The sequence below is a fragment of the Actinoplanes sp. HUAS TT8 genome (assembly GCF_051380535.1).
Taxonomy (GTDB): Bacteria; Actinomycetota; Actinomycetes; order Mycobacteriales; family Micromonosporaceae; genus Actinoplanes.
The window spans coordinates 10,119,171-10,176,841 of the sequence record NZ_CP195646.1; the positions used below are offsets into that span (position 1 = coordinate 10,119,171).

A 57,671-nucleotide genomic window follows, 5' to 3' on the forward strand; every position below is an offset into this window, starting at 1 on the left:
GCAGGAAGCGATGCGCCCGCACGGTGAACTCACCGCGGGCCCGGATGACGGCCGTGAGGCGGGCCAGCTCCCGTTCGTACCGGTGCGGGGTGAAGTCCCGAACCTGCCACGGAACCGTCCGCAGGTGGTGCACGACGGCCCGGATGTCGCGGAAGGCGAGACCGGGATGTTCCTCGCGCACGTCGGTGACCCGCAGGCCGGCCGCGGTCAGGGCGGCCACCGCGACCTCGGCGTCCCACCGGCGCGGGGACGGGGGCGGTGCGCCCAGCGCGTCGTTCAGCTCGGCCAGGTCGTCGCTGCCGACCTGCTGGGTGAGCAGCACCCCGCCCGGTTTGAGGAGGCGGGCGACGTCGGCGGCCGGGAGGCGCCCGTGGCGGCTGAGCACGACGTCGAACTCGTTCTCCCCGGCCGGGAGTTCGGTGAGCACCTCGACGCCGAACGGGGCGAGCCGTTCCCGGGCGATCGGGGTGTTCCGCGACCAGCTCTCGACGGCCACCGTGTACGCCGGCAGGGGCGCCAGCTCGGCCAGCAGCTCGCCGCCGCCGGTGTCCAGGTCGAGCAGGCTGTGGGCCGGGCGCACCAGCGGCCGGGCGATCTCCGGGTACGACCAGGACGGCTCGGACGCGACGGCCAGTCCGTCCAGCCAGGCGAATTCCCACCCGGTCATGGACGCACCGGCCGCCGCGGTGTTGAGGTCGTCATCCGGCGGGCTGCTGCGCACACCGCCGACGGTAGCCAGAGTGGTTGCCCAAAGTCGCGGTGGTCTCAGTGTTCACGGAAGTCGTGGCTGAACCGTGTTCAATCCGCGACTCAACGCGCTGGGACAGTCAGGCCCGGACCGGCATGAGCAGGGAGAAACGGGATTCGTCGGCGGCCGCCCGGATGGTCAGCGGCTTGACCGGGCCGTCGAGTTCGAGCAGCAGCTGGCCGGGCCCGCCCGCGTCGACGGCTTCGAGCAGGAACTCACGATTCACCGCTACGTGGACGGCGGTGTCGGCCGACCACTCCGACTCCTCGGCGACGCGCAGGCCGCCGTCCGGGTTCAGGGCGAGGATCGCGACCGGGTACGCCGAGCCGTCGTGCTCGCGCCGGACCTCGGGTGCCGCCGACACCAGCTTCCGCAGCTCGTCACCGTCGACGGTGACGCGGCGGGCGTCCGGGCCGGCCGGGCCGACGAGCCGGCGGTAGTCCGGGAAGTCCACGTCGAGGGGTGCGGTCCGGAGCTCGGCGCCCGCGTTCTCCGTCCGTACAAAATCGGAATTGAGATCGAGGGAGACGGAGCCGGAAGCGAGCCGCAAAAGCTCGTCGGCGAAGGCCAGCGGCAGGTACTGCCGCGCCGCCGGCCCCTCGACGGTGGCCGGCGCAGCCGCCACCGCGAGCCGGTAGCGATCCGTCGCGACCAGGGTCAACGTGCCCTCGCCGGTCTCGAAGAGGACCCCGGCGGGGAACTGGCCGCCGGGCATCGGGTCGGTGACCGCGAAGCGGACCGCGGTGAGCGCGGCCTTGAGATCAGAAGCGGACAGGGTGATGCGGGTCATCAGGTTCTCCTCCAGATCGAGCAGGGTGTGCAGGCGGAGGAGCTCGCGGCGCGCATCGGCCAGCCCGGCTTCCAGCCGAGCAAGATGGGCATCAAGCCTTTCCCGTACGCGATGGGGGTGCTCGATGTCACGCACCGCCTCGGCGATCTCGGGAACCGGCATCCCGACCCGCCGCAGTCCCGCGATCAGCCGGGCCGCCCGGATCTGCTCGGCGGTGTAGCGGCGATAGCCGGTCGACGGGTCCACCGCGGCCGGGACCAGCACGCCGGCGCCGTCGTACCAGCGCAGCGCGCTGACCGTCAGACCGCTGGCCCGGGCCGCCTCGCCGATGCTCCGCATGTCGCTCCTCACAGCCGATGACCCTGGTGTCTCGACCAGGTCGAGGGTCAAGCCGGTGTCAGTTCCCCAGCAACAATGTCGCGGCGACCCCGGTCATGACCAGCGCGATCAGCCCGTCCAGGACCCGCCAGGCGCCCGGCCGGGCCAGCAGCGGGCCGAGTTTCTGGGCGCCCAGGCCGAGCAGGGCGAACCAGGTGAAGCTGGCCGCTGTGGTCCCGATGAGGAAGAACCAGTGGTACGCGTGCTGCTGCGCTATCGAGCCGAGCAGCAGCACGGTGTCCAGGTAGACGTGCGGGTTCAGGTAGGTCAGGGCGAGCGTGGTCAGCAGGGTCGCGCGCAGGCTGGCCGGGGCCTGGCCGGTCGGGTCGAGGCTGCCCTCGGGGCGCAGCGCGCGGCGGGCGGCGAGAACCGCGTACCCGATCAGGAACGCCGCCCCGATCCAGCGGATCGCGGTGACCAGGGCGGGCCGGTCGGCGACGACCGCGCCCAGTCCGGCGATGCCGGCCGAGGTCAGGGCCAGGTCGGAGAACGCGCAGACGAGGACGACGGGGAGGACGTGTTCGCGGCGCAGGCCCTGGCGCAGGACGAACGCGTTCTGGGCGCCGATGGCGATGATCAGGACGGCGGAGGCGAGGAAGCCGGCGACGACGGAGGTGAGCACGTGATCGACGCTAGGGTTCACCCGGACGTGAAATCCAGCTAAAGATTCTCAGGATGAATTAGCAATACTTAATGGCATGGACCAGGTGCAGCTGGAGACGTTCCAGGCGGTCGTCGAGCAGGGCAGTTTCGAGGCGGCGGCCCGGGCGCTGCACGTCACCCCGTCGGCGGTCAGCCAACGGATCAAGGCACTCGAACGGGCGGTCGGCCAGGTGCTGGTGCGCCGGGCCAAACCGTGCACGGCGACGGTGGCCGGGGAGGCGCTGATCCGGTTCGCCGGGCAGGTGGCGCTGCTGGAGAAGGAGGCGTTGGACCAGGCGCGCGGCGGCACCCGGGTGTCGATCGTGGTGAACGCGGACTCGCTGAACACGTGGTTCCTGCCGGTGCTGACCCAGGTGCCGGGCGCGACGTTCGAGATACACACCGACGATCAGGACTACACCGCCGACCTGCTGCGGTCGGGCACCGCGATGGCGGCCGTGACCGCGGAGAACGTGGCCGTCCAGGGCTGCCGGGTCGAGCGGCTGGGGGCGATGCGCTACCTGGCGATCGCCGCACCGGGCGTCGAGCTGGAGAACGCGCCGATGATCGTCTACAACCGCAAGGACCAGCTGCAACACCGATTCTTGGCGATGGTGGGCCGTCGTCCGCCGGAGCGGATCCACTACGTGCCGGCGGCGGCCGCCTTCAACGAGGCGATCCGGCTGGGGCTGGGCTGGGGGACGGTGCCGGAGCAGAACGCCGAGCCGCTGCTGTCCTCCGGCGAGTATGTCCAGATATTTCCGGACCGGTACCTGGACATCCCGCTCTACTGGCAGTACTGGCGGATCGAGTCCACCCTGCTGAACACGCTGACGGCCGCCGTTCGCACGGCGGCCGCCTCGACGTTGCGGTAGATCAGTCGTTCGCGTGCAGGGCGCTGTTCAGCTCGATGCCGGTGCCCTTGCGCGGCCGGGCCTCCAGCGCGCCGGAGACCGAGTTGCGCCAGAACAGGAGATTGTTCACACCGGACAGCTCGATGGCCTTCACCACACGCCCGTCGGGCAGCGCGACCTTCGACGACGCGGTGATGTAGGTGCCCGCCTCGACGACACAGTCGTCGCCCAGCGAGATGCCGACGCCCGCGTTCGCCCCGAGCAGGCTGCGCTCGCCGATCCGGACCTTCTCCTTGCCGCCGCCGGAGAGCGTGCCCATGATCGACGACCCGCCGCCGATGTCGGACCCGTCGCCGACCACCACGCCCTGCACGATGCGGCCCTCGACCATCGAGGTGCCCAGCGTGCCGGCGTTGAAGTTGACGAATCCCTCCTGCATGATCGTCGTCCCGACGGCCAGGTGGGCGCCGAGCCGGACCCGGTCCGCGTCGGCGATCCGGACGCCGGTGGGGGCGACGTAATCGGTCATCCGTGGGAACTTGTCGATGCCGAAGACGGACAGGTGGCGGCCGGCCGCGCGCTCCAGGAAGCGCAGCTCGTCGACCCGGTCCGGCGGGCAGGGGCCGGCCGAGGTCCAGGCGACGTTGGCCAGCAGGCCGAAGATGCCGTCCAGGTTCAACTCGTTCGGCCGGACCAGGCGGTGTGAGAGCAGGTGCAGCCGCAGGTACGCCTCGCTGGTGTCGGCGATCGGCTCGGCCAGCGACTTGATCGTGGCGCGGACCTCGACCGTCGAGAGTCCGGGCAGCAGCTTCGGGCCGGTCAGGCCGGCCGGCAGGGCCGGGAGGTCGGCCGGCTCCTCGCCCAGGCCCAGGAAGCCGGCCGGGAACCAGGTGTCCAGCACCTGCCCCTCGGCGGTCACGGTGGCCAAACCGATGCCCCAGGCGGGCGAAGTCGAGATCGCGGTATCCACGACATGAACCCTACTAGGCACGGGGGTCGCTGATCGGGTGCGTCCGTAGCGCGGGATGGCCTTGTATGGTGCGCACATGGCCAACCCGCTGACCCCGGACGTGCTTGTCGACCCGGTCGAGCTGACCCGCGCCCTGGTCGACATCGAATCCGTTTCCCGCGACGAGAAGGTGATCGCCGACTGCGTCGAGGACGTTCTCCGGCGTGCCGGGCACCTGACCGTCGAGCGGCTGGGCCACACGGTGATGGGCCGGACCGACCTGGGTCGCGCGCAGCGGGTGATCCTCGCCGGTCACCTGGACACGGTGCCGATCAACGACAACTGGCCGTCCACTGTCGTCGACGACCTGATCTACGGCTGTGGCACGTCCGACATGAAGTCCGGTGTCGCGATCGCTTTGCACCTGGCAACGACACTTCCCGATCCCGCGTACGACGTGACGTACCTGTTCTACGAGGCCGAGGAGATCGAGTCCGAGTTCAACGGGCTCAAGCTGGTCGCCGACAGCCGGCCGGAGTGGCTGCGGGCCGAGTTCGCGGTGCTGCTGGAACCGACGTACGGGGTGGTCGAGGCCGGCTGCCAGGGGACCGTGTCCGCGCTGGTCCGTACCCACGGGCGGCGGGCGCACACGGCGCGGGCGTGGCGCGGGGAGAACGCGATCCACGCCGCCGGGGAGGTGCTGCGCCGGCTGGAGGGATACCACCCACGGACCGTGACGATCGACGGCTGCACCTATCGGGAGGGGCTCAACGCCGTACGTATCAATGGGGGAATTGCCGGAAACGTCGTGCCGGATGAATGCTCGGTCGAGGTCAACCTGCGATTCGCCCCGGACCGGTCCGAGCAGCAGGCCCACGAGCATCTGCGCGAGGTCTTCCAGGGCTTCGACCTGGAGATCGTCGACTCGGCGCCGGGCGCGCTGCCCGGCCTGAACGCGACGGCGGCCCGCGAATTCCTGACCGCGGTCGGCGTCGAGCCCGCCGCGAAGCTGGGCTGGACGGACGTGGCCCGGTTCGCGGCGCTGGGAATCCCGGCGATGAATTACGGTCCCGGCGACCCGTCACTGGCCCACGCGCCGGACGAGCACGTGGAGATCGGCCAGATCCGGGACGGCGCGGCGACGCTGCACCGCTGGCTGGCCGGTTAGCCGGGCCCGCTCAGAGCTGGGGGATCGCGGCCCGGCCGATCGCCCGCTGCGGCACCGAGACCTCCATGGTGGTCTCCGGGTCGAAGGCCGGCTCGGGATGCCCGGCCGCGAAGGCGACCCGGCGTTCCTCCACGACCAACTGGATCCGCCGCTGCATGCGACGGTGCATCTTGAGGCGCTCGTATCGGTTGGTCACGGTGGCCGCCCTTTCACCGGGACACCCGGACTCCGGGCGCCGTGCCTGCCGTGTATACGCGGTTCGGTAACTGTATAGACGTGCCAGAGCTACCGTCCGTTGCTCCAATCTGGCAAAAAGGTCTCCCGGTCGCAATCCTCTTACCGAAACGCGGCCGGTTATTCACCATGTACCGGCCGTCCGCACTACCCCCTTCGGCGTCGGCGGGGGTGAGCCGGTGGAAACGTCGTACCGGCGTGCTCTCATAGATGCCGTGAGCACGCCGGCCCCCTCGACCCCCGTGCGCCGGCCGGCCTATCGCCTGGTCCGGCGCCCCCGCCCGGCCGCCCCCGAGCTGCGGGACGACCCGATCCAGGCCCGCGTGGCCGCGCACACCGCCGGTCCGCTGCTCGTCGTCGGCGGTCCCGGCACCGGCAAGACCACCGCGCTGGTCGAGGCCGTCGCCGCCCGGATCGGCGAGGGCGTCGACCCGGAACGCATCCTCGTCCTCACCTTCGGCCGCCGCGGCGCCGCCGCCCTGCGCGACCGGATCGAGGCGCGAGTCGCCGGCGACCCCGGGCGGATCGTGCACGAGCCCCTGGTCAGGACCTTCCATGCGTACGCGTTCGGCCTGCTCCGCCGAGCCGCGGCCGACCGCGGCGAGCCCGCCCCGCGGCTGCTCACCGGCCCGGAACAGGACCTGATCATCCGCGAGCTGCTGGCCGTCATCGAGGACCCGGAGTCGGCCGACACCATCGGCTGGCCCGACGACCTGCGACCGGCCCTGCCCACCCGGGCCTTCGCCCAGCAGCTGCGCGACCTGATGCAGCGTTCCGCCGAGCGCGGGATCGGGCCGTTCGAGCTGGCCGACTACGCCGCCCGGCTGGGCCGGTCCGACTGGGCGGCCGCCGCCCGCTTCCTCCGGGAGTATGTGGAGGTTCTGTCCCTGCGGGACGCGACCACCCGCGGCTCGGTCGCCTACGACCCGGCCGAGCTGGTCCGGGCCGCGTCCGGGCTGCTCGCCGACGAGCCCGAGCTGCTGGCGGCCGAGCGGCGCCGGCTGGAGTTCGTGTTCGTCGACGAGCTCGCCGAGACCGACCCGGCCCAGGTCGACCTGCTGGAGCAGGTCACCGGCGGCGGCAAACCGCTGGTGGCCTTCGCCGACCCGGACTCGTCGATCTTCGGCTTCCGCGGGGCCGATCCCGAGGTGGTGGCCGCGTTCCCGGAACGCTTCCGCGCCGCCTCCGGCGCCGAGGCCGAGGTGATCACCCTGCACACGAACTATCGGTCGGCGCCTTCGCTGCTGGCGGCGGCTTCGGGGGTGGCCCGGCGGATGCGCGGCCCGATCACCCACCGCCTGATGTTCCCCCCACCCCCTCTCACTCCCGCCGCGCCTGACCCCGCCGCGCCCGACCCCGCCACGATGCCGCCCGACGCCGCGGCGCCCGCCGATGGTCCTGGCCCCGCCACGTTCGACGAGGCCGCGCCCGATCCCGCCGGCAGCCCGGCGGCTTCGGGCGGGGATGTGGCCGACCATGTTGCCGCTGAGGGCGATGCGGCCCCGGAGGGTCCGGGGCCGAGCGGCGTCACCGGGGAGGAGATCTCCGCGTCCGGGCCGGTGGCCGAGGCGGTCGTGCGGACGTTCCGGTCGCCGGCGGCCGAGACCGCGTTCATCGCGCACGCGCTGCGGGAGGCGCATCTGCTCTACGGCGTGCCCTGGTCGCGGATGGCGGTGGTGATGCGGTCGGCCACGCTGCAGCAGCCGTCGGTGCAGCGGGCACTGGCCGCGTCCGGCGTGCCGACCGTGATCCACGCCGAGGACCTGCCGCTGCATCTGCAGCCGGCGGTCGCGCCGTTCCTGCTGTTGCTGCGCTGTGCGCTGACCCCGGAACTGCTCGACGAGGAGGCCGCGGTCGCGCTCCTGCACTCGCCGCTCGGCGGGGCCGATCCGCTGGCCGAGCGGCGGCTCCGGCAGGGCCTGCGCGCGCTCGCCGTGGCGGCCGGTGACCGGCGGCCCTCGGGCGAGTTGCTGGTCGACGCGGTCCGTGACCCGACCGGGCTGGACCTGGTGGAACGCCGCTGGGCCCGCCCCGCGCAGACCATCGCCCGCCTGCTGATCGTCGCCCGGGCGGCCGCCGGCGAGCCCGGCGCCTCGGCCGAGGACGTGCTCTGGACCGTGTGGCGGGCGAGCGGCCTGGCCGACCGGTGGTACGCGATGAGCACCGGCAACATCCGCGTCACCGACCCGGCCCAGGCCGGCCGGGCCCGGCAGTGGCGGGCCGAGGCGGCCGACCGGGACCTGGACGCGATGGTGGTCCTGTTCGACGCCGCCGCCCGGTTCGTCGACCGGCTGCCCGGCGCCGGTGTCGGCGTGTTCCTCGACCACGTGCTCGGCCAGGACCTCCCGGCCGACACGATCGCCCCCAGTGCCGACCGCGGCGACGCCGTCCGCCTGCTCACCGCCCACGCCGCGAAAGGCCTGGAGTGGGACGTCGTCGTGCTCGCCGGCGTCCAGGAGGGCATCTGGCCCGACCTGCGCCTGCGCGGCAGCCTGCTCGGTTCGGAACGCCTGGTCGACGCGGTCGCCGGCCGCCCCGCCTCGGGCTCCGAGGCGATCGTGGCCGAGACGTCCGCCCTGCTCGACGAGGAACGCCGCCTCTTCTACGTCGCCGCCACCCGCGCCCGTCGCCGCCTGGTCGCCACCGCGGTCGCGTCGGCCGGCACGGGCGGCGCGGCGATCGAGGAGCAGCCCAGCCGTTTCCTCACCGAGCTCACGACGCCGCGGCGCCGCCCGGGCAACGATCCGTTCGCGGGTCCGCCGCCCCCGGAGGACCCGCCGCCTCCGGACGAGCCACCGGACCCGGATCCGTGGGGCCCGGACGCGCCCGACGACAACCCGCCCCCGCCGGAGCCGGACGTCGCCACGCCCGGTCAAGAAGCCGCGCCCACCCACGAGGACGTGTCCACCCAGGAGGACGTGTCCACCCGGGACGTCCCGTTTGGCCAGGAGGCTCCGCGCACTCAAGTCTCCTCGTCCGGCATTTCGGAAATGTCCGATAGTGGTGAGCGGCTGGCTGCTGCGGCGGGCCCGCACGACGAGGAGCCACCGCAGCCGGACGACGATGCGCAAGCGGGTCCAGCCCCGGCTGACGAGGGCGGCGAGGACGAGCGGGAGGGCCCGCCCCCGGCCGACGCGGACGACGGCGACGACGTCGAGTTGCTGGTCGGCCGGGCTCCCCGGGCGTTGACGCTCGCCGCGCTGGTGGCAGAACTCCGTACCGTAGTCGTCTCTTCGCATGAAACGCCCAGCCGCCGCCGCGCCGCCGCCGCCGAACTCGCCCACCTCGCGTCGGCCGGTGTCCCCGGCGCGCATCCGGACGAGTGGTGGGGCCTGCGCGGGCTCTCCGACGAGCGACCGCTCATCGACGACGGCGAGTCGGTCAAGGTCACCCCGTCGGCGATGGAGAGCGCACTCCGCTGCAGCCTGCGCTGGCTGCTGGAACGGCACGGCGGCGCCGCTCCGGCGGGCGCCGCGCAGGGCATCGGGAACCTGGTGCACGCGGCCGCCATGCTGGCCGAGGACGCGCACGCCGACCGGGAGAAGCTGGTCGAGTACGTGAGTGCCCGCTTCGATTCGATCGAGCTGGCCGCCCGCTGGATGGCCGGCCCGGAGCAGGAGCGCGCCGAGGCCATGGTGGACAAGTTGTTGCGCTGGCTGGCCGTGAATCCGCGCCGGCTGCTGGCGATCGAGCACGAGTTCACGGTCCGGTTGGAGGACGAGCACCATCCGATCCAGTTGACCGGCCGGGTCGACCGCCTGGAGGTGGACGAGGCCGGTCGGCTCGTGGTGATCGATCTGAAGACCGGCAAGTCGACCGCTCTCTCTGCCGACGTGGCCGAGAATCCGCAGTTGGCGGGCTATCAGGCGGCGGTCGACGCGGGCGCGTTCGCCGATTTCGGCACCGATACCGGTGGTGCCGCGCTGGTGCAGCTGGGCCCGGGTAAGGATGCGCGCGAGCAGATGCAGGTCCCGATGACCGAGGCCACCGATCCGCAGTGGGCGTACGCGATGGTTCGCCGCACCGCCGAGACGATGGCCGCCTCGACGTTCTCCGCGGTGGCCAACAGCCGTTGCCGGGTCTGCCCGGTCCGCACCAGTTGCCCGATCTCGGGGAAGGGCCGGCAGGTTGTGGAGCCGCCGAAGTGAAGGCCGACGCGGGACCCCGTTACACCCCGGCCGAGCTGGCCAAACTGCTGCACCTGCCACCGCCCACGGACGAGCAGGCGGCGATCATCGCGCATCCGGTGAAGCCGCTGCTCGTGGTCGCCGGTGCCGGTTCGGGCAAGACCGAGACGATGGCGTCCCGCGTGGTCTGGCTGGTCGCGAACGGGTATGCGCATCCGGGCGAGATCCTCGGCCTCACGTTCACCCGCAAGGCGGCCGGCGAATTGTCCCACCGGGTCCGGACCCGGCTCGGTCAGTTGGCCCGGCGGCTCGGCGGGAGGGACGACGCGCTGGTCGGCGAGGCGACGATCTCCACCTACCACTCGTATGCGGCCCGGGTCGTCACCGAACACGGTCTGCGCGGCGGTTTCGAGCCGTCGGCCCGGCTGCTCACCGAGGCGGCCCGCTGGCAGATCGTCGATTCGCTGGTCCGCGCGTACACGGGTGAGATGACCGGTTTGAACCGCGCGCCCGGCACGGTCACCGACGACGTGCTGGCGCTCTCGGCCGAGCTCGCCGAGCACCTGAAGTCGCCGGACGACCTGGCCGCCTGGACCGGCCGGTTCTTCGCCGACCTGCAGTCGTTCCCGGGCCGGATGTACAAGGACGTGTCCGAGGCGTTGCGCCGCCAGCAGCACCGGCTCACCCTGCTGCCCCTGGTCCGCCTCTACGAGCAGCGCAAACTCGACCTGGAGGCGATGGACTTCGGCGATCAGATGGCCCGGGCGGCGCTTGTCGCGAGGGATCATCCGGCGGTCGGCGAGGTCGAGCGCGGGCGATACCGGGTCGTCCTGCTCGACGAGTATCAGGACACCAGCCACGCCCAGGTGACGATGCTGAACAATCTGTTCGGCGGCGGGCACCCGGTGACCGCGGTGGGTGACCCGTGCCAGTCGATCTACGGCTGGCGCGGCGCGTCGGCCGGCACCCTGGACCGTTTCCCGGCCGAGTTCCCGGATGCCGAGGGCCGTCCGGCCTGGGTGCACAGCCTGACTCGGAGCTGGCGCAACCGCCCCGAGATCCTGCAGGTGGCCAACGTGATCTCGGCCCCGCTGCGGGCCCAGGTGGGCGTGCTCCGGCCGGCTGACCGGGTGGCCGCCGACGTCGGCGGGCGGACGGTGACGTGTGCGCTGCTCAAGACGTACGCCGAAGAGGCTGAGTGGATCGCCGACTCGATGCTGACCGCGTGGCGGATCACCGCCGGGATGCCGCGGGCGCTGCCCGAGGAGATTCCGCTCGACCGCCGCCCGACCAGCGCGGTGCTGGTCCGGGTCCGCAGCCAGATCCCGGTGATCGAGGAGCAGTTGCGGGCTCGCGGCCTGCCGGTCGAGGTGGTCGGCCTGGGTGGTCTGCTCGACACGCCCGAGGTGCGGGACGTGGTGTGCACGCTGCGGGTGCTGGCCGACCCGACCGACGGCGCGTCGCTGTTGCGGCTGCTCACCGGCGCCCGCTGGCGGATCGGCCCGCGTGACCTGGTCGCCCTGCACCGGCGTTCGCGGGCGCTGGCCGCGGCGCGGGCCACGGAGAAGGACGAGGACGCGGACGCGGTCGCCGACCGGCTCGACGACGCGACGCTGATCGAGGCCATGGCCGATCTCGGTTCCCCGCATCAGTACTCGGTGGAGGGTTTCGCCCGGCTCGCGTCCTTCAGCCGGGAGCTCGCCGCCCTCCGGCAGCGCCTGGACCAGTCACTTCCCGACCTGCTGGCCGACATCGAGCGGACCGTCGGGCTGGACGTCGAGGTGGCGGTCCGCGGCTGGGCGGCCGGCGACGCCGGTCTGGCCCGCGCCCATCTGGACGCGCTCGGCGAGGCCGCCACCAGGTATGTCAGCGAGAACGAGACCGGAACGGCGGCCGGTTTCCTGGCCTTCCTGGCCGCCGCCGAGGAGGAGGAGCGCGGGCTCGAACCGGGTCAGGTCGACGTGGTCGAAGGCGCCGTGCAGATCTTGACCGCGCACGCCGCCAAGGGCCTGGAGTGGGATGTCGTCTCGGTCGCGGGCCTGTGCCGGGGCGTCTGGCCGGGCCTGGTCCGCGCGTCCGACCACTATCTCGGCGGCATCGGCGTGCTGCCGTTCCCGCTGCGCGGCGACGCGTCCGGCCTACCCGAACTGAACCTGGACGAGGCGGTCGAGCAGAAGGACGTCAACGGCGCCCTCGGCGAGTTCAGCCGGGCCTGGCGCGAGCACGACGTGCGGGAGGAGCGCCGCCTCGCCTACGTCGCCATGACCCGCCCGCGCCGGCTGCTGCTCTGCTCGGGCTACTGGTGGGGCGACGGCGTGAAACGTCCGCGCGGCCCGTCCGTCTTCCTCGACGAGGTCCGCGCGACCTGCGAGGAAGGCGCCGGCGTGGTGGCCGCCTGGACTCCCGAGCCGGCGCCGGGCGAGACCAATCCGAGCGACGAGGTGGTGTCGGTGGCCGAGTGGCCGGCCGATCCGCTGGGTCTGCGTCGTCCGGCCATGGCCGCCGCGGCCGACCTGATCCGCCGCATGATCGCCAACCCGGACGTCTCCGCGGCCGAGGCCTTCGCCGACCTGGCGGCGGCGCATCCCGAGGTCGCGGCCCGGGCCGGCCTCGCCGCCGACCTGGTCGGTCTCGCTTCCGCCGGCTCAATTCAAGATCAAGATTTGCGCGTACGGAGTGAGCAGACCGCCCCTGACCCCGCCGAATCCCAACCGCCCGGGTCGGGGGCGCTCTCCCTGGATCGGGCGTCGGTGCTGGCCGCGGCCTCGGCGGTGGACCGGGTGGCGCTCGACGCCGACCCCGACATCGCCCGCTGGCGCAAGGAGGCGAGACTCCTGCTGGCCGAGCGCGAGGAACGCACCCGCCGTGACGGCCCGATCGAGGTCGCGCTGCCCCCGCACCTCTCGGTCTCCCAGCTCGTCGTGCTGCGCCGCGACCCGCAGTCCCTGGCCCGCTCGCTGCGCCGCCCGCTCCCGCAACGCCCGGCCCCGCACGCCCGCCGCGGCACCGCGTTCCACGTCTGGCTGGAGCAGCGGTTCGGCGCGGCCCGGCTGATCGACATCGACGAGCTGCCCGGTGCCGCCGACGACAATGCGGCCGCCGACGAGGAGTTGGCCGAACTGCAGCAGGCGTTCCTGACCGGCGAGTGGGCCGACCGGACCCCGTTCGACGTCGAGGTCCCGTTCGCCACCACGGTCGGCGGTGTCGTCGTCCGGGGCCGGATGGACGCCGTCTTCGCCGAGCCCGACAACCGCTTCGACGTGATCGACTGGAAGACCGGCCGCCGCCCGACCGGCGCCGAGGCCGAGGCCGCCGCGGTTCAGCTCTCGGCGTACCGGATCGCCTGGGCCACCCTGGCCGGCGTCCCGGTCAGCCGGGTCCGCGCCGGATTCCACTATGTCCGCGAGCAGGTCACGGTCCGCCCGGCCGACCTGATGGACGTCGCCGCGCTGACCGCCCTGCTCACCGAGATCCCCGAGGAAGCTCTGTAGTCACCACCCACCACGCAGGCCGCGAGCTGCGAGCCGGTCAGGGTCAGTCGTCGTCCAGTGACTGGGCCACGCCCGCCGCACCGAGAAGATGCAACAGCGCCGCCGCGTACGCCTCCTCGGCGCTCGCCGCCGGGAACTCCACCACCGCGCCGAGCAGCTCGACCCGCACCCGGCAGCCCCCGGCGTCCCGTTCCAACGCCCGGAACGTCCCGCCCAGCAACTCCCGCAGCTGGTCCTCCCGAGGCAACCAGACGGTCTCGTCGATCTCCACATCGTCGAGCGCCCACTCGGTCGTGCCGTTGAAACCGATGATCCGCCCCTCCGGCCGGTCGTGCACCTGGATCGTCATGTTGCTGAGCACGAACATCTCCTCGTCGAGGTCCCGATCGGGGATCGCGAACCGGTCTCCGAGGCGGGGTTTCCAGGTGAGTCCGGACGCCTTGAGCTGCCGTGCCATGTGCATGCCGAGCACTTTTTGACCTCCAGGGCCGTGGTAAGCTACCGCCGTTGTCAGTTTGGTTCCCAAGTACTCAGGAGCGCCTGTGGGGAAGTCTGCCCCAGGCGCTCTTTGTCGTAACCCGGGTTTCTCCGGTACGGGCGATCAGTACGGCGACACGAGTCCCGCAGAATGCGGGTCTTATTACCTCGTTCCCGTCCATAATGGGCGAGAACGATCGACCGTCGAGGAGACGATCATGGTTACCGGCGTTGTGAAGTGGTTCAACGCGGACAAGGGCTTCGGGTTCATCACCCCGGACGACGGCGGCGCCGACGTCTTCGCCCACTTCTCCGCGATCCAGATGTCGGGCTACCGCAGCCTGGAGGAGAACCAGCGGGTTGAGTTCGAGGTCACGCAGGGCCAGAAGGGCCCGCAGGCCGCGAACATCCGTTCCGTCTGATTCGCGTTGATCATCGGCTGCCACCCGGTGGCCGCTGACAACGTGTGACTGTGATGCGGCGCCGTACCCACCCGGGTACGGCGCCGTTTCCGTCCCCACCCTCACCACCGCGCCCATCCGTCCTGAGACCTGTGTCCGCGCGATCGAGACAGCCCCGAGCACCAGCCGGCGCCGCGAACTCCCCCCGGGTCCAGCCACCGGCGCGGGCCGCAGCCTCAGCTGGTGCTGAGGGTTGTGTCGCGGGGGTCGAGACAGCCCTGAGCGCCAGCCGGCGTCGCGAGCTTTGCGCGGGTCCGGCCACCGGCGCGGGCCGCGGGCTCGGCTGGTGCTGAGGGTTGTGTCGCGGGGGTCGAGACAGCCCTGAGCGCCAGCCGGCGTCGCGAGCTTTGCGCGGGTCCGGCCACCGGCGCGGGCCGCGGGCTCGGCTGGTGCTGAGGGTTGTGTCGCGGGGGTCGAGACAGCCCTGAGCGCCAGCCGGCGCCGCGAGCTTTGCGCGGGTCCGGCCACCGGCGCGGGTTGCGGGCTCGGCTGGTGCTGAGGGTTGTGTTGCGGGGGTTGAGGCAGCCCTGAGCGCCAGCCGGCGTCGCGAGCTTTGCGCGGGTCCGGCTACCGGCGCGGGTTGCGGGCTCGGCTGGTGCTGAGGGTTGTGTCGCGGGGGTCGAGACAGCCCTGAGCGCCAGCCGAGGCCTGGCCGGTGAGGGCGTCCGGTGGTGAGCGCGGGATCCGGTCGGCGGCGCTTTCCGAGGGCGGTGTCGGACGTGCGGGGCGGGGCTGGGTCCGTACCGGGAAATGGGGAAGGTCTTGGGGAGCGGCCGGGAGCGGAAAGCGAACAAGGCCCCGGGACACGCCCGGGGCCTTGATGGTCGTTTTCGGTCAGCGGCGCCAGACCGCGGCGGCCGATCGGGGCAGCGTGCGGCGGAACGTCAGACCGCAGCGGCGGGCTAGAGGGCAGCGTGCGGCGGAACGTCAGACCGCGGCGGCCGATCGGGGCAGCGTGCGGCGGGGCGTCAGACTGCGGCGGCGGGCTGGGGCAGGGGGGCGGTGCCGCCGAGGTGGGCCGGGAGCCACCAGCGGTCGTCGTCGCCGGTCGGCTTCTCCGGGTAGGCCCGCTGGACGGCGTCGAGCAGTGCGGAGAGCCGCTGCTTCAGGGTCGCCGTGATCGCCTCGGCGGACGCGCCCTCGGGCAGATGGATCGCCTCGCCGATCTTGATCAGGACGGGCACGTGGCGCTTGGTGAGTTCCTTCTTCCGGCCCTTGGTCCACAGCCGGTGCGGGCCCCAGACCGCCATCGGGATCAGCGGCACGTTCGACTCCTGCGCGAGGCGCGCGGCGCCGGTCTTGAGCTCCTTGATGGTGAACGACTCGCTGATCGTCGCCTCGGGGAAGACGCCGACCACCTCGCCGCTCTTCAGCGAGGTGATGGCCTCGCGGAACGCCCCGGTGCCGGCCTTGCGGTCGACCGGGATGTGGCGCATGCCGCGCATCAGCGGACCGCTGATCTTGTGGTCGAAGACCTGCTTCTTGGCCATGAACCGGACCAGCCGCTTGGCCGGCTGCGCGCCCAGGCCGCAGAAGATGAAGTCGAGGTAGCTCGAGTGGTTACTGGCCAAGACCGCCCCGCCCGTGGTCGGGATGTGTTCGCCGCCCTCGATCTCAATCTTGAGGTCGAGCACGCGGAACATCGTCTTGGCGAAGGCGACGACCGGGGGATACACCAGTTCCATGGCAGCACGGTAGCGGACATTTCTGGGAAACGACTGGGCCGGGTACGTTTTCCACAGGTGCGTTTCGGCGGTTTACCGCCCTGTGGTGTTCACTTGTGGTCATGTCCGAGCCGCACCCGCAGGAGCCCTTCTGGTCCCGGCCGGGCGGGGCGTGGTCCTCGGGCACGGTGACCGGGATTCCCGCGCCGCCGGCCCCGGCGACGATCCCGCCGGAGCCGCCTCGCCGGAGCGCCGCCGAGGTGCGCCGCCGGCAGTTGCTGATCTTCGGCGGGGTGGCCGGCACGATCCTCGCCGGTGGCCTGATCGTGCTGCTCGTCCTGATCTTCGGGAGTGAGGACAACCCGTTCGGGGGCAAGGCGTCCGGCCCGTCCGATGTTCGCCCGCCGCTGGCCCAGGCCTGCCCGGCGCCGAGCGATTCGCCGAGCGCCGGGGTCACGAAGGCGCCGCCGTCGCCGCCGGCGGTCACCGGGGACCGGACGGTGGACGAGGAGTCCGGCATCTCCTACAAGCGGTTCGGGCCGCCCTGGCAGACGTGGACCGAGGTGTGGCGGGCGGGCACGCTGAAGGTGCCGTACAAGGTGGGTCAGCATTTCGTCACCGAGACCTACAGCGGCGGGGAGTATCACGCCTCGATCCTGTCGGCGGCGGTCCCGGCGGCCGACAACGACGCGGTCTCGCTCGACCTGGAGTGTGTGGGCCGGCAGATCACGGCCGACGTGCGGGCGAACTACTACCCCCAGCCGAACACTCTGGACCCGATCCGCGACGAGGTCACCACGCTGGGCGGGCGGCCGGCCTACGTGAGCGAGTTCCGGCTGCACTTCGCGGAGGCGGGGCTGAGGGCGAAGTCGGAGCTGTCGGCGGTGGCGGTGATCGACGTGGGCAAGCCGACGGCGGCGGTGCTCTACGTGTCCATCCCCGGCACGCATCCGCAGTTCGACCGGGTGATCGGCGAGGTCCTGGATTCCGTACGGATGCTGTGAAAACGGCGGAAGCCCGGGGGCACGCCCCGGGCTTCCGATGTGTGTGGCCGGTCAGCTGCCGGTCAGGCCCCAGCGCTTGCGCAGCGCGTTGTCGGCCACGTTGAACAGCTGGTCGATCAGGATGCCGATGATCAGGACGACCAGGATGTAGCTGATCACCAGCGGGGTGTCCGAGAGGTCGCGGGCGTTCTGCATCCGTACGCCGATGGAGATCGTCCCGGGCACGATGACCAGCAGCTCGCCGGCCATCAGGCTGCGCCAGGAGAACGCCCAGCCCTGCTTGAGCCCGGAGACGAAGGAGGGCAGCGACGCCGGCAGGATCAGGTGCCGGTAGCGGGCGAAGCCTTTCATGCCCATCACCTGGCCGACCCGCAGCCAGGTCCGGGGGACGTAGTCGATGCCGCTGATCAGGCCGTTGGCCACCGACGGGGCGGCGCCGATCACGACCACGAACATGATCGCCTGCTCGCCCAGCTGGAACAGCAGGATCGCCAGCGGGAACCACATGATCGACGGCATGGTCTGCAGACCGGTGATCAGTGAGCCGATGGCCGCCCGCAGCGGCGCGAAGCGGGAGACGGCCGCGCCGATGACCGTGCCGATGGCCACGGCCAGGGCGAAACCGGTGATCGCGCGGGTCATGGTCAGGCGCACGCCGTCCCAGAAGTCCGCGGTGGTGACGAGATCCCCGAGCGTCTTGAAGGTGTCCAGGGGCGAGGGGAAGACGTACGACGGCTTCCACCCGCTGACGTAGGCGAGCTCCCAGGCCAGCAGCACGATCAGGATGGCCAGCAGTTTCGGCCAGGCGCTGTTCCAGATCCGCAGCCCGAGCTTGCCCTTCTCCCGCTTCGGGGCGAGTTCCAACGCGTCCAGGCCGCTGACCTCCTCGGAGCTCAGCGTCTTGATCCTCTGCGGCTCGGGGCTCGGGACGGTCACGGCACCCAGGGCGCCTTCCAGTCCGGCGCGGGCGCCCGCGTACTTCATCGGTGCGGGGGGTTCAGTTGGCATGACGGGCGACCTCCGCGCGCAGCCGGTCGGTGATCTCGGCCGCCTGGCCGGAGACCTCGGGGGAGTCGATGCGCCGCGGGCGCGGGTGCTTGATGCCGAAGTCCTCGATGACCCGGCCGGGCCGGCTGCTCAGCAGGATGACCCGGTCGCCCAGGCGGACCGCCTCGCGCACGTTGTGGGTCACGAAGAGCACGGTCAGTTCCTGCTCGCGCCAGATCCGCTCCAGCTCGTCGTGCAGGATGTCCCGGGTCATCGCGTCCAGCGCGCCGAACGGCTCGTCCATCAGCAGCACGTCGGCGTTCTGGGCGAGCGCGCGGGCCAGCGCGACCCGCTGCCGCATGCCGCCGGAGAGCTCGTGCGGCCGCTTGTCGGCGAACCCGCTGAGCCGGACGACCTCCAGCAGTTCCCCGGCCCGCTTGCGCCGTTCGGCCTTGCCGAGGCCCTGCAGCCGCAGCGGCAGCTCGACGTTGCCCGAGACGGAGAGCCAGGGGAAGAGGGCGGCCTCCTGGAACATCAGCGCGACCTTGCGGCCGCCGGTGTCCAGGGTGCCGCTACTGATCTTGTCGAGGCCCGCGACGAGCGAGAGCAGGGTGCTCTTGCCGCAGCCGGACGCGCCCAGCAGGCAGACGAACTCCCCCTTACGGACGTCGAGGGAGACACGGTCGAGGGCGAGCAGGGCATTGCTCCCCGACCCGTACGTCTTGGAGACGTTCTCGATGCGTACGACCGAATCGGTCCGTACGCCGGTGGTTTCGAGGATGCTCATGCTCTACTCGCCCTCCCGTCAATCCGTCAGGATGCCGCGGCGTCGCTGACCGCGGGCTGTCCGTCGGCCTTGAGCAGCTCGTTCAGCGGCCCCAGGTCGTAGATGCCCTTGAGGTCGACCTTCTTGAGCAGGCCGACGTCCTCCGCGTGCTGCGCGCTGGTGTAGAGCGACGACGCGATCGGGTCGTTGGTGAACTTCAGGTTCTTGAACGCGGCGGCCAGGATGTCGTCCTTGAGCGCCTTGCCGGTCAGCGCCTCGATCTGAGCGTTGGCCGCCTTCTGCGCGTCGGCGTTGTTGTCGTTGATGTACTTGATCGCCGCGATGTGGCCCTTGAGCAGCTTGGTGACCGTTCCCGGGTATTCCTTCAGGAACTTCTGGCTGACGATCAGGTGCGTGGTCACGAACTGCTGGTTCGGCCAGAGGGTGGCCTCGTCGACGAGCAGCTTGCCCTTGGACTCCAGGATCAGCTTGCTCAGGTTGGGCTCGGGCACCCAGGCGCCGTCGATCGCGCCCTGGGCGAACGCCTGCACGGCGGTCGCGTTGTCCTGCGGCAGGATGGAGACGTCGCCGCCGCCGTTGGTGTCGGCGTTCAGCCCGTTCTGCTTGAGCCAGGCGCGCAGCGCGACGTCCTGGGTGTTGCCCAGCTGCGGGGTGGCGATCTTCTTGCCCTTGAGATCGGCCGCGCTGTTGATGGTGTCCTTGACGACCAGGCCGGCGCCGCCGGAGGTGCTACCGGCGATGATCTTCAGGGCCTCGCCGTTGGACTTGGCCCAGCCGTTGATCGCCGGGTTCGGGCCGATGTAGGTGGCGTCGATCGCGCCGGAGAGCAGCGCCTCCAGGGCGGCCGGGCCGGCGTTGAAGGTCTGGGTCTGCAGCTCAGTGGTGCCCAGGGCCTCCTTGAACAGGCCCTTGTTCACCCCCACCAGGGCCGGCGCGTGGGTGATGTTCGGGAAGTAACCGAGCTTGATGGTCTTCGCCTCGGCGGCGGCACCGGCGGCGGTGTCGGCCTTCTTGTTGCTGTCGTCGTCGGATCCGCAAGCGGCCAGAGCAGTCGTGGCCGCTACGGCGGCCGTGGCAAGGGCGAGCGCACGAAGGGTGCGGGAGCGCATGCTCAACAACTCCTAATTATTCTTTATTGAGTCGATGGAGAGTTCGGCCAGGGTCCGGTGGTCGACCACGCCCTCGATGGCCGCTTCGACGGCGATCCACACGTCGTGCAGCGCGGTCGCCGCCCCGTGATAGGTCGCGGTGGCGGTCGGAAGCCCGCGGACCGTGGTGAGTGCTCCGCCGACGGCGCGAACGACGTCGCCGACGGTGATCTCCTCGGCCGGACGGGCCAGGGCGTAACCCCCGTCCACACCGCGGTGGCTGTGCAGCAGCCCGGCGCGGCGCAGATCGAGCAGGATGCCCTGCAGAAAACTGAGCGGGATGTCCTGCGCGGCCGCCAGCCCGGCGGCCTTGACCAGACGCGGTTGCTCCGCGGTGACGGCGAGCATGGCGCGGACGGCGTAGTCCGTGCGTGCCGAGACGTACAAGGCGGGGCCCCCTCCCGATGGATCAATCTTCGCTTAATCTACCTGTTGGATGGGAATACTGGATCAGACGGGTTTAGTGCGTCAAGGCCCCGACCGCATGACGGGACGTCGATGAAGCCACCACAGGTAGTCCCACGGGTGGTCACGCAGCGCGCTAATGTCACCTTCGTGGCGTCCAGAATCCAGATCCCCGCGACGAAATACCCGGTTGAGAGGTTCACGCTCGCCAACGGCCTGCGCGTGGTCCTGTCTCCGGACCGCAGCGCTCCGGTCGTCGGCGTGGCCGTCGTCTACGACGTGGGCATCCGCAGCGAGCCCGAGGGGCGGACCGGCTTCGCCCACCTCTTCGAGCACCTGATGTTCCAGGGCTCGGAGAATCTTGAGAAGCTCGCCCACTTCCGGCACGTGCAGGGCGCCGGCGGCAGCTTCAACGGCTCCACCCACCTGGACTACACGGACTACTTCGAGGTGCTCCCGGCCGGTGCGCTGGAGCGGGCGCTCTTCCTCGAGGCCGACCGGATGCGTGGCCCCCGCCTGACCGAGGAGAACCTGCGCAATCAGGTCGACGTGGTCAAGGAGGAGATCCGGGTCAACGTGCTGAACCGGCCCTACGGTGGCTTTCCCTGGCTGAAGCTCCCACCGGTGATGTTCAAGACGTTCCCCAACGCCCACGACGGCTACGGCTCGTTCGAGGACCTGGAGAGCGCCACCGTCGCCGACGCGCAGGGCTTCTTCGACCGGTACTACGCCTGCGGCAACGCGGTGCTCTCGGTCGCCGGTGACTTCGACGTGGCCGAGGCCACCGTGATGATCGAGCGCCACTTCGGGGACGTGCCGGCCCGCCCGGCCCCGGTCCTGCCCGCCTTCGACGAGCCGGACCTGGACGGTGAGCGCCGCGAGTCGTACACCGATCGCATCGCCCCGCTCCCGGCGGTCGCCGCCGGTTACCGGGTGCCCGACCCGATCGGCGCCTTCGACGCGTACCTGCCGTTCTCGGTCCTGGCCGAGGTGCTCACCGACGGCGACGCGTCCCGCCTGGTCGAGCGCCTGGTCCAGCGCGACCGCTCGGTCACCAACGTCGGGGGCTACCTCGGCTTCATGGGTGACGAGTACCAGGTGCGCAACCCGACCGCCCTGCTCCTGCAGGCCCACATGCCGCCCGGCGGCGACGCCGGCAAGGTGCTGCGCACGGTCGACGAGGAGCTGGACCGCCTGGCCGCCGACGGCCTCAAGCCGGGCGAGCTGGAGCGCACCCAGGCCCGCATGGCGACCCGCCTGCTGCAGGGCACCGACGAGGTGCTCGGGCGGGCCCTGCCGATGGCCGTGCTGGAGCTGCAGCGCGGCCGCCCCGGGCTGCTCAACGAGCTGCCCAAGCTGGTCAACGAGGTCACCGCGGAGCAGGTCGTCGCCGCCGCGGCCACCCTGCGGCCCGAGCGCCGCGCCGTCGTCGAAGTTCTCCCGGGAGCCGGAGCATGACCAAGAACCTTCCGGATCTGATTCCGGACACCGAGCTGATCCTGCCCCCGCAGGCCGAGCGCACCCTGCCCAACGGCCTGACCGTGCTGGCCATCCGCCGTGCCGCGGTGCCGCTGGTCGAGGTGCGGCTGCGCATCCCGTTCGGCCGCGCCCCGCTGGGCCCGGCCACCCTGCTCTCCCAGGCGCTGTTCACCGGCACCGGCTCGATGACGATGCTCGACATCGCCGCCGAGCTGCAGGCGGTCGGCGGCAGCCTGGGCGCCGGCCTCGACCCGGACCGTCTCCAGATCGGCGGCAACGCCCTGGCCGGCGGTCTCGGCCGGATGCTGGAGATCCTGTCCGGGGTGCTGACCGACGCGACGTACCCGGGCGAGGAGGTCGTCACCGAGCGCGAGCGCCTGGTCGACAACATCCAGGTCGCCCTCAGCCAGCCCTCCCACCTGGCCCGGGTCGCGCTGCTGAAGCGGATGTTCGGCGAGCATCCGTACGGTGTGCAGACCCCCACCCCGGAGGAGGTCCGCGCGGTCGAGCCGGAGGCCCTGCGCGCGCTGCACGCCGACCGGGTCCGCCCGGCCGGCGCGATCCTGGTCCTGGTCGGCGACATCGACCCGGAGCAGTCCATCGACGTGGCCGAGAAGATGCTCGGCGGCTGGAGCGGCACGGCGCGGGACGGCGACATCCCGCCCACGCCGGCGCTCGTTCCCGGCCCGCTGCTGCTCGTCGACCGGCCCGGCTCGGTGCAGTCCTCGCTGCGGGTGGCGCTGCCCGCGCCGACCCGTACCGACCCCGACTACGCCGCGCTGACCCTGGCCAACCTGGTCTTCGGCGGCTATTTCTCGTCCCGCTGGGTGGAGAACATCCGCGAGGACAAGGGGTACACGTACGGGCCGCACGCCGTGATCGAGCACTTCGCGGCCGGGTCCTCCCTGCTCGCCGCGGCCGAGGTGGCGACCGAGGTGACCGGGCCGTCGCTGCTCGAGACGACGTACGAGCTGGGCCGCATCGCCAGCCTCCCGCCCGGCGAGGAGGAGCTGGAGCAGGCCCGGAGGTACGCGCTGGGCACCCTGCGGCTGGGCATGTCGACCCAGGGCGGGCTGGCCAGTCTGGCCACCGTCTACGCCGGTTTCGGCCTGCGCCTCGACCACCTGCGCGAGCATTCGGCCCGGCTCGCCGCGGCCACCCAGGAGGACGTCGCGGCGGCCGCGGCGAAGTATCTCGCGCCGTCCCGCGCGGTGACCGTGGTCCTCGGCGACGCCGACAAGATCGAGGCCCAGCTGTCCGCCCTGACGTCGGTGGAGCGCGGCGCGCAGTGAGCGGCACCGAGCAACCCGAGCAGCCTGATCTGGGCGAGCAGCCGGGCACGCCGCCGCTGGCGCGGACCACGCTGGACCGCGCCGCCCACCGGCGTAAGGACGAGGCCTGGCTGGCCGAGGCCTGGACCCGCGGGCAGGTCCTGGTGGTGGATCTGGCCGCGGGCGGCCGGGCCCTGGTCACCGAGCGGGCCGACGGCGCCGTCGAGCTGATCCTGGTGCCGGCCGCCGATGCGCCCGAGGCCGAGCACTGGTTCCTGGGTGTCGACGCCGACGGCACCCCGCTCTGGACCGTGGACGCCACGCCACCCCCGGTCGAGGGCGCCCGCGCGGCGACGTTGCGGGAGATCGGGCACCTGCTCGACGCCCGCGACGCCGGGATCTTCACGGCCGCCGCCGCGCTGGCCAACTGGCACGCCAGCCACCGGTTCTCGCCGCGTTCGGGCCAGCCGACGGTCGCGGTGGAGGCCGGCTGGGCCCGGGCCGATGCCGACGGCCGGCTGATGTGGCCGCGCACCGACCCGGCGATGATCGTCGTGGTGCACGACGGCGTGTCCGGCCCCACCGGCCGCTGCCTGCTCGGTCACAACGCGGGCTGGCCCCGCGGCCCGGAGGGGCTGACCCGCTTCTCCTGCCTGGCCGGTTATGTCGAGCCGGGCGAGTCGGCCGAGGCCGCCGTCATCCGCGAGGTGGCCGAGGAGGTCGGCATAAAAATCAACTCCTTGCGGTACGAGGGCAGTCAGTCCTGGCCCTATCCGGGCTCGCTGATGCTGGGGTTCCTGGCCACCGCCGACCCGGCGCAGCCGCTGCGCCTCGACCCGGAGGAGATCGACGAGGCGCACTGGTTCACCCGGGAGCAGATCGCCAAGATGATCGCCGGTGGTTTCGTGCACCCGGAACTCGGCATCCCGATGGGCGTCCCGATGCGGTCCTCGATCGCGTTTTATCTCATCGATAAATGGCTGAACGATCGTGCGCAAGATCACTTTTAAACGTCTGATCAGAGAATTTCTCGTTTAGGAGGCAACCTGGGTACCGTCCCGGTGCGTCAGACTTACAAAGACGAGAGGGGATCCGATGACCCAGGTGGAAGCGCCGGCGTGGACGCCGATGTCCGCGGAAGAGCGGGAGGCGTTCGACCGCGACGGTTACATCGTCGTGCCGTCGGTGCTCAGTGAGAGCGAGATCGAGGCCGGCCGGGCCGCGATCCTGGGGTATTACGAGAAGGCCAAGGCCGAGGGCAAGCTGAGCGCGACCGGTGCCCTGCACCAGCTGTCGCCGATCGCGTACGTGCCCGAGCTGGCGTTCCTGCTCGACCACCCCAAGGCTTTCAAGTACATCTGGTCGTTGCTCGGGTGGAACATCCACGTGTACCACTCGCACATCGACGTGCACCCCCAGCTGCACGAGCAGCAGAAGGAATGGTGGCACTGGCACCAGGACGGCGGCCGGCAGAACCGGGAGATCGAGACCGATCCCCGCCCGATGCTGTCCGTGAAGCTGGCCTACTGGTTCTCCGACGTCAGCGAGACCGGCCGGGGCAACTTCACCGTCCTGCCCGGCAGCCACAAGACCAACTGGCTGCCCGGCCCGCCGAGCCGTGGCGTCCCATGGCCGCAGCCCGAGGGTGCTGTCCAGATCACCGCGAACGCGGGCGACCTGGTCGTGTTCGACCGCCGCATCTGGCACGCCCGGTCGGACAACTACTCCGACATCACCCGTGTCGGCGCGTTCTTCGGCTACACCCCGCGCTGGATCGCCATCCGCGACGAGGTCGCCGACCTGCCGAACAAGCCGGAGTGGGACAGCAAGACCGAGGTGGAGAAGCAGCTGCTCGGCGGCTTCGGCAAGGGTGACGGTGACCACCAGTGGGGTCACTACCCGGAGAGCACGCCGCTTTACGGCGAGCTCAAGGAGCGGGGCCTGCTCGACAGCAGCATCCCGGCTCTGATCCCGTGAAGTTCTGAGCAACGGAAAAGGGGCCGCCCAGCTGGGCGGCCCCTTTTCGTCGGCTTGGCCGGTCAGGCGCCGATCGTCGCCAGGTGCTGCTTGACCTGCACGATCGACGGGTTGGTGAGCGCCGAACCGTCGTCGAACTTGAGCGTCGGCACGGTCTGGTTACCGCCGTTGACGCTGCGGACGAAGGCGGCCGACGCCTCGTCCTGCTCGATGTCGACGACGTCGTAGGCGATGCCCTCCCGGTCGAGCTGGCTCTTCAGCCGGTGGCAATACCCACACCAGGACGTCGAGTACATGGTCAGCATCGGTCAGGGCTCCTTCGAGACAGGTCACACGGCGGTGCGGCTGAAAAGCACAACACCCCGCAGGGGTGTCATGATTCCCTACCGTGCGGACTGAAGCGGTGCTGGCCGGGCTCGACCCGGACCAGCGGACGGCGGTGACGGCCCCGGCCGGGCCGGTCTGCATCCTGGCGGGTGCGGGGACCGGGAAGACCCGTGCGATCACTCACCGGATCGCACACCGGACGCTCTCCGGCGAGATCAACCCACGGCACGTGCTGGCGGTGACGTTCACCGCCCGGGCCGCGGCCGAGATGCGTGCGCGGCTCACCGCGCTCGGCGCCGGCGGGGTCCAGGCGCGCACGTTCCACGCGGCCGCGCTGCGCCAGGTGCGCTACTTCGCGTCCCGCCTGCTCGAGGGCCGCGGCATGCCCGAGCTGATGGAGAGCAAGATCCGGCTGGTCGGTCTGGCCGCCACCCGGGCCGGGGTGCGCGCCGACCGCGCGGTCGCCCGGGACCTGGCCGGCGAGATCGAGTGGGCCAAGTCGTCTCTCGTCGAGCCGTCGGAGTACATCGTCGCCGCCGCCAAGGCGCTGCGTGAGCCCCCGTTCGAGGCGGACCGGGTGGCCGAGGTGTTCGCCGCCTACGAGTCGCTCAAACGCCGTCAGGGCGTGATCGACTTCGAGGATCTGCTGCGCGCCGCGGTCTGGGGCATCGAGGACCACCCGGACGTCGGCGAGCAGATCCGCGCGCAGTACCGGCACTTCGTCGTCGACGAGTACCAGGACGTCAACCCGCTGCAGCAGCGGCTGCTGGAGGCCTGGCTGGGCGGGCGCGACGACCTCACCGTGGTCGGCGACGCCAGCCAGACGATCTACTCGTTCACCGGTGCCAGCTCGTCGCACCTGATCGACTTCCCGCGCAAGTGGCGCGGCGCCACGGTGGTGCGCCTGGTCCGCGACTACCGGTCCACCCCGCAGGTGGTCGGGCTGGCCAACGCGGTGATCCGGCAGGCCCGCGGCACCGAGGCGAAACTGCGCCTGGAACTGCAGGGCCAGCGCCCGTCCGGCCCGGAACCGGAGCTGAAGATCTTCCCGGACGAGCCGGGGGAGGCCAACGCGGTGGCCCGGCGCTGCCGGGAACTCATCGCGTCGGGCACGCCGGCCAGCGAGATCGCGGTGCTCTTCCGGACCAACGCGCAATCCGAGGCGTACGAGGAAGCCCTGGCCGAGGCCCAGGTTCCGTACGTGGTCCGGGGCGCCGAACGGTTCTTCGAGCGGCCCGAGGTGCGGCAGGCGATGGTCGCCCTGCGCGCCGCCGTGCGCTCCATCCCGGGCGAGACGCCGCTGGTCGACGCGGTCGTCGAGGGCCTGGCCCGGGCCGGCTGGAACCGGTCGCAGCCACCGACCGGCGGCGCCGCCCGCGAACAGTGGGAGGCCCTCGCGGCGCTGGTCACGCTGGCCGAGGAGTACGCCGCCGAGCCGGAGATCCTGCCGATCGGCGAGGCCGGCCGGGTCCAGCGGGAGATCACCCTGTCCGCGTTCAACGAGGAGCTGGCCCGTCGCGCCGAGCAGCAGCACGCGCCGACCGTGGCCGGGGTCACCCTGGCGTCCCTGCACTCGGCCAAGGGCCTGGAGTGGGACGCGGTGTTCCTGGTCGGGCTGGCCGACGGGACGCTGCCCACGACGTACGCGAAAAGCTCGGAGCAGTTGGAGGAGGAGCGAAGACTCCTCTACGTCGGGGTGACCCGGGCCCGGCAGCTGCTGTGGCTCTCGCTGGGCCAGTCGCGGGCGCCGGGTGGGCGGGCCCGTCGGCCGTGCCGCTTCCTGCCGCAGCTGGAGCGCTCCGGCGGCGGTGGATTCTCGAACGGCGGGTACTCGAACGGCGGGTTCTCGAAGACGGCGGGCGAGCCCAGTCGGAAACCCGACCGCCGTCCGCCCAAGGTGTCGTCCTGCCGGATCTGCGGGGCGACCCTGCTGGCCGGTGCCGACCGGAAACTGGGCCGCTGCCCGACCTGCCCGTCAGACATGGACGAAGATCTTTTCGAGCGACTGCAGGCCTGGCGGGCGAGCACCGCCGCGGAGCTGAAAGTTCCTGCGTACGTCGTGTTCACCGACGCCACTCTGGTGGCCGTCGCGGAACGCCGGCCGACCGATCCGGCTCAGCTGCTGGCGATCGCCGGAATCGGGCCGCGCAAGCTGGGCCAGTACGGCGATGCGGTCTTCGCTCTGGTGGGCGGCGCGAGCCCCGATGATCTTGGCCGAAAAAACTTTGAAAACTAGTCCGTTAATTCGTTTGCCCTCCCCTGTAGGGCAGGCATAGCCTCAGGACACACCTTGCCGGGGAGCCTTCCCGGGCGAGATCAAACTACGAGTGCAGGTAATTGGAGGAGGTGGCCAAGATGAGGATCAACACCATGCTGATGCGTACGTCTTTGCTGCCGTCTGCTGCCTGTGCTCCGTCCGCTCTGCTGCCCGTCGCCGCTCCGTCGGCGCTACTGGTTGCTGAGCGGGTCCTGGCTCCGCAGGCGCACCAGGTCGTCAGCCAGCCCCAGGCCGAGCTGGGCAAATGGGCTGTCGAGCGCGTGCTCGTCGGAATCAACGGCACCAATGGCACCACTGGGTTCAAGGGCGACGATTCCATCTCCGCGAAGCGTTACACGGACGGTGGCAGCGGCACCCCGCCTCGAGGAAGGCCGGTCTGACAGACCAGACCTCCGGCTCACCTCGAGGCCGCGGAACCCCTAACCGGGATCCGCGGCCTCAATTGTTTTTCCGGCTCACCCGCCGGTGCACAACCCCGGAAGACGATCCAGAAGATCGCGAGAAAGAGAGAGGTGACCGGGCTTTATGAGTCTGGCGCTGGCCCCGATCGACATCACCGTCGACATCGAGGCGAACCTGCCCTGTCGGAAGTTCGACCCGGACCTGTGGTTCTCCGACTCCCCGGCCCAGCTGGAGCTGGCCAAGTCGCTCTGCGGGGACTGCCCGCTGCGCGTCGAGTGCCTCGCCGGCGCGGTGGAGCGGAGCGAGCCCTGGGGTGTCTGGGGCGGAGAGATCTTCGAGCGTGGCGCGGTCGTTCCGCGCAAGCGGCCGCGGGGCCGTCCGCGTAAGGCGGACGTGGCTCGCGACGCCGAGCTGGCTGTCGAGGTCGAGGAGCGGCTCGCCGCGAACGGTCTCGACTCGCGCAACAGCGTGCGGCTGGCGGCCTGAGATGACCGTCCACACCCAGCACGAAACCGATAGCCGAATGACGAGCACCGAAAACGTATATCCGAATGGAGCCACCAAAGTGAGACTCATCCAAGAGGCGTTGTCCAGGGCTCGAATGCGTCAGCCTCAGAGTGACCGTGCACCTGAGGCTTACCGCTCCGCCCGCCGCATCGCGATGGAAAGCCGCAAGCAGGCTGCCCGCGAACTCGGCGTCGGCGGCTACTGATCCCGCATAGACCCGCTACCTGGGAATGACGAAAGGCCTGTCCGCATCGGACGGGCCTTTCGCCGTTCGTCCGGTCAGCCCGGAGGCACGGATGGAGTCCGACCTGGAGCTGGGAGCTCACGCGACCGGGGCGAACCCCGGCAACCATTCCTCGAGAATCTCCCGGTACGCCGCCTCGGCCTCCAACTGGCACAGAACGCCGATCGAGCCCAGCGTCACCCGATGAATCAACAGGTACGACGGAGGCAGGTTGAGCTTGCGGCCGAGCTGGTAGGCGGGCGACCGGGGATTCGCGATCCGGGTCGCCTCCCCACGCAGCCAGCTCCGGGTGAAGCGGAAACGCTCCACCGCCACCGGCTCGATCATCGGCCGGAGGAAGCCGAGCACCGCCTCCGCGTCGATCGACTCGTCACGCTTGATGAAACCCTCGTCGCGCAGCCCGTCGGCCACGCCCTGGGCGTCACCGGCCAGAGCCAGACGCACCAGCCGCCCGATCGGCTCGGGGTGACCCTCCGGAAGCCGGGCCACCGCGCCGAAGTCGATCACGCCGAGCCGCCCGTCCGGCAGGATCCGGAAGTTGCCCGGATGCGGGTCGGCGTGCAACAGCCCGGCCCGGCCCGGCGCCGAGAAGTGCAGAATCGCCATCATGCGGCCGGCCTCGTCGCGCTCCTCCGTGGTGCCGTCGGCGATCACACCGGCCAGCGGGGTGCCCTCGACCCACTCGGTGACCAGGACCCGCGGCGCGGAGGCGACCACCCGGGGCACGAAGATGTCCGGATCATCCTGGTACGCGGCGGCGAAGACGCGCTGCGTCTCGGCCTCCATCTCGTAGTCCAGCTCCTCGACGACCCGCTCGTGCAGCTCGGCCAGGAGCGGCTTGACGTCGATCCCAGGCTGGATGATCTTGAACATGCCGGCCAGCCGGGAAAGCTGCTTGAGGTCCGAGACCAGGGCCTCGCCGGCGCCCGGATACTGCACCTTGACGGCGACCGGGAGCAGTTTCGGCTTCCCGTTCCGCCGGGCCGGCGGCAGCTTCCAGACCGCGCGATGCACCTGGCCGATGCTGGCCGCGGCGGCCGGGCTGTCGTCGAACTCGGCGAAACCGTCCCGCCAATCCGGCCCGAGCTGCTCGGCCAGCGCCTTGTGCACGCTGGCCACCGGCATCGGTGGGGCGGCCTCCTGCAGCTTCGTCAGCGCCTGCCGATAGGGGCCGGCCATCTCTTCCGGCAGGGCGGCCTCGAACACCGAGAGCGCCTGGCCGAACTTCATCGCACCGCCCTTGAGCTGGCCCAGCACCATGAACAGCTGCTCGGCGGTGCGCTGCTGGATGTCCGCGGAGATGACGTCGGCGGCGATCCCGACGGCCCGCTTACCGAGACCCAGCGCGGTGCGTCCGGCGAAGCCGAGGGGCAGTGCGGCCAGCTTGGCTGTCCGAGAGGCCGCGCGGCGCGGTATGTCCGTCACCAGATCATTGTTACCGACGGGCGGGCGTTCCTCGGGCGGTCGCGCCCGGGTTTGCTGGGTTATGCGACAAAGGTTCGATCGAGGATCCACATTTCCTCCACAATTCAGCCTTTCGAACGCCGCCCTCAGCACGCTCCTGCTGCCGTCCCGAGCTCCATCGCCGGCCGGGCCCGCGCAGTTGGCGCCGAGGGCCGTGTCGGGCCGCCGGAGGCACCCCGCAGAGCCGGCTTGGGCCGCGCAGCTTGCGGCCAGGGGAGCCTCGATCGCGCGGAGACAACCATCACAGTCGGCGGCAGGCCTCGCCGGCAACTGCCTGGCGGGGGTCTCGGTGTTGTGGGCGGCGAATGGTGGTGCGGGGCGGGACGGCCCGGGCTCATGGGGCTGGTGGGCGCCGAGTGCGCCGACGGCAGGTGCAGCCGGGATGGGGCTGCCAGGTGCGCCGGCGGGAACGACCGGGCGCGCTGATCTCCACGGACGCCCCCAACGTCTCCGGCGTCCCGCCGTCCAGGAACTCCAGCACCTCGGCGGTCGCGAAGCCGGTCGCGGTCAGGACGGTCGCCACCGTGCACGGTTCCGCGGCGTCCGGCCCGGGTGGTGCGGGCGTGCCCGGCCAGTCCGGGTCGCGATCATGACGATGCAGGTCCAGACAGTTGAGACAGGGACCGCCGAACGCGGGCACGAACGGGCCGATGACGGCCGCACCGTCGCGGATCCGTACCGCGAGGTGGGGTTGGCGCCGACCGGCGTGTGCGGCGGCGATCAGGGCGGCCGGCTCGTCGTGGGCGAGCTGGACGACCAGGCTGGCCGGCCCTCGGCGGACCTCCCGGACGTCGGTCCCGGGCACAGCCTGGACGACCGTGGCGGCCACCGCCGTGCGCAGGGGGCTGCCCAGGTCAGCGACTCGTAGTGCGCTGCCGGGCAGATCGCCCGGCCCGACCATGCCGGAGAGGTCCGGATACACATGCCCGACCCCGGCCTCGGCCAGGGCGACCGCGACGGTCGAGCCGAGCCGCCCGCGTCCGGCCAGAACGACCCGGGCCGCGCGCCGGCGACGCAGGGCGCGAGCGGGTGACGAGAGGCGTGCGGGCGACGAGACGTCGGTGGGGGAGAGCGCGAGGGCGGCGGCCTCACCGGCCAGCCGGCGTCGCTCGGCACTGGGCAACCCGGCCGGCAGCAGCGCCGACGACGGCAGCACCAGACCGGCCCGATGCAGGAGGTCGAGCAGCTCCCGAGCCTCGTCGGGCGGGATGCCGAGCTCGGCCGCATGCAGGAGAACCTGCCGCTCCGGCCGGTTGCCGTCGAGCAGATCGAGGACCCGGGCCAGCCGCGGGTCGGGTAGTTCCAGGCGCACGGCCCGCGCCGGATCCATCCCCAGCTGCAGCTCGACGGGCCCACGCCAGACCCGGGCGAGCCCGGGGATCAGGGTTGGCCGAGGTAGAGGAGTGCGGGGCCGAGGAGTCATGAGTGACAGGTTGTCACTACGGGGCTGCGGAGCGGGTTCGTTATCCACAGCCCCGCGAGCCACTCGGCTGCTTTATCCACAGGCCCGAGCGAGTTATCCACAGGTGGGTACACCGGCTCCGGATAACTCAACGTGTCCGCACGGACACGGTTATGGCTTGCCGGGGAGATCGGCCGTGGTGGCCGGCCTCCCCGGAGTGCTCATCAGCTGGCCGGCTTGGCCTTACCCAGAATCCGGTTCATCGTCGTTCCGCACACCGGGCACTTGCCCTTGGCCATGTTCATGCCGGTCTTGGAGACCTCCACGTTGCCCTGGAAGTCACGCTTCTCCTTGCACTTGACGCAGTAGCCGTTGTATGTGGTGTCGGCCACGGTTCCTCCTCGTGTTCGTGTCGTCGGCCGCTGGGCCCCGTGCCTGTTCGCGGCGACGGGCGCGAACCTGTCTGCGGCGACGGGCCGCCATGTGGCGTGGCCCTCGTCCGGGGCGTGGACTTACCCAGGTCAGGCCGTTTCCATGTCAGCGCAGTGTCGGCGGTGTCACCGACGACGTGAGTGTGCCGGTCCGAAGTGCCCTTTTCGTACAGATTTGCCGGGACACGCCGACGATTGGCTTCATAACGGCACGAAAGGGATGTGAGCCCCGAGTAGTCCACTGAGTCGAAGATGGTCTAGGTTGACGGCTGTCTCAGATGTTGCGGCTGAGGAAATTTTTTTCGGGTATATGCGGACGAACCGGCCGTATTCCGTGACAGTCATTGGGCGTACTCTTGCGGTGACCAGGGTCTCCCGGTTTAGCGTCTCAACGTGAACCCGAATCTGGGCCTCGCGAGCCGGTAATGGCCCGCGTGCGCAAGCCTGTCGTGGAAGTGCGGCGCAGTCAGCGCCGGCGCAGGACGGTGTCCGCGTATCGCGACGGAGAGCGCGTGGTCGTGCTCATCCCGGACCGGTTCTCGCGCGCCGAGGAGACCGAGTGGGTCGAGCGCATGCTCGCCCGGCTGGCTGCCCGTGAGGAACGTCTCAGGTGCACCGACGCCGAGCTTCTCAACCGCGCCCGCCGGCTCACCGCGCGCTATCTCGCCGACTACGTGGACCTGGTGGCCCCGGCAAGTGTGCGCTGGGTGACGAACCAGAACGGCCGCTGGGGCTCCTGCACCCCGGACGACGCCACCATCCGGATCTCGCACCGGATCCAGGAGATGCCCGACTGGGTGATCGACTACGTGCTGCTGCACGAGCTCGCCCACCTGGTCGTGCCCAGCCACAACGCGCGATTCTGGGAGCTCGTCGACCGTTTCCCCAAGGCCGAGCGCGCCCGTGGCTATCTGGAGGGCGTCTCCGCCGCCGGCTCCCTGGTGATGGCCGAATAACCCGCACGCCTGCGGCGCCACGATTACGCTCGGTGCAAGATCCGCTGTTCGCCGCCGGCCATCCGGCGCCTCCGGCGGCTTTCGCCGTACGGCGTCAGCGTTGTCCACACCAGCGAGTTGTCCACAGGCCCGGAGCGCGCCGCCCCGCCCCCACGGCAGAATGCTCTGCGGGGGCTCCCCCAGGGTGGTGGGCCTGTATCCACAGCCGGCACCCAAGATCAATCGGCCCGGACAGCCGTGGTCCGGTCAGCCCCCACGCCCAGCCCGCGCGCAGTGGGCACTCAGCCGGCAGCCGGGCCGCGCTGGAACCCGGCCGGCAGCTGGGCTGCGCTGGAACCCGGCCGGCAGCTGGGCTGCGCTGGAACCCGGCCGGCAGCTGGGCTGCGCGTTGGAACCCGGCCGCGACGGGCCGTTAGGGTTCTCGCGTGACGCGGCGTGTAGTGGTGGCGATGCTGGTTCCGGTGCCGTGGAGCCCTCCGGGGGTGGACCTGGCCGACTGGCGGGCCGCGCTCGCCGAGGACGTCGTCGACCTGCTGGCCCGGCTGGCGCAGGCCGAGGCCGCGATCGCGGCTACGCCCGAGGATCGGGGGCTGGCCGAGGAGATCGCCTGGCCGGGCATGCGGATCTACGAGGTCGAGCGGGCGACCGTGCTGCCCGTGCTGGCGGCCGCGACGGCTGACGGCTTCGAGCAGGCGGCGGTGATCGCCGCGGACGCGCCGGACGTGCCGGGGATGATTCTCGGAAAGCTTCTCCGGCCGTTGGAGAGCAAGGCGGTCGCGGTCGCGCCGAGCGGGCCCGGGGGAGGGGTGCTGGGCGTCGCCACGAGCCTGCCCGCGCCGGAGTGGCTGGCCGACCACGATCTGGACTCCGCCACGGCTCAGCTGCTGCGCAGGACGGCTCCCGCGCCCGGGGACGTCACCTCGACCCCGCCGTGGCGTCGCCTGCGGGGGCCGGCCGACCTCGGGACGCTCGACGTCGCGCTCGAAGGCTGGGACAACACGCGAACCCTGCTCGGCGGCTGATCCGGGGGACACGGCGGCGCGCCGAGCCGTCGGGCGGCTGGTCCCCGCGGATTCGGCAGCGCGCGATCACCGCCGTACGGGAAAAGCGGCAAGCCGGACCGAAGCGGAGCCGGCGGCCGCGGGATGCGCCGGGTGGCGAAGCGGCCTTGGCGCCGCGCGCCCGGAAAGCGGCTGAGCCGGCGCGGTGAGGTCGGAGAGTGGCCAGGCTTGCGCCGCGCGCCCGGAATGCGGCTGAGCCGGCGCGGCGTGCTGGGGAAGCGGCCGGGGCGGTGCTCAGCACCGCCCCGGACCAGCGAAAAGAGGGTTACTTCTCCGGGGTTTCCGGGCCGGGCTCGGGGTTGCCCTCAAGCCCTTCCAGCTCGCTGATGTCCCAGTCGGACTGGCTGCTGGCGAAGACTTCCGGGTGGGCGAAGTCGTCGTCGGTGGGCAGCAGGTCCGGGTGGTCCCAGAGGGCGTCGCGGCCGGCCGTGCCGCGTTGCTCGGCGACGGCGGACCACAGGGCGCCGGCCTCGCGCAGGCGGCGGGGGCGCAGCTCCAGGCCGACCAGGGCGGCGAAGGTCTGCTCGGCCGGACCGCCGGCGGCCCGGCGGCGGCGGAACGCCTCGCCCAGCGCGGCGACCGAGGGCAGACGGTCTCCGGCGGCCTGGTCGACGACCTGGCCGACCCAGCCCTCGACCAGCGCCAGCGCCGTCTCCAGACGGGCCAGGCTGGCCTTCTGCTGCGGGGTGTCCTCCGGCGTGAAGATGCCCTCCAGCGCCATGGCCTGCATCGACTCCGGATCGGTGGGGTCGACGCGGCTCATCGCCTCCTCGATCGCCTCCCGGTTCACGGTGATGCCATTGGCGTACGTCTCGACGGCGTTCAGCACGTGGGCCCGCAGCCACGGGACGTGCCCGAAGAGCCGCTGATGGGCCGCCTCGCGCAACGCCACGTAGAGCCGGACCTGGTCCTCGGGGAGTTCCAGGCCCTCGCCGTACGCCTTGATGTTGGCCGGGATGAGGGCGGCGGTGCCGGCCGGGCCGAGCGGGAGGCCGATGTCGCCGGCCGAGAGCACCTCGGCCGCGAGCTGGCCGAACGCCTGGCCGAGCTGGCCGCCGAAGAGCGCGCCGCCGAGCGTGGCGACCATCGACTGCATGGGGCCGAGCTGGGCCCGGGCCTCCTCGGGAACCAGGTCGCCCATGGCGCCCACCATGCGGCCGGCGATCGGCTCGCAGAGCTTCTTCCAGACGTCGAGAGTGTTGTAGATCCACTCGTTGCGGTTCCAGGCGACCGCCTTGTGGATGCCACTGGGGAGCGAGCAGACCGGGTCGAGCCACAGGTCGGCGAGGCGGAGCGCCTCCTCGACCTGGTGGCGCTCGTGCATGTTCACCGCCGGGTCGCCACTGGCCGAGAGCTGGCTGGCGGCGACCTGCCGGGCCAGGTCCCAGTTGACCGGGCCACTGCCCGGGGCAGTGAACATCTGCTGCAGTTGCGCCATGAACTGCTGCATCTGCTGCGGGTCGGAGGGGTCGGGCGGCTGCGCGCCCGGCAGGGAGAAGCCGAACGGGATATCAGGCACGACCCCCACGGTACGCGCGAAACGCTCGTAGCGGACTGATGGAGGTATCAGCTCAGAGAGAACTCAGACAGGGTGGGTAGTCTCACGCGCATGAGACGACGCGGTGTCACCGTCATCCTGGGCGCCCTGGTAACCGCCCTGCTGGCCGCCGGTGTCATGATCTCCGACCTGCCGTACGTGGTTCTCACACCCGGCCCGACGGTGAACACGCTCGGCTCGGCCGAGGGCACCGAGGTGATCCAGGTGTCCGGCGCCAAGACGTCGTCGTCGGCCGGCGAGCTCCGCCTCACCACGGTCAACGTGCAGTCGAAGGTCGAGCTGGTGCAGGCCGTCCAGGGCTGGTTGAGCGGCAAGGACGCGGTCGTCCCGCGCGAGTTGATCTACCCGCCGGACCGTAGCGAGCAGCAGGTCCAGCAGCAGAACGCGCAGGAGTGGAAGGACTCGCAGACCAGCGCCGAGACGGTGGCGCTGCGCGAGCTGGGCTACCCCGTGCAGACGTACGTGCGCAAGGTCACCGAGGGCGGCGCCGCGGTCGGCAAGCTCCAGGAGAACGACGTGATCACCTCGATCGCCGGCACCGCCGTGACCGGTCCGACGCAGCTCACCGAGCTGGTCCGGGCCAAGCCGGCCGGCACCGCGCTGACCGTGGGGTACACGCGGGGCGACAAGCCCGGCACCGTGACCGTGACCACCAAGCCCGGCGACGACGACGCGAAGACGCCCCGCCTGGGCATCGAGATCGACACCAAGCAGCCGCACCCGTTCACCATCAAGATCGATCTGGACAAGATCGGCGGCCCGAGCGCCGGCCTGATGTTCAGCCTCGGCATCATCGACAAGCTTCGCGACGAGGACCTGACCGGTGGCAAGGTCATCGCCGGCACCGGCACCATCGACGACGACGGCAACGTCGGCCCGATCGGCGGCATCCCGCAGAAGCTGAACGGCGCGAAGAAAGCCGGCGCCAAGCTCTTCCTGGTGCCCAAGGACAACTGCGCGGAAGCGCTGCGCAACGCGGTCCCCGGCCTGCCGATGGCCAAGGTGGCCACCGTGGACGACGCACTCACCGCCCTCAAGACGTTCACGTCGGGTGGCACCCCGACGCCGTGCTCGACATCATGACCACTGGCAGTGACCGGAGATCGTAAGGTGAGTCACCGGCCCGACGAAGTGTGGAGCCAACGTTGGTAATGCGAAACAGCCCCCTACCAAGGATGAGCCGGCGCGGTCGCGTCACCGTCGGCGTCCTGGTCGGGGTCTTCATACTTTTCACGCTGCTGGGCTGGGGCGTCGACGCGTACACGGACTATCTCTGGTTCTCCGAGGTTCAGTTCACCCAGGTCTTCTCCGGGGTGCTGGTCACCAAGCTGCTGCTGTTCCTGGCGGTCGGCGCGGCGATGGCCCTGGTCGTCGGGGCGAACCTGTACCTGGCCTACCGCCTGCGCCCGCTGCTGCGGCCGCACTCGCAGGAACAGGCCACCCTGGAGCGCTACCGGATGGTTCTCGCGCCCCGGCTCGGCACCTGGATCACCGTGGTCAGCGTCGTCATCGGCTTCTTCGCGGGTCTCTCCGCGCAGGGCCGGTGGAGCGACTGGATGCTGTTCCGCAACGGTGGTGACTTCGGCCAGACGGACCCGCAGTTCAAGGTGGACATCGGGTTCTACATCTTCGACTACCCGCTGCTGCGCTACCTGCTCGGTGTCGGCTTCACCGCGGTGGTGCTGTCCGTGCTCGGCGCGCTGGCGGTGCACTACATCTTCGGCGGCGTCCGCCTGCAGGGCGTCGGCGACCGGATGACCACTGCCGCGCGCGCTCACCTGACCACCCTGGTCGCGGTGTTCGTGCTGCTCAAGGCCGTGGCGTACGTACTTGATCGGCGTGCCCTGCTGCTCGAGCAACACGTCTCCCCGGGGCTGTACGGCGCCGGCTACACCGACGTCAACGCGCTGCTTCCGGCCAAGGAGATCCTGGCCTACATCTCGATCGTCGTCGCCGTGGCGATCGTGGTCTTCTCCAACGCGGTGATGCGGAACCTGGTCTGGCCGGGCGTCTCGCTGGCGCTGCTGGCCGTCTCGGCCGTGGCGATCGGTGGCATCTACCCGCTCGCGGTGCAGAACTTCCAGGTCAAGCCGAGCCTGTCGGACAAGGAACGGCCATACATACAACGCGCGATAGACGCCACCCGCTCGGCATTCGACCTGGATACCAGCAAATCGAGTGACTACACGCCGACCACCAACGCGGACGGCACCACCACGCCGCCGACCACCCTGCCCGACGACACCAGCGCGCAGAACGTCCGGGTCATCGACCCGCAGCTGGTCTCCGAGGCCTTCACCCAGTCGCAGCAGTCCCGCAGCTTCTACGACTTCGGCGAGAAGCTGGACGTCGACCGCTACACGATCGACGGCAAGACCGGCGACTACGTGGTCGGCGCCCGGGAGATCAACGACGACAAGCTCTCCGCCCAGCAGCGGAACTGGCTGAACCGGCACACCGTCTACACCCACGGGTACGGCCTGGTCGCCGCCCCGGCCAACAAGGTGTGCGCCGGTACCGGTTACCCGTACTTCGTGTCCGGCTTCCTCGGCGACACCAACTCGGGCACCTGTTCCGCCCCGACCGACGAGCTCGAAGCCGACCAGCCGCGGATCTACTACGGCGAGCAGTCGACCGAGTACGCGATCGTCGGCCAGACCGACAAGAACAAGAACGTCGAGTTCGACCGCCCGCAGGAACAGAACAAGAACGAAGAGGTCAAGTACACCTACGACGGCAAGGGCGGCGTCGAGATCGGCTCGTTCTTCCGCCGGCTCGTCTTCGCGATCAAGAACACCGAGAGCAACTTCCTGCTCTCCGACGCGGTCAACGCCGACTCCAAGGTGATGTACATCCGGACCCCGCGCGAGCGGGTGGAGAAGGTCGCGCCGTTCCTCACCATCGACGGCGACCCCTACCCGGCGCTGGTCGGCGGCAAGATCGTGTGGATCCTCGACGGGTACACCACGGCGTCGACCTACCCGTACTCGCAGAAGATCAACCTGGCCACCGAGACCCGGGACGAACTCACCGGGACCGGCTCGTTCGCGCTGGCCCGGGACGACGTCAACTACATGCGCAACTCGGTCAAGGCGACCGTCGACGCGTACGACGGCACCGTCAAGCTCTACGAGTTCGACGACAAGGACCCGGTCCTCAAGGCGTGGAACAAAGCCTTCGGCGGGCACCTGGTCATCCCCAAGGCCGACATCCCGACCGACCTGTCCGCCCACTTCCGGTACCCGGCCGACATGTTCAAGGTGCAGCGCAACCTGCTCACCAAGTTCCACGTCCAGGACCCGCAGACGTTCTTCAACGGCGACGACTTCTGGCAGGTGCCGAACGCGCCGGACGCGCCGCAGAGCGGAGTCAAGCAGCCGCCGTTCTACCTGAACGTCAAACTGCCCGAACAGGCCGCGACCACCTTCCAGCTGACCTCCGGGGTGACCCCGGTCAACCGGGACAACATGGCCGCGCTGATCTCCGGGTCGTACACGGCCCAGGGCGAACCCCAACTGCAGGTGCTCAAATTGCCCAACAACGCGGTGACACCCGGCCCGGTCCAGGTGCACCGCCTCATGGTCAACAACGCGAGCATCTCCCAGCAGCTGTTCAGCCTCAACCGCAGCGGCCAGGCCACCGTCCTCTACGGCAACCTCATCTCGCTGCCGCTGGAAGACAACATCCTGTACGTCGAGCCGGTCTACGTGAAGAGCACCCAGGCCAACGCGCCGCCGCTGCTGCAGAAAGTGCTCATGTCGTACGGCGACGGCTCCAACGTGGTGCTGGAGAACAACCTCACCGACGGTCTCAAAGCCCTGGCCAAACTCAACAAGGGCCCCACGACCGGCACCACCAACCCGGGCGGCACCGGCACCACACCGCCGACCACCCAACCCACCGCGCCGTCCACCACCGTGCCCGGCGACCTCGCCGCGGCCGCCGCCGACGTCGACAAAGCCATCGAGAACGTGCGCACCGCCCAGAAGTCCGGTGACTTCGTGGCCTACGGCACGGCCCTCAAAGCCCTCGACGACGCCATGACCCGCTTCCAGCAGGTCCAAGGCGCAGCCGGCGGCACGACCACACCCGGCGTGGCACCGTCAGCCGGGGCGTCACCGACACCCAGCGCCGGTGGCTGACCGATAGTGATGCCTGCCTCCGGGGGCCGTTTTGCAGCTTCCGGAGGCAGTGCGCTAGGGTTTACCCATACCGACGCGGGGTGGAGCAGCTCGGTAGCTCGCTGGGCTCATAACCCAGAGGTCGCAGGTTCAAATCCTGTCCCCGCTACGAGGGATTGAGGGCCCCCTGTCCGCAGAAAGCGCGGACAGGGGGCCCTCTTCGCCTATATCTGCTCAGGGGGCCGAGCCCCCTGAAACCCCGCGTTACGGTGGGGGCGGTTTGCTGGTTGGCTGCGGGTTGGAACCCTTGCCGAGGGCGGCCGATTTTTTTGCGGGCGCCTGGGGCTGTGGGGCGTTTTGGGCTGATTGCCTGTCTTTTCGGTGACTCCGGAACCGCTGGCCACTGCGCAACCGCTGGGCGGCGCGGAACCGCTAGTCATTCTGTCGGGCGTTGGTGACGGCAGCTCATGCAGGTTCGCGGTGCCGGCGGCCTACAAGCGGCTGACAGCGCGTGGGGCCGGTGGCCTGCAACCCGCTGACAGCGCGTGGGGCCGGTGGCCTGCAACCCGCTGACAGATCGTGGTGTTGGTGGCCTCACGGCGTTGGTGGCGGCGTCTTGGCGGCTCTGTAAGTGCTGCGGGTCTGAAAGGTTGCAGGGGTGGGAGTTCTGCGGTGGTGGCGAATCTGGGGCTTCGGGTAGGGGTGGAGTGGGTGGCTTTGGTGATTTGACGGGGGGTGTTTTTGTTTTTTGGGTGGTCGAATTCGGAGGGGTGGTGGAGGGGATTGCTGATTGGTTCGAGAAGAGGGAATTGGGGTGGGAATTGTGGTGGGGGGCACTTTTGGGTGGGGGAGGGGTGGGGTGGCTGGGGGGTGGGGTCGGAACTGTCCGGGTCGTGGTCGTGTGGGTGTGCGTTACGGGAAGAGGGGAAACGGGCTGTTTGGGAGTGGGGTGTGGCCGGGTGGCTGAGGGTGTGGGGTGAGGGCGGTGGGCGTGATCAGGGTGGGCGGGTCATCGTGGGGTGTCGATCTTTGCGGGGGTTGGTGGGGTGAGGGGGATGGTTTGAATTTGAAAGGGGGTGGTTACCTTCCGGATTGTAAAGGTTGCTTAAGGTAGCTGGTGGTGTTCCATGGGTGACTATGTGATTGCGCTGTGTATAAGCACAGAATTGGTTTTGAGGAATTGGTGGTCTGAGGGTGACAAGCGGGGGGTGATCTGCACAGAATGCCGAGTCGGCTTTTCTGTGTGTGGGCGTTCTGAGCCCCCGGGGGAGTTCGGCGTCTGCCACCCGCCAGGAGCGGGCCGCTTTACCTGAAAGAGGTGCACTACGTCATGCTCGGACAACGAGGACGACGCTGGGCGCAAGCCACTCTGGCCGCTGTGGCCGGTGGCGCGCTGCTGATCGGCTCTGCCGGGCCGGCCGCCGCCGACGAACCGACCAGTGGTATTCCGCGGAGCATGCCGAACAGCTCGGTCAGCCTGCTGCTGGACGGCAAGACCGTGAAGACCGGCGGGATCAACCTGGAGATCAAGGGTCAGGAGACCGTTCCGGCCTTCTGCATCGACTTCCACACCCCGCTCGGCACCAACCAGGGCTACACCGAGGGCACCTGGGACGAGTCCGAGGTCAAGAACCTGGCCAAGGTGCAGTGGGTGCTCGCCCACAGCTACCCGAACGGTGACTCGGCCGCGCTGCTCCAGGCCGCCGGCGTGCAGATGCCGTCGGTGGGCCAGAGCGGCCGGAACCGGCTGCTCTACTTCGGCACCCAGACCGCCATCTGGCACTTCAGCGACGGCATCACGCTGGGCGACTGGAACGCCAAGGCTCGCCTGGGCGACCAGAAGGAGTACGCGGTCATCAAGGGTGTCTACGACTACCTGACGACCCACGCGACCGACCAGCCCGAGCCGGCCGCCCAGCTGAGCATCACCCCGGCCAGTGCCACCGCGAAGGCCGGCGAGAAGGCCGGTCCGTTCACCGTGGCCGGCCCGGCCGGTGCGGTCACCGTCGCGGTCACCGGCGGCTCGGCCGTCGACGCCGACGGCAAGCCGGTCACCACGACCACCAACGGCGGCCAGTTCTGGCTGATCGCGACCGGTGCCGGTAAGGCCACGGTCAAGCTCACCGCTCAGGACTCCGTCTCGTTCGGCCGGGTCTTCCTGTACAGCGGCGGCAAGGAGAAGCACCAGAAGCTGATCCTGGGCTCCAGCGTCGGCAAGACCGTGGACGCGAGCGCCGAGGCCACCTTCACCGCCGCTCCGAGCGCCAGCTCCTCGTCCCCGGCCCCGGAGACCAGCACCTCGTCCTCCTCGACCCCGCCGGCCACGGGCAGCCCGTCGGCGAGCGCCTCGGAGAGCCCCTCCGCGGACGTTCCGACCGCGAGCACCTCGCCGACCTCCGGTGGGGCCCTGGCCCTGACCGGTTCGGCGACCGGCCCGGTCATCGGGGGCGGCGCCCTGCTGCTCCTCGTCGGTGCCGGCCTGCTGCTGATGGCCCGCCGCCGCCGGACCCGCTTCACCAGCTGATCCGGCCGCCGACCTCAGGTCGGCCGGTCTGACTCGACAATGGCCTGAACCGCGAAGGTGCGGTTCAGGCCATTGCCGTATCCGGAACATGGCCGGAAGAAAGCCCTTTGAATTGATCTTAAGCGGCGGTCGCAGTCCGATTTTGTACGCGAATCGGAGCGCGGCATCTGTCCGTGGATTCCGCCCATTTCAGGCTTGTTCGGATCCGGCGGCATTGTCGGACGGACTGATCCGATATGCGGACTGTCCGCTTTTGTTCAGCGCTGACCTGCCCATACACACGCTCATTACGGCCGAATGGACATTGAGAGGCGCCAAAGTTACGGGTTAGTGTGGCCGAACTGGACGCGGGATATCGGCGGCGCTGAAGTCATCGCGCGGGCCCATGTGATAAGTGCCGAATGCGAGTGCGGGAATGGGCTGGTGCGCCGCCGGGGTCGAGCGTGTTCGACTTCGGGGGAAGGGGCGCGTCGGAATGCGTACGAGAAGCGGGTCTTTTGTCTTTGGGGTTTTAGCGGCGCTTGTGGTGTTCGGAGCGTTCGCGGTGGATCCGGCGACCGCCACGGTCGGCGTGCCGGCGGCCGCTGAGCAGCAGGCTCCCGCGCATGCGGACGACGACACCCTGGAACACATGGAGTACGACCTGGCCGGCACGCCGATGTCGGAGATCGAGCGGAAGACCGCGGCGAACGCGGCCCGGATCCAGAAGGCGACGGGCGTGCGGCCCGGGGTGGCGCCGTTCAAGGCGAACGCGGTCGCCGACCCGGGGGTCGCCGGGACGTGGAGCCCGGTGGTGGACACCCCGGTGGTCCCGGTCTTCCAGGCGGTCCTGCCGAACGGGAAGGTGCTGATCTGGGACTCGGTCGGCGACAACGCGGCCGAGTCGTACCCGACGCACGACTTCACCCGGGTGATGCTCTGGAATCCGGCCGACAACACGTACAAGCGGGTCGACCTGCAGGGCACCAACATCTTCTGCGCCGGGTTCGCGCACCTGGCCAACGGCAACATCCTGGTGGCCGGCGGGAATCTCAACGCGAAGCTGCAGGGCACGGTCACCACGTACGTCTTCGTCTGGCAGACCGAGCGGTGGAGCGTCGGCCGGCTGATGGCGGCCGGGCGCTGGTATCCCTCGGTCACGGAGAACGCTCTGGGTGAGGGCGTGATCGTCGGCGGCGGCCCGTCGACCGCGGAGGTCTTCGGGACGGACAACCGCATCCGGCCGCTCACCGGTTTCACCAAGTACAGCGCGCGGCTCTATCCGTTCCTGGGCTCGCGGCCGGACACCCAGATCGGGCTCTACGGCCCGTCGACGACCGGGTACACGATCAACACCTCGGGCACGGGCGTGATCACCGCCACCACCACGCGGGACTCGATCAACCGGGATTACGGCAGCTTCGCGACGTACGACATCGGCAAGACGCTCGTCGTCGGGGGCGGCACCGTCACCGAGGGCGGCCAGAGCAACGTGCCCACGAAGACGTCCGTGCTGATCGACAGCAACCCGTGGAACACGCCTGCGTACGCGGCCGGCGCGTCCATGGCGACCGGCCGGCGGCAGGCCAACGCCACCCTGCTGGCCGACGGCCAGGTGCTGGTCACCGGCGGGATGAGCACGGAGGCCAACGGCGGCGGGTTCGACCTTCAGCACGCGGTCACGGCGGCCGAGGTCTGGGATCCGGTGACCGGCGGGTGGACGACGCTGGCCAGTGCGAGTCGCATCCGGCAGTACCACTCGACGGCCGCGCTGCTGCCGGACGGGCGGGTCATGACCGGTGGCGGCGGGGTCTGCGGCGGCTGTGTGGAGGCGGGTTACCTGGAGAAGAACGTCGAGTACTTCACGCCGCCGTACCTGTACAAGAAGGACGGCAGCGGGCAACTCGCCGCCCGACCGGTGATCTCGGCCGCGCCCGCCTCGGTCGGCGTCAACTCGCCGTTCACGATCACCTCGCCCCAGGCGGCCGGCGTGACGAAGGTCGCGCTGGTCGGGCTCAGCGACGTGACGCACGGCCAGGACCAGGGGCAACGCTACATCCCGCTCAGGTTCTCGAAGTCCGGCACGACGCTGACGGTCACCGGCCCGCAGACCGGGGGTGTGGCGCCGCCCGGTTACTACATGCTCTTCATCATCGATGCCGACGGCGTTCCCTCGGTCGCCACCATGGTCCAGGTCGGGAAGAACATCCGCCCGCTGATGAACGCGGTGAAGAACAGCACCGGCCGATGCCTGGACGTGCCGTCGTCGTCGATCGCGATCCGCACCTTCCTCTGGACCTACGACTGCAACGGCGGCAACGCGCAGGCGATGACCTGGCTGCTGGACGACCGGAGCATCCGGGTCCTGGGCAACTGCATCGACGTTCCGTACGGGAATTTCGTCGCCGGGCAGCGGATCTGGACCTACAGCTGCAACGCCGGCAACCCGCAGCGGTGGACGTTCAACCGGGACGGCACGATCCGGCCGTCCACGGTGCCCACGGTGTGCCTGGCCACGTCGTCGACCGCCAACCAGGCCGCGCTCCGGCTCGCCGCCTGCAACGGCGCCGCGGTCACGAAGTGGACCTGGTAGCGGGACGATCGCCGTGCGGGCCGAAGAGGTGCAGGATCTCCGCGGCCCGCTCACCGGCCGGACCGAACCAGTGCGGCTCGGTCGACTCGAAGTCGGCCGTGTCACCCGGGTGCAGCAGCAGCTCACGGTCGCCGAGCAGCAACCGGACCTCCCCGGCGAGCACATAGAACCAGGCGTGCCCGGCGTGCGTGACCTGCTTCGGCGGATCCGCGCTCGGCCCGAGGATCTGTTTGAAAACCTGAAGACGATTTGGGTACGTGGTGAGCGGCACCACCACACTCGGGTTCCCGGTGCGTTGCTCGTGGCGGTGCGGAGTCAGGTGGGCGCGCGGGTCGCCCGTGGGCGGGGCGCCGATCAGGTGGTCGAGCGCCATCCGATGCACCCGGGCCAGCGGGATCAGCAGGTCCAGGGTCGGCCGCCGCTTGCCCGACTCCAGCCGGGAGAGCGTGCTGACCGACAGCCCGGTCGCGGTGGCCAGGTCCTCCAGGGTCAGGCCGCGGTCCTGCCGGATCCGGCGCAGGCGCGGGCCGATGCCGTCCAGCAGCTCAACCAGGGAAGGGTCCACCCGAGCAGTTTGCGGTCTTCGCAAAAATCCTGGTAGCGCGGGGTGTCGCGCGGCCACGATCCGGGGCATGAGCGACAAGACACGTCAATGGGTGGTGCTGGCGATCGGCTGCACCAGCATTTTTCTGGTCGGGCTGGACACGACGGTGGTCAACGTGGCGCTGCCGTCGATCGGGCGGGAGCTCGGGCTCGGCATCCGCCAGCTGGAGTGGACGGTCGACGCCTACACGCTGGTACTCGCCGGGCTGCTGATCACCTCGGGCGCGCTGGCCGACCGGGTCGGGCGGCGCCGGATCTTCCGGCTCGGGCTCGTGCTGTTCGCCGTCGGGTCGGCCGGCTGCGCGCTCGCCCCGGGACTTGAGACCCTGGTCGCGGCCCGGGTCGTGCAGGGCATCGGCGGGTCGATGCTGAGCCCGGTGGCGCTGGCCATCGTGGTGAGCATGATCACCGATCCGCGGGAGCGGGCGCAGGCGATCGGGATCTGGGCGGCGGTGTTCGGGCTCAGCATGGCAGCCGGGCCGGTGCTCGGCGGGGCGCTGATCACCGGGCTGGGCTGGCGGACGGTCTTCTGGGCCAACCTGCCGATCGTCGCGGTGGTCCTCGCGCTGACCACGGCCTTCGTCCCCGAGTCCCGATCGCCTCGGCCGCGGCGGCTCGACCCGGCCGGCCAGGCGCTGCTCATCGCGCTGATGACCACGGTGGTCGCGGTCCTCATCGAAGGGCCGCGGGCGGGCTGGTGGTCCGGGCCGATCATCTGCGCGTACGTCGTGATCGTCGTGATTCTTCTGGTCTTCCCCCGCGTCGAGGCGCGCCGGGCCGAACCGTTGATGGACCTGCGGCTGTTCCGGCGGCTGCCGTTCGCCGCGGCCGTGAGCGGCGCCGTCGTGATCTTCGTGGCGCTGAACCTGACCCTGCTGCTCGGCACGCTCTACCTGCAGCGGGTGCGTGGGCTGAGCGCGCTCGGGGCCGGCGCGGTCACGCTGCCGATGGCACTGGCCGCGACCGTGTGCGCGCCGCTCTCCGGACACCTGGTCGGGCGGGTCGGCCCGCGCCTGCCGCTGCGGCTGGCCGGGGTGAGCACGGCGATCGGCGGCGTCCTGCTGATCGGGCTCGGTGATCACAGCGGGTTGCCGCTGCTGCTGACCGCGTACCTGTTCATCGGGGCCGGCGTGGGCTTCGCGAACGCGCCGATCACCAACACGGCGGTCAGCGGACTCCCGCCGGAACGCTCCGGAGTGGCCGGCGGGATCGCCTCGACCGCCCGCCAGCTCGGTGCGGCGATCGGCGTCGCGCTGGCCGGCGGCCTGGTCGCCGACAACGAACCGGCCCGGCTGGCCGCCGCCACCCACCCCGGCTGGGTCGTGGTGACCGTCGCCGGTGCGGCTTTGCTGCTGGTGGCGCAGCTGTCCCCTACACGGCCGGGGTCAGGTGCTCGGCCAGGACGGCCAGATGCGTCTTCTTCGCCTCGGCCCAGCGCTGCCGCCCGGCCGGTGTGATCTCGACGAAGACGCCGCGGCGATCATCCTCACAGTGGGTGCGGTCGACCAGGCCGCTCTTCACCAGCCGGCTGACCGTGCGGGAGAGGGCGCTCTGGCTCAGATACATGGTCTCGGCCAGGTCCTGCATGCGGCGCTTGCCACACTCCTGGGTGGTGAGACGGTCGAGCGATTCGTACTCACTCAGGGTGAGGGCGTGGGCGTCACCCAGGGCCCGCTCGAGGTGGCAGGCAACCTCGTTGTAGCAGGTCAGGAGCGATCGCCAGCGATCGACGAGGTCGGTTTCCGGCTCCATGCCGGGCATTCTACGCCGTACGTCAGGGTTAATGCTTGTGAATTTTATGCGACAGCATCTGATGCTTGGACATTAGATGCGCGTGCATCTACTGTCAGCACCGTGACTATCACCGAATCCCTGACCCCGTCCGCGGCCTCCGCGGAACACCGCTGGACACCGCGGCTCTGGGGCGTGCTCGCGGTGTTGTGCGCGGTCCTCTTCCTCGACGGCCTGGACGTCTCGATGGTCGGGGTGGCGCTGCCCTCGATCGGCACCGAGCTCGGCCTCTCCACCACCTCCCTGCAGTGGATCGTCAACGGTTACGTGCTCGGCTACGGCGGCCTGCTGCTGCTCGGCGGGCGCACCGCCGACCTGCTCGGACGCCGGCGCGTCTTCCTGATCGCGCTCGGCGTCTTCACCGTCGCGTCCCTGATCGGCGGCCTGGTCGACGACGGCGGCCTGCTCATCGCCACCCGATTCATCAAGGGACTGGCCGCGGCCTTCACCGCGCCGACCGCGATGAGCATCCTGACCACCACGTTCCCGGAAGGGCCGGCCCGCAACCGGGCGCTCTCGATCTTCACGGTCTTCGGTGCCAGCGGCTACTCGTCCGGCCTGATCCTCGGCGGGCTCCTGACCAGCCTCGGCTGGCGCTGGACCTTCCTGGTCCCGGTGCCGCTGGCCCTGGCCGCGCTGATCGCCGGCATCTCCCTCATCCCCCGCGACAAACCCGCGGCCGACGGCGGCCACGACCTGATCGGCGCGATCACCCTGGTCGGCGGCATGCTCTCCGCGGTGTACGCGGTGGTCACCGTCCCGCAGCGCGGCTTCGATCCGCTGATGATCGGTGTCACCGCTCTGGCGGTCGTGCTGCTCGTCACGTTCGTGCTGGCCGAGAGCCGGGTGAAGCACCCACTCGTGCGGCTGAGCATCTTCCGGATCGGGACGATCGTGCGGGCCAACGCCAGCATGGTCGCGCTGATGGGGTCATACGTCAGTTTCCAGTTCATGATGACCCTCTACCTGCAGGACGTGCTGCACTGGACGCCGCTGCGGATGGCCCTGGCCCTGCTGCCGGCCGGTCTGCTCGTCGCGTTCAGCTCGCCGTTCATGGGCCGCCTGATCGACCGGCACGGGACCGCGCCACTGATCGTGGCCGCGATGACCTCCCTCAGCGCCGGATACATCTGGTTCCTGGCCACCGCCGGTAGCCGGCCCGACTACCTGGTCACCGTGCTGCCGACGATGCTGCTGCTGGGCGGCGGATTCGCGTTCGGATTCAGCTCGATCATGGCGCAGGCGACCGACGGGATCGACGACTCCGAGCAAGGACTGGCCTCCGGGCTGGTGCAGTCGTCCGGGCAGGTGGGGACCGCCCTGGTCCTGGCCGTGGTGACCGCGCTGGTGGCCTCGGCGACCAGCTCGGCGGCCGGGGACTTCACCGGATTCCGGCCCGGGGTGAACCTGGTTACCGGGGTGGCGGTGGTGGGGCTGGTGCTCAACGTGGCCGCGCTGGCGGCGGCCAAGGTGCGGGCTCGTCGGGCGGTTGCCGTCGCCTGACACGGAACGGCCGCGCCCGACCGGATCGTCTCCGGCCGGGCGCGGCCTGTTTTGGCCGGGAGACCTGTTTCTGCCGGGTGGGCGGGTGCATCGCCGGGCCGGCCCGGCTCGCCGCCGGGTCGCTGGTAAAGGGCGGGTGACCTGGGGACTAAGGGCGGACAGGACCCGGGTGCGAGAGCGCCTGGAGGGCCAGCTAAGCTTTACCCATACCGACGCGGGGTGGAGCAGCTCGGTAGCTCGCTGGGCTCATAACCCAGAGGTCGCAGGTTCAAATCCTGTCCCCGCTACGAGTGGGCGAGGGGTCTCTGTTCGCGGAAAGCGCGAACTGGGGCCCCTCTTCGCATATCTGCTCAGGGGGCCGAGCCCCCTGAAACCCCGCGTTACGGTGGGCGCGGTTTGTTGGTTGGCTGCGGCCGGTGGGTGCGGTTTGCTGGTTGGCTGCGGCCGGTGGGTGCGCTGGTGGGTCGGTTGCCGGTGGTCGTCGGCCCGGGGTGTCGGGTGGCGTCCGTCGGTGCGGAAGTGCGAGAAGTGGCGCTGTTGACGGTCGGTTGGGTGCGGACCGTGGTGGCTACGATCGCGACCATGGATCTGGAGGACTGGGTACAGGGCATCCAGCCGCGCCTCGCCGGGTTGGAGGCTGCTGATCTGGAGATTGACTTCGGCCGGGGGTCACTGGCTGCCCTGCAGGGGCTGGCCATCGGCGCGGAGAACGAGGAGTTCCTGGCGGCCTGCGCGTCGTATCTCGGCGAGACCCTTCTGCGGGCGGCCGGCGGCCGGTGGGTCGAGGTCGGTGACCGGCCCGGGGTGGCCGCGGACCCGGCGCTCGGACTCGACCCGGTCGTCCCGGCGGAGCTGCTGGAGTTCGAGGGGCTGCCCGTCGGGACCTATGACGAGTGGGCCGCCGCGGTGGCCGTCCGGCAGGCGGCCGAGCCGGACTGGCGGCCGGTGAAGGAGCCGACGCCCGGCCTGGACCGGCAGCCGGCGGGCGACCGCCCGGTCGAGGCGCAGGTGGAGGACTGGCTGGCCGAGCGGGCGGCGGACTTCCCGCGCTGGGTGGCCCGCTGGGCTCCGGATCAGGTGTGGGACTTCTCGCCGGAGTCGCTCGACCGGCTGGCCGAGCTTCTCCTGGAGTTGCTGGGCAGCGGGGCCGACGTCGACGATCCGGCCTTCCGTGACCCGGTCGAGGGTGCCGAGTGGTATCTCGGCGAGACGTTCCTCCGTGCCGGCGGTGGTCGATGGATCTGGCACGACGGCTCACAGGGCCGCGCCGGTCGCTATCTGGAGGACGTCGGTCCGGAGGGTCTTCTCCAGGTGCCGATCGTCCAGTTGGGCATGGGCATGTCGACGCCGGGCTACCTCAGCGAGCAGTGCGAGGAGCTCGCCGGCTGATCTAAAGATCGAAGTCTGTTGATTCCGTGAGCTACTTTGTGGGCGACGCTCCGGCCCCTTCCGCTCGTAAGGGATTCGCAGATGACGATCCGGGCTTGCTCACGTCTCGCCAGTGTTCTCCTGCTCGTCCTGGCCCTCGTCGGGCTGCCCGGGCCGGCCCCGGTCCGGGCCGATCCGGGCAACAAGTCGTGGGATCTTCCCGGCGAGGACCTCTTCGCGATGGACCTGGACAAGGGGCCGGCCAGTGCCGGCCAGGACTACTCCTACGAGGTTCTCCGGGCGGAGGACCTGGCGATCCCCGACTGGATGCTGAAGATCGACTACCTGGCCGTCCTCCCCTCGCACGAGGTCTACAAGGGGAAGAAGGGCGAGAAGAACGCGAGGCTTCAGGCCGCGTACAAGGAATATGTCAAGCGCATGACGGACGAGGAGGCGAAGAAGCCCGAGGCCGAGCGGGCTCCGCCGGTCAGCCTCACCGACTTCTTCCGGTCCTTCTACCCGGGCGGCTGGAATCACTTCCTCACGGCCTGGCGCGACTACCAGCGCAAGAAGGGGGTCAAGGCCTACGACGAGTACAAGGTCAAGTACCTCGAAGTCCTCAACATCAACCCGCGCGGTGCGGCCTACGAGGGTTACTTCAACGGTGAGAACCACGTCGACGAGGATCACAACTTCTCCGTGATCAACGGCAAGGTCGACGGTGTCGAGCTGAACGTGAAGGGCAAGAACGGCAAGCCCAAGGCGTACCGGCTCGACGGCTATCGCGTGAAGGCGAACGGCGCGCCCGGGTGGAACATCGTCCTGGAGCTCAAGTCCGGCTGGCACGTCGACTGGGAGCAGATCAAGGATGTCCTCATCCACGTCTGTGTCGAGACCAACTCCGATCTCGTTCTCGGTTTCGGCGAGTTTCCGGACGTCCACGACGCCGGGAGCCTGGAGAAGTTCAAGAAGGACATCGCCGCCCTGCGGGATCTGGAGAGGGACCTGCTCGCGAAGCGCCAGGCCAAATGGGGTGCGGCGAACGTCGGCACCCGGGCCGTCTACCCCAGATATTTCGGTGGGGTGGGCAAGGCGGTCGAGTTCGGGACGGACAAGCCGGTCCGGATCGGTGAGCTGAGCGCCGGGGCCCAGCAGAATTTTCCGAGCGAGGCGAGCAGGGACGTCGCGAAATCTCCCAAGTCACAGGCTCAGGACGAGGACGACAAAGCGATCGAGGAGGGATTCCGCGCGGAGTTCGAGGATCCGCCGGAGGAGGTGAACGCTCCACCGGAGTGCTCCCTCGGCCGGTCACCCTGCCATCCCTCGCAGGTCTCGACCAGAGCGCTCGCCAGCAGCATCTACAACGGCGACGAGATGGGCGTCGGCGCCGAGGAACCGCTGGGCGGGGTCGACTTCTCGACGCTGGAGCTGCGGTACATCTCCGACACCTTCCTCGGGGCGCCCGGGGTCAAGTACGCGTACAGCGTCGATCCGGACCCGAAACAGAAGGTCTCGTACGGGGGCGCGGAGGCCGCGAAGCTCGCCGCCGACTCGTTCTTCACCTGGCTGGCCCTGCCGGAGAGCGCCTTCACGGTCAACCTCAACCCCGAGGAACCGGATCGCATCGTCGACGCGCAGTTCGGGCGGACCGATGCCGGGCGGGTGCTGCTGGAGGCCGACTTCCAGATGAAGAAGACCGTCGCGAAACTGATCCATCCGGACACCAAGGGTGGCCGGCGGTTCTGGGACGAACTGCGCGGCGAAGAGCGCTGCATCTCGATGCGGGAGTGGATCGTGCCCACCCCGGCGACCGTCCGGAACGACGGGAACGAGCTGTTCATCCTGGACGCCCCGCTCGACGTGAAGATGGAGACCGAGTACAAGAAGCTCTCCGGGGACGACAACTGCCCCGGCCAGGCGACCGCGGACACCCAGCACAACGAGGCGGTCTACCGCGCGGAGATCCTTCCCCAGGTGGTCAAGGCGGTGAACACCGCGCCCGAGTACGCGGACCTGCGCCGGGTCTACGCCAGCCGGGTCGCCGCCCAGTGGTACCGGGAGCGCAGCGCGACCAAGGCCACCGCCTACGGCGACATCGTCGACAGCGGGGACATCACGCCGTGGGTGACCACGACGGGCTGGAAGCCGAGGGACACGTTCGACGCGTACGTGAAGTCGTACAAGGAGGGCGAGTTCCGGGTCGAGCACACCAGCCGGGAGGGGAACGTCATCTACACGAACACGTACGTGTACGGCGGCGTCGACTTCACCGCGACGCCCACCTCGAACCTGCCGGAGCCGGCGTTCACGGCCGCGCACCCCGGGCTGCGGGACGCGGTGTCCGACCTCGCCGGAGCGCCGGCGGCCGACGGCGCCGGTGAGTTCTGGTTCGGTGCCGAGACCAACGAGCTGACGTACGACGAGGCGCACCGGCTGCCCGCGTCCCCGCTCGCGAACCCCTTGTTCTACGCGGCCGGCGCGTTGCCGTTGCTGATCTGGGTGCTGGCCGGCGTGCGGCTGATCCGCCGCCGGAGCCGATCGAGGGTGGTCCGATGAGCCCGCGACCGCTGTTCATCGCGGCCTACCTGATGGCCGGGGCGTCCGCGCTCTGGGTGACCTGGGCGGTGGGCACGCTCTTCGGGCTGCCGCAGTTCGTGATGCTGTTCCGGAACCGCACCGAGGGGGAGGGCGACCCGCGGTCGATCGTCTCGGCCTACGTGACGGTGTCCCTCGTCGTGATCGCCCTCGCCCTGTTCTTCCTGCTGCTCGCCGCCCTGGACACCCGGGGCTCGCGGGCCGCGCGGGTCTTCACCTGGATCTTCGCGGTGCCGGCGCTCGCGGTCGCGGTGCTCGCGCTGGTCGCCGGCGGCTCCGACAAAACGCCCTGGTGGGGTCTGCTCACCCGGGCGACCGGCGGGCTCAGCCTGGTCCTGCTCACGACGGCGCTGGTGCTGCTCAGCCTGCCGCGTTCGCGCGGTCACTTCCGCCGGGCCGCCCCGCCGCCCGTTCCGGCCTTCCCGCCCTCGTTCTACCGGCAGCCTCGGGGGTTCTGAGCAGGGGAGGGATCAGGGCGTCAGGCCGGGTCGAGGGCGCGCAGCACCTGAGCCAGGGCGGCCGGGTGGTGCAGGATGCCGAGGTGCCCGACGATCGCGCGCCGGGCGTGCTGCTGCAGCACGACCTGGGTGGCGTCGGGCGCGGCGGCCAGCGACGCGGTGTACGGCGTCACCATCTGGTCGTAGCGGGTGACGATCGTCGTGAACCGCGTCGATGCCGCCTCGGGCGCGGACCGGATCGCGGTCAGCACCGCCGAGCCGGGCACCTGCTCGCGCCACGTCGGGATCTTCGCGTCCAGCCAGCGGCGCAGCCCGGCCGGCAGCTGGTCGGGCCGGCGCAGCACGCCGTGCAGGGTGGTGCCGCCGTACGTGGGTGCGAGCCCGACCACCGACCGGACGGACTCGGCCGCGGGTTCGCCGGGTAGGCAGCGCACGAGGTAACGCGCGAGCACCGCACCCCACGAGTGCCCGACGACGTCGACCCGGTCGGCGCCGGTGGCCGCGCGCACCTCGTCGACGAACGCGGCCAGTTCCAGTGCGTGCCGGTGGGTGGCGCTGGCCTCGGCCGTCGGGCGGGCGCGGCGCCAGCCGAACGGGTAGACCTCCCGGCCGGCGTTGGCCAGCAGCGGCGCGAGCGTGAACCAGTCGGACGAGGAGCGCCCGTTCGTGCCGTGGATCAGGATCACCGGGGTCGTGCCGGAGGCGGTCGCGGACTCCGGGGACCGGGCGCCGGGCGGCAGGCCACGGGGGTGTTCGGCGCGGTGGCGCAGGGCTGCCCGCCGACTGTACTGAACGGGCAGAAGATCCATGGGCGGTAGCTTAAGCCGTACGCCCAATTGATCTTGAAAAATCGCGGAGCGATGGTTTTCTTGGCTTTGGCGGCTATATTCCGCTCCGATGACGAACGAGAACACGGCCGACCGCCCGCTGCCTGGAGGAATCCGGTCAAGCGGGACATTGTCGCCGGAGCCACCGAGTAGTCAGGGGAAGGGTGTCGTCGAGGTCGCGACGGCCCGTCCCGCCATCGCCGCGCGTCCGGTCCGCGAGCCGGTCCGCCTGGCCACACTGGACGCGTTGCGCCTGGTCGCGGCCCTGGCGGTGGCCGCGTTCCACCTCACCGTGGCGTGGCGGATCGACGGGGTGCGCGAGCCCGAGCACTTCCTGCCGCACCTGACCCACGTCACCGTCTACGGCTTCCTCGGCGTCGAGCTGTTCTTCCTGATCAGCGGGTTCGTCATCGGCATGAGCAGCTGGAATCGCAGCCTGGGGGACTTCTTCACGTCCCGGGTCAGCCGCCTCTACCCGGCCTACTGGGCCTGCGTCCTGATCACCGCGGCCGTGGTGACGCTGGCGCCGATCTCCGGCGGCCTCCCGGTCACCGGCCGGCCCGGCCTGCGCGAGCTCGCGGCCAACCTGACCATGCTGCAGGAGCCGCTGGGCATCCCGGCGGTCGACACCGTCTACTGGACGCTCTTCGTGGAGCTGCGGTTCTACCTGCTCTTCGCGGCGCTGGCGGCGTTCGGGCTGACCTACCGCCGAGTGGTGATCTTCTGCGCGGTCTGGATGACCGTGGCGGCGATCGGACCGGCGCTGGGCAGCCGGGTGGTCGACGTGCTGGCCATTCCGCAGTACGCGCCGTACTTCATCGCCGGGATCGCCGCGTTCCTGATCCACCGCTTCGGGCGTTCGGCGCTGCTCTTCGGCATCTACGGCTTCGCCTGGCTGGTCTGCGTCGAGCGGGTCAGCGACCGGGTGAGCGGCATCGACCCCGGCTTCCACGTGCCGGTCTGGCCGGGCATGCTCATCGTCACCCTCGCCTTCGCCGCGGTGCTGGTCATCGCGCTGGGCTGGACCGATCACATCCGCTGGCGCTGGCTGACCGTGGCGGGTGCGCTGACCTACCCGTTCTACCTGCTGCATCAGCGGATCGGGTACACCCTCGTCCGGCATGCCCACCAGGCGACACGGCTGCCCGCGTGGGTCCTCGTGCTCGGCGCTATCGTGCTTCTGCTGGGTCTGTCCTGGCTGGTCCACCGCCTGGTGGAGCGGCCGCTGGCGGCCCGGATCCGGACCAGCCTGCGGCGTTCGCTGACCGAGCTGCGTTCGGCCTCGGCGGCCGACGCGAACGGCACGGCGCTGCCGCGGCAGGCCCGGGAAGGCCGGTTGGTGCGGTCCGCTCGGGGGCGCGAGGAGAGATGATCAATTTGGACGTACGGACGGACAACGCCCGGTGAGCAGGCTGGAGGCCGACTGCACCCGCTGCGCGGCGCTGTGTTGTGTCGCGCCCGCGTTCGCCAAGTCCTCCGACTTCGCCGTGAACAAACCGGCCGGGCAGCCCTGCCGGAACCTGGGTGACGACTTCCGCTGCGGCATCCACGAGGAGCTGCCGCGGCGCGGGTTCAAGGGTTGCGTGGTGTTCGACTGCTTCGGGGCCGGCCAGCGGATCACCCAGGAGACGTTCGACGGGCGCGACTGGCGGGGCACTCCCGGGATCGCCGGCTCGATGTTCGCCCTGCTGCCGGTCGTGCGGCAGCTGCACGAGCTGCTCTGGCTGCTCACCGAGGCGATGGAGCTGGACGAGGCGGCGGGGTTGCGCCCGCGGCTGCGGGCCGCGTTCGAGGAGATCGACGCGGTGGCCGCCCGACCGGCCGACGAACTGCGGGGGCTGGACGTGGACACGTACCGGAAATCGGTCGTGCCTCTCCTGCGTCGCGTCAGCGACCAGGCGCGAGCCGGCGCCGGTGGCCGCCGCCCGGACCACAGCGGCGCCCAGCTCATCGGTCGCCGTTTCCGCGGCGCCGACCTGCGCGGGGCCAGCTTCCGCGGCGCGGTGCTGGTCGGGGCCGACCTGAGCGGCGCCGACCTGCGGCGGGCCGATTTCACCGGCGCCGATCTGCGGGGCGCCGACCTGCGCGGAGCCGATCTGACCGGGGCGCTCTTCCTGACGCCGTCCCAGCTGCGCGCGGCCGTGACCGACGCCGCGCGATGATCCGCGCCGGGGGCCTCTAAGCTGGACCGATGCAGGATGTGTCCGGCGTGGTGTGGCTCCTGACCGTTCTCGGGATCATCGGGCTGCTGTTGTTCGACTTCTTCGTCCACGTCCGGCGGGCCCACGTGCCACGCCTGCGCGAGGCCGCGCTGTGGACCGGGATCTACGTGTCGATCGCGATCCTGTTCGGCATCGGGGTCTGGGTGTTCGGCGGGTCCGACATGGGCACCGAGTATTTCGCCGGATATGTCACCGAGGAGGCGCTCTCGGTCGACAACCTCTTCGTCTTCCTGCTGCTGCTCGGCAGCTTCAAGGTGCCCCGGGCCGACCAGCAGAAAGTGCTGCTCGTCGGGATCGCGGTGTCGCTGGTCGCGCGGACCGCGTTCATCCTGCTCGGCGCCGCGCTGATCAACTCGTTCGCCTGGATCTTCTACATCTTCGGGCTGATCCTGCTGCTCACCGCCGGGAACCTGGTGCGCGAGAAGGACGAGGACGAGGAGACCTCGGAGAACGTGGTGATCCGGCTGGCCCGGCGGGTGCTGCGGACCTCGGACACCTACGACGGCGACAAGCTGATCACCTACCAGGACGGCAAGCGGGTGCTGACCCCGATGCTGCTGGTCATGGTCGCGATCGGCGGCACCGACATCCTGTTCGCGCTCGACTCGATCCCGGCCATCTTCGGGCTCACCCAGAACGTCTACCTGGTCTTCACCGCGACCGCGTTCTCGCTGCTCGGGCTGCGTCAGCTCTACTTCCTGATCGACGGCCTGCTGGACCGGCTGGTGTACCTCTCCTACGGCCTGGCCGCGATCCTCGCGCTGATCGGCGTGAAACTGATCCTGCACGCCCTGCACCAGAACAACGTGCCGTTCATCAACGAGGGCGAACACATCGGGGTCGTCGAGATCCCGACCCTGGCCTCGCTCGGCATCATCGTCGGAGTGCTGCTGCTGACCGTGGTGGCGTCGCTGCTCAGCCCGAAGGGGCGCGCGCGGACGTACGCGGCGGCGGCCCGGCGCCGGGCCCTGGAGTTCCTGGAGATCGAGAAGGATCCGGCGTACTGCGACGAGGTCTACCACCAGCTGCTCGACGAGGAGCGGAACCTGGGGACCCTGCCGGAACGCTACCGGGAGCGCATCCGGCAGGGGGAGCTGACCGAGCTGCTGCGGCGGGCGCACCGGCTGCACGACGAGCGGGTCGCGGCCGGCAGCTGCTTCGCGCGGGCGGAGCCGACCCCGGCCTGACGTCGCCCGGCTTTTTGAGCGACGTCCGGGCCCGGCCTTTTCAGCGGCGGGTCTGCGGGTCGTCCTGCCGGTTGAGGTAGGCCGAGAGGTTCGTGGTCTGGCCCCCGTAGCGGGACGACTCCTCGTCCTCGTCGGCCGACAGCAGGCTGGCCACCCGGGCGGCCAGGCTCGACGCCCGGGACGCCAGGTCCGGCTCCGCGTACCGCGAGTCCTGCTCGGCGCGCATCGC

At 70.5% G+C, this 57,671-nt stretch carries 46 protein-coding genes, 2 tRNA genes and 1 pseudogene (2 of these 49 cut by a window edge); 29 read left to right on the top strand and 20 right to left on the bottom strand.

All coding sequences use genetic code 11. The annotated features are described in order from the left end of the window. The 3 genes from ACSHV8_RS45245 to ACSHV8_RS45255 all read right to left on the bottom strand — a co-directional run. Positions 1-721, bottom strand: the 5' portion of a protein-coding gene (locus ACSHV8_RS45245; protein ID WP_436526535.1) for a class I SAM-dependent methyltransferase. Its footprint begins 29 nt before the window's first position; 721 of the gene's 750 nt are visible here — the first part of the coding sequence; the start codon lies at positions 719-721; its stop codon lies off the left edge, out of view. 106 nt (positions 722-827) lie between these two features. Next, complete coding sequence (locus ACSHV8_RS45250) at positions 828-1,877, bottom strand: MerR family transcriptional regulator (protein WP_436526537.1); 1,050 nt, start codon at positions 1,875-1,877, stop codon at positions 828-830. A 58-nt stretch (positions 1,878-1,935) separates the two neighbouring features. Beyond that, the gene (locus ACSHV8_RS45255) at positions 1,936-2,538 is read right to left on the bottom strand and encodes a LysE/ArgO family amino acid transporter (protein ID WP_436526539.1); all 603 of its coding nucleotides are present in this window, start codon (positions 2,536-2,538) and stop codon (positions 1,936-1,938) included. Between the two features lie 76 nt (positions 2,539-2,614). Here ACSHV8_RS45255 and ACSHV8_RS45260 point away from each other — a divergent pair, with 76 nt between their 5' ends. Beyond that, entirely contained in the window at positions 2,615-3,433 is an 819-nt protein-coding gene (locus ACSHV8_RS45260; RefSeq protein WP_436526541.1) for a LysR family transcriptional regulator ArgP, read from the top strand. Between the two features lies 1 nt (position 3,434). Here the strand turns inward: ACSHV8_RS45260 and dapD are convergent, their stop codons facing one another. Further along, positions 3,435-4,382: a 2,3,4,5-tetrahydropyridine-2,6-dicarboxylate N-succinyltransferase gene (dapD, locus tag ACSHV8_RS45265; RefSeq protein ID WP_436526543.1), complete on the bottom strand. Its 948-nt coding sequence runs from the start codon at positions 4,380-4,382 to the stop codon at positions 3,435-3,437. 76 nt (positions 4,383-4,458) lie between these two features. On the opposite strand from dapD, the gene dapE reads away from it, so the two are divergent. Continuing rightward, a complete protein-coding gene (gene dapE, locus ACSHV8_RS45270) occupies positions 4,459-5,529 on the top strand; it encodes a succinyl-diaminopimelate desuccinylase (protein ID WP_436526545.1) in 1,071 nt (356 codons plus the stop codon). Positions 5,530-5,539: 10 nt separating this feature from the next. Here dapE and ACSHV8_RS45275 read toward each other — a convergent pair whose 3' ends face one another. After that, positions 5,540-5,725, bottom strand: a complete 186-nt coding sequence (locus ACSHV8_RS45275; RefSeq protein ID WP_436526547.1) for a hypothetical protein — start codon at positions 5,723-5,725, stop codon at positions 5,540-5,542. 253 nt (positions 5,726-5,978) lie between these two features. On the opposite strand from ACSHV8_RS45275, the gene ACSHV8_RS45280 reads away from it, so the two are divergent. Beyond that, positions 5,979-9,911, top strand: a complete 3,933-nt coding sequence (locus ACSHV8_RS45280; RefSeq protein ID WP_436526549.1) for an ATP-dependent helicase — start codon at positions 5,979-5,981, stop codon at positions 9,909-9,911. Continuing rightward, positions 9,908-13,381 carry an ATP-dependent helicase gene (locus ACSHV8_RS45285; RefSeq protein ID WP_436526551.1) on the top strand — a complete coding sequence of 1,158 codons (3,474 nt, stop codon included), beginning with the start codon at positions 9,908-9,910 and terminating at the stop codon, positions 13,379-13,381. The genes ACSHV8_RS45280 and ACSHV8_RS45285 overlap by 4 nt, the downstream gene beginning before the upstream one ends. A 43-nt stretch (positions 13,382-13,424) precedes the next feature. Here the strand turns inward: ACSHV8_RS45285 and ACSHV8_RS45290 are convergent, their stop codons facing one another. Next, complete coding sequence (locus ACSHV8_RS45290) at positions 13,425-13,844, bottom strand: pilus assembly protein CpaE (RefSeq protein ID WP_436526553.1); 420 nt, start codon at positions 13,842-13,844, stop codon at positions 13,425-13,427. A 232-nt stretch (positions 13,845-14,076) separates the two neighbouring features. On the opposite strand from ACSHV8_RS45290, the gene cspE reads away from it, so the two are divergent. Next, a complete protein-coding gene (cspE, locus tag ACSHV8_RS45295; protein ID WP_014447450.1) occupies positions 14,077-14,280 on the top strand; it encodes a transcription antiterminator/RNA stability regulator CspE in 204 nt (67 codons plus the stop codon). 1,007 nt (positions 14,281-15,287) lie between these two features. Here cspE and ACSHV8_RS45300 read toward each other — a convergent pair. After that, the gene (locus tag ACSHV8_RS45300) at positions 15,288-16,004 is read right to left on the bottom strand and encodes a lysophospholipid acyltransferase family protein (RefSeq protein WP_436526556.1); all 717 of its coding nucleotides are present in this window, start codon (positions 16,002-16,004) and stop codon (positions 15,288-15,290) included. 101 nt (positions 16,005-16,105) lie between these two features. Here ACSHV8_RS45300 and ACSHV8_RS45305 point away from each other — a divergent pair, with 101 nt between their 5' ends. Continuing rightward, the gene (locus tag ACSHV8_RS45305) at positions 16,106-16,987 is read left to right on the top strand and encodes a hypothetical protein (RefSeq protein ID WP_436526558.1); all 882 of its coding nucleotides are present in this window, start codon (positions 16,106-16,108) and stop codon (positions 16,985-16,987) included. 51 nt (positions 16,988-17,038) lie between these two features. Here ACSHV8_RS45305 and ACSHV8_RS45310 read toward each other — a convergent pair whose 3' ends face one another. From ACSHV8_RS45310 to ACSHV8_RS45325, 4 genes are read right to left on the bottom strand one after another with little or no spacing between them, the layout of a single operon-like run. Further along, on the bottom strand, positions 17,039-17,995 hold the full coding sequence (locus ACSHV8_RS45310; RefSeq protein ID WP_436526560.1) for an ABC transporter permease: 957 nt from the start codon (positions 17,993-17,995) through the stop codon (positions 17,039-17,041). After that, positions 17,985-18,761, bottom strand: a complete 777-nt coding sequence (locus ACSHV8_RS45315; protein WP_436526562.1) for an ABC transporter ATP-binding protein — start codon at positions 18,759-18,761, stop codon at positions 17,985-17,987. Before ACSHV8_RS45315 ends, ACSHV8_RS45310 begins: the two co-directional genes overlap by 11 nt. A 26-nt stretch (positions 18,762-18,787) precedes the next feature. Then, positions 18,788-19,870, bottom strand: a complete 1,083-nt coding sequence (locus tag ACSHV8_RS45320; RefSeq protein WP_436526564.1) for an ABC transporter substrate-binding protein — start codon at positions 19,868-19,870, stop codon at positions 18,788-18,790. A 12-nt stretch (positions 19,871-19,882) separates the two neighbouring features. After that, positions 19,883-20,296 (bottom strand): RrF2 family transcriptional regulator, encoded by a 414-nt coding sequence (locus tag ACSHV8_RS45325; protein WP_436526566.1) that lies wholly within the window; start codon positions 20,294-20,296, stop codon positions 19,883-19,885. 168 nt (positions 20,297-20,464) lie between these two features. Here ACSHV8_RS45325 and ACSHV8_RS45330 point away from each other — a divergent pair, with 168 nt between their 5' ends. The 4 genes from ACSHV8_RS45330 to ACSHV8_RS45345 all read left to right on the top strand — a co-directional run bounded on the left by ACSHV8_RS45330 (position 20,465) and on the right by ACSHV8_RS45345 (position 25,041). Next, the gene (locus ACSHV8_RS45330) at positions 20,465-21,772 is read left to right on the top strand and encodes a M16 family metallopeptidase (protein ID WP_436526568.1); all 1,308 of its coding nucleotides are present in this window, start codon (positions 20,465-20,467) and stop codon (positions 21,770-21,772) included. Beyond that, positions 21,769-23,085, top strand: a complete 1,317-nt coding sequence (locus ACSHV8_RS45335; protein WP_436526570.1) for a M16 family metallopeptidase — start codon at positions 21,769-21,771, stop codon at positions 23,083-23,085. Before ACSHV8_RS45330 ends, ACSHV8_RS45335 begins: the two co-directional genes overlap by 4 nt. Next, the gene (nudC, locus tag ACSHV8_RS45340) at positions 23,082-24,074 is read left to right on the top strand and encodes an NAD(+) diphosphatase (protein WP_436526572.1); all 993 of its coding nucleotides are present in this window, start codon (positions 23,082-23,084) and stop codon (positions 24,072-24,074) included. The genes ACSHV8_RS45335 and nudC overlap by 4 nt, the downstream gene beginning before the upstream one ends. Before the next feature lie 85 nt (positions 24,075-24,159). Continuing rightward, on the top strand, positions 24,160-25,041 hold the full coding sequence (locus ACSHV8_RS45345) for a phytanoyl-CoA dioxygenase family protein (RefSeq protein WP_436526574.1): 882 nt from the start codon (positions 24,160-24,162) through the stop codon (positions 25,039-25,041). 62 nt (positions 25,042-25,103) lie between these two features. Here ACSHV8_RS45345 and ACSHV8_RS45350 read toward each other — a convergent pair whose 3' ends face one another. Next, positions 25,104-25,346 (bottom strand): mycoredoxin, encoded by a 243-nt coding sequence (locus ACSHV8_RS45350; RefSeq protein WP_396337575.1) that lies wholly within the window; start codon positions 25,344-25,346, stop codon positions 25,104-25,106. Between the two features lie 83 nt (positions 25,347-25,429). Here ACSHV8_RS45350 and ACSHV8_RS45355 point away from each other — a divergent pair, with 83 nt between their 5' ends. The 3 genes from ACSHV8_RS45355 (at position 25,430) to ACSHV8_RS45365 (ending at position 28,534) form a co-directional block, all read left to right on the top strand. Then, on the top strand, positions 25,430-27,604 hold the full coding sequence (locus ACSHV8_RS45355) for an ATP-dependent DNA helicase UvrD2 (RefSeq protein WP_436526577.1): 2,175 nt from the start codon (positions 25,430-25,432) through the stop codon (positions 27,602-27,604). 119 nt (positions 27,605-27,723) lie between these two features. Continuing rightward, positions 27,724-28,026, top strand: coding sequence for a hypothetical protein (locus tag ACSHV8_RS45360; RefSeq protein WP_436526579.1), 303 nt, complete (start codon positions 27,724-27,726; stop codon positions 28,024-28,026). A 145-nt stretch (positions 28,027-28,171) separates the two neighbouring features. Further along, entirely contained in the window at positions 28,172-28,534 is a 363-nt protein-coding gene (locus ACSHV8_RS45365) for a WhiB family transcriptional regulator (RefSeq protein ID WP_014694550.1), read from the top strand. Positions 28,535-28,877: 343 nt separating this feature from the next. On the opposite strand, the gene ACSHV8_RS45370 is transcribed toward ACSHV8_RS45365, so the two are convergent. The 3 genes from ACSHV8_RS45370 to ACSHV8_RS45380 form a co-directional block, all read right to left on the bottom strand. Then, positions 28,878-30,224, bottom strand: a complete 1,347-nt coding sequence (locus ACSHV8_RS45370; protein WP_436526581.1) for an ABC1 kinase family protein — start codon at positions 30,222-30,224, stop codon at positions 28,878-28,880. Positions 30,225-30,597: 373 nt separating this feature from the next. Next, positions 30,598-31,686: a hypothetical protein gene (locus ACSHV8_RS45375; protein WP_436526583.1), complete on the bottom strand. Its 1,089-nt coding sequence runs from the start codon at positions 31,684-31,686 to the stop codon at positions 30,598-30,600. A 203-nt stretch (positions 31,687-31,889) separates the two neighbouring features. Further along, positions 31,890-32,057: a DUF5679 domain-containing protein gene (locus ACSHV8_RS45380; protein ID WP_189328568.1), complete on the bottom strand. Its 168-nt coding sequence runs from the start codon at positions 32,055-32,057 to the stop codon at positions 31,890-31,892. Between the two features lie 464 nt (positions 32,058-32,521). Here ACSHV8_RS45380 and ACSHV8_RS45385 point away from each other — a divergent pair, with 464 nt between their 5' ends. Both ACSHV8_RS45385 and ACSHV8_RS45390 read left to right on the top strand, forming a co-directional pair. Beyond that, a complete protein-coding gene (locus ACSHV8_RS45385) occupies positions 32,522-33,052 on the top strand; it encodes a M48 metallopeptidase family protein (protein WP_436526585.1) in 531 nt (176 codons plus the stop codon). A gap of 425 nt (positions 33,053-33,477) precedes the next feature. Continuing rightward, positions 33,478-34,074, top strand: coding sequence for a hypothetical protein (locus ACSHV8_RS45390; RefSeq protein ID WP_436526587.1), 597 nt, complete (start codon positions 33,478-33,480; stop codon positions 34,072-34,074). Between the two features lie 304 nt (positions 34,075-34,378). Here ACSHV8_RS45390 and ACSHV8_RS45395 read toward each other — a convergent pair whose 3' ends face one another. Then, positions 34,379-35,632 carry a zinc-dependent metalloprotease gene (locus ACSHV8_RS45395; RefSeq protein ID WP_436526589.1) on the bottom strand — a complete coding sequence of 418 codons (1,254 nt, stop codon included), beginning with the start codon at positions 35,630-35,632 and terminating at the stop codon, positions 34,379-34,381. A gap of 90 nt (positions 35,633-35,722) precedes the next feature. On the opposite strand from ACSHV8_RS45395, the gene ACSHV8_RS45400 reads away from it, so the two are divergent. The 5 genes from ACSHV8_RS45400 to ACSHV8_RS45420 all read left to right on the top strand — a co-directional run bounded on the left by ACSHV8_RS45400 (position 35,723) and on the right by ACSHV8_RS45420 (position 44,888). Further along, positions 35,723-36,754: a YlbL family protein gene (locus tag ACSHV8_RS45400; RefSeq protein WP_436526591.1), complete on the top strand. Its 1,032-nt coding sequence runs from the start codon at positions 35,723-35,725 to the stop codon at positions 36,752-36,754. A 92-nt stretch (positions 36,755-36,846) separates the two neighbouring features. After that, positions 36,847-39,813, top strand: a complete 2,967-nt coding sequence (locus ACSHV8_RS45405; protein ID WP_436526593.1) for a UPF0182 family membrane protein — start codon at positions 36,847-36,849, stop codon at positions 39,811-39,813. Positions 39,814-39,887: 74 nt separating this feature from the next. After that, a tRNA-Met gene (locus tag ACSHV8_RS45410) sits at positions 39,888-39,961 on the top strand. 1,161 nt (positions 39,962-41,122) lie between these two features. Beyond that, positions 41,123-42,316: a thioester domain-containing protein gene (locus tag ACSHV8_RS45415; protein ID WP_436526595.1), complete on the top strand. Its 1,194-nt coding sequence runs from the start codon at positions 41,123-41,125 to the stop codon at positions 42,314-42,316. Between the two features lie 544 nt (positions 42,317-42,860). Beyond that, the gene (locus ACSHV8_RS45420) at positions 42,861-44,888 is read left to right on the top strand and encodes a galactose oxidase-like domain-containing protein (protein ID WP_436526597.1); all 2,028 of its coding nucleotides are present in this window, start codon (positions 42,861-42,863) and stop codon (positions 44,886-44,888) included. Here ACSHV8_RS45420 and ACSHV8_RS45425 read toward each other — a convergent pair. Continuing rightward, positions 44,869-45,453 (bottom strand): helix-turn-helix domain-containing protein, encoded by a 585-nt coding sequence (locus ACSHV8_RS45425; RefSeq protein WP_436526599.1) that lies wholly within the window; start codon positions 45,451-45,453, stop codon positions 44,869-44,871. The genes ACSHV8_RS45420 and ACSHV8_RS45425 overlap by 20 nt on opposite strands. Before the next feature lie 67 nt (positions 45,454-45,520). On the opposite strand from ACSHV8_RS45425, the gene ACSHV8_RS45430 reads away from it, so the two are divergent. After that, the gene (locus ACSHV8_RS45430) at positions 45,521-46,948 is read left to right on the top strand and encodes an MFS transporter (RefSeq protein ID WP_436526601.1); all 1,428 of its coding nucleotides are present in this window, start codon (positions 45,521-45,523) and stop codon (positions 46,946-46,948) included. On the opposite strand, the gene ACSHV8_RS45435 is transcribed toward ACSHV8_RS45430, so the two are convergent. Beyond that, positions 46,863-47,243, bottom strand: a complete 381-nt coding sequence (locus tag ACSHV8_RS45435) for a MarR family winged helix-turn-helix transcriptional regulator (RefSeq protein ID WP_436526603.1) — start codon at positions 47,241-47,243, stop codon at positions 46,863-46,865. The two genes, ACSHV8_RS45430 and ACSHV8_RS45435, sit on opposite strands and share 86 nt — an antisense overlap. Positions 47,244-47,345: 102 nt before the next feature. On the opposite strand from ACSHV8_RS45435, the gene ACSHV8_RS45440 reads away from it, so the two are divergent. The 5 genes from ACSHV8_RS45440 to ACSHV8_RS45460 all read left to right on the top strand — a co-directional run bounded on the left by ACSHV8_RS45440 (position 47,346) and on the right by ACSHV8_RS45460 (position 53,206). Beyond that, positions 47,346-48,785: an MFS transporter gene (locus ACSHV8_RS45440; protein ID WP_436526605.1), complete on the top strand. Its 1,440-nt coding sequence runs from the start codon at positions 47,346-47,348 to the stop codon at positions 48,783-48,785. Positions 48,786-48,998: 213 nt separating this feature from the next. After that, positions 48,999-49,072 (top strand) — tRNA-Met (locus ACSHV8_RS45445). Between the two features lie 295 nt (positions 49,073-49,367). Then, positions 49,368-50,174, top strand: a complete 807-nt coding sequence (locus ACSHV8_RS45450; RefSeq protein ID WP_436526607.1) for a hypothetical protein — start codon at positions 49,368-49,370, stop codon at positions 50,172-50,174. Between the two features lie 81 nt (positions 50,175-50,255). Further along, a complete protein-coding gene (locus ACSHV8_RS45455; protein WP_436526609.1) occupies positions 50,256-52,709 on the top strand; it encodes a hypothetical protein in 2,454 nt (817 codons plus the stop codon). Then, positions 52,706-53,206, top strand: a complete 501-nt coding sequence (locus tag ACSHV8_RS45460) for a hypothetical protein (RefSeq protein WP_436526611.1) — start codon at positions 52,706-52,708, stop codon at positions 53,204-53,206. Before ACSHV8_RS45455 ends, ACSHV8_RS45460 begins: the two co-directional genes overlap by 4 nt. Before the next feature lie 20 nt (positions 53,207-53,226). Here the strand turns inward: ACSHV8_RS45460 and ACSHV8_RS45465 are convergent, their stop codons facing one another. Further along, positions 53,227-54,015, bottom strand: coding sequence for an esterase/lipase family protein (locus tag ACSHV8_RS45465; RefSeq protein WP_436526613.1), 789 nt, complete (start codon positions 54,013-54,015; stop codon positions 53,227-53,229). Positions 54,016-54,103: 88 nt separating this feature from the next. Here ACSHV8_RS45465 and ACSHV8_RS45470 point away from each other — a divergent pair, with 88 nt between their 5' ends. The 3 genes and pseudogenes from ACSHV8_RS45470 to ACSHV8_RS45480 all read left to right on the top strand — a co-directional run. Continuing rightward, positions 54,104-55,405: an acyltransferase family protein gene (locus ACSHV8_RS45470; RefSeq protein ID WP_436526615.1), complete on the top strand. Its 1,302-nt coding sequence runs from the start codon at positions 54,104-54,106 to the stop codon at positions 55,403-55,405. 31 nt (positions 55,406-55,436) lie between these two features. Beyond that, positions 55,437-56,195, top strand: a complete 759-nt coding sequence (locus ACSHV8_RS45475; protein ID WP_436526617.1) for a pentapeptide repeat-containing protein — start codon at positions 55,437-55,439, stop codon at positions 56,193-56,195. A gap of 29 nt (positions 56,196-56,224) precedes the next feature. Then, a pseudogene (locus tag ACSHV8_RS45480) lies at positions 56,225-57,208 on the top strand (TerC family protein); the annotation flags it as partial. A gap of 274 nt (positions 57,209-57,482) precedes the next feature. Here the strand turns inward: ACSHV8_RS45480 and ACSHV8_RS45485 are convergent. Further along, positions 57,483-57,671, bottom strand: the 3' end of a protein-coding gene (locus ACSHV8_RS45485) for a translation initiation factor 2 (RefSeq protein WP_436526619.1). Its footprint extends 834 nt past the window's final position; the window shows 189 of its 1,023 coding nt (coding positions 835-1,023); the start codon falls outside the window, past its right edge — the gene reads right to left on this strand; the stop codon is at positions 57,483-57,485.

Coding starts and splice junctions, on each gene's coding strand:
- ACSHV8_RS45250 (WP_436526537.1), bottom strand. CDS start 1,877: ATGCGGAGCATCGGCGAGGCGGCCCGGGCCAGCGGTCTGACGGTCAGC.
- ACSHV8_RS45260 (WP_436526541.1), top strand. CDS start 2,615: ATGGACCAGGTGCAGCTGGAGACGTTCCAGGCGGTCGTCGAGCAGGGC.
- dapE (WP_436526545.1), top strand. CDS start 4,459: ATGGCCAACCCGCTGACCCCGGACGTGCTTGTCGACCCGGTCGAGCTG.
- ACSHV8_RS45290 (WP_436526553.1), bottom strand. CDS start 13,844: ATGCACATGGCACGGCAGCTCAAGGCGTCCGGACTCACCTGGAAACCC.
- cspE (WP_014447450.1), top strand. CDS start 14,077: ATGGTTACCGGCGTTGTGAAGTGGTTCAACGCGGACAAGGGCTTCGGG.
- ACSHV8_RS45300 (WP_436526556.1), bottom strand. CDS start 16,004: ATGGAACTGGTGTATCCCCCGGTCGTCGCCTTCGCCAAGACGATGTTC.
- ACSHV8_RS45305 (WP_436526558.1), top strand. CDS start 16,106: ATGTCCGAGCCGCACCCGCAGGAGCCCTTCTGGTCCCGGCCGGGCGGG.
- ACSHV8_RS45310 (WP_436526560.1), bottom strand. CDS start 17,995: ATGCCAACTGAACCCCCCGCACCGATGAAGTACGCGGGCGCCCGCGCC.
- ACSHV8_RS45315 (WP_436526562.1), bottom strand. CDS start 18,761: ATGAGCATCCTCGAAACCACCGGCGTACGGACCGATTCGGTCGTACGC.
- ACSHV8_RS45320 (WP_436526564.1), bottom strand. CDS start 19,870: ATGCGCTCCCGCACCCTTCGTGCGCTCGCCCTTGCCACGGCCGCCGTA.
- ACSHV8_RS45335 (WP_436526570.1), top strand. CDS start 21,769: ATGACCAAGAACCTTCCGGATCTGATTCCGGACACCGAGCTGATCCTG.
- ACSHV8_RS45345 (WP_436526574.1), top strand. CDS start 24,160: ATGACCCAGGTGGAAGCGCCGGCGTGGACGCCGATGTCCGCGGAAGAG.
- ACSHV8_RS45350 (WP_396337575.1), bottom strand. CDS start 25,346: ATGCTGACCATGTACTCGACGTCCTGGTGTGGGTATTGCCACCGGCTG.
- ACSHV8_RS45360 (WP_436526579.1), top strand. CDS start 27,724: ATGAGGATCAACACCATGCTGATGCGTACGTCTTTGCTGCCGTCTGCT.
- ACSHV8_RS45365 (WP_014694550.1), top strand. CDS start 28,172: ATGAGTCTGGCGCTGGCCCCGATCGACATCACCGTCGACATCGAGGCG.
- ACSHV8_RS45375 (WP_436526583.1), bottom strand. CDS start 31,686: ATGACTCCTCGGCCCCGCACTCCTCTACCTCGGCCAACCCTGATCCCC.
- ACSHV8_RS45385 (WP_436526585.1), top strand. CDS start 32,522: ATGGCCCGCGTGCGCAAGCCTGTCGTGGAAGTGCGGCGCAGTCAGCGC.
- ACSHV8_RS45400 (WP_436526591.1), top strand. CDS start 35,723: ATGAGACGACGCGGTGTCACCGTCATCCTGGGCGCCCTGGTAACCGCC.
- ACSHV8_RS45405 (WP_436526593.1), top strand. CDS start 36,847: ATGAGCCGGCGCGGTCGCGTCACCGTCGGCGTCCTGGTCGGGGTCTTC.
- ACSHV8_RS45415 (WP_436526595.1), top strand. CDS start 41,123: ATGCTCGGACAACGAGGACGACGCTGGGCGCAAGCCACTCTGGCCGCT.
- ACSHV8_RS45430 (WP_436526601.1), top strand. CDS start 45,521: ATGAGCGACAAGACACGTCAATGGGTGGTGCTGGCGATCGGCTGCACC.
- ACSHV8_RS45435 (WP_436526603.1), bottom strand. CDS start 47,243: ATGGAGCCGGAAACCGACCTCGTCGATCGCTGGCGATCGCTCCTGACC.
- ACSHV8_RS45450 (WP_436526607.1), top strand. CDS start 49,368: ATGGATCTGGAGGACTGGGTACAGGGCATCCAGCCGCGCCTCGCCGGG.
- ACSHV8_RS45455 (WP_436526609.1), top strand. CDS start 50,256: ATGACGATCCGGGCTTGCTCACGTCTCGCCAGTGTTCTCCTGCTCGTC.
- ACSHV8_RS45460 (WP_436526611.1), top strand. CDS start 52,706: ATGAGCCCGCGACCGCTGTTCATCGCGGCCTACCTGATGGCCGGGGCG.
- ACSHV8_RS45465 (WP_436526613.1), bottom strand. CDS start 54,015: ATGGATCTTCTGCCCGTTCAGTACAGTCGGCGGGCAGCCCTGCGCCAC.
- ACSHV8_RS45470 (WP_436526615.1), top strand. CDS start 54,104: ATGACGAACGAGAACACGGCCGACCGCCCGCTGCCTGGAGGAATCCGG.